Genomic DNA, 57,671 nt, shown 5'->3' with positions numbered 1-57,671 from the left:
GTGGTTGAATATAAGAAGATAGCGACAGCTAATGCAATGACAGTTTGCCAAAAGTATTTCCAACGAGCGATCAGACCCTTTGAATCTTTTCTCACGACTTTACGGTAATCGTCTACGAATCCGACAACCCCATAACCGATTAAAATCGTCAGTGTCACCCAGACATATTTATTAGATAGATCCGCCCATAAAATCACACTCGTGATAATTGCTGCTAAAATCAGTACTCCACCCATCGTTGGTGTACCCATTTTTTGTAAATGCGTTTGCGGTCCATCATCTCTAACCGTTTGTCCAATTTGTAATTGCTGCAACCATTTGATCATGGTAGGTCCAATCACAATCGCCATTAACAACGAAGTTAACGTCGCCAAAATGGCCCGCAATGTTAAATAGTTCAGCACACTAAACCCGATATCTAGTTGCATTAACCAGTTGGTTAATAAAATTAGCATTCAGTGAATCCCCCATAATGTTGAACATTGCTTAGTGGGGCTCCCTCTATTGCTGTGACAACACGATCCATTCTAGATGAGCGCGATCCTTTAACTAAAATCGTGAACTCGTTATCGTTTGCATATAATTCTTTGTATAGTGCATCTAGTAAGGGTTCAATATGAGAAAAGTGCTGCCCACCCTCGCCAAACATGTCACTAGCACTTTTACTCAGCTCACCCAATGTATAGAACATCTCAATGCTTTCGCTTTTCGCTAATTCACCGACTTGTTCATGATAATGGCGAGCTTGATCGCCCAGTTCAGCCATATCTCCAAGGACCAATACACGACGCCCTTCATAGCTACTGAGTAATTTAATTGCCGCGGTCACCGAAGCGACATTGGCATTATAAGAATCATCAAGTAAACGCACTTTTTCAGATAACTGTTTGACCTCTAAACGACCTTTGACGTGTTGTATTTTTGCTAATCCATCTCGGACATTTTCAAGGCTAGCACCGACATTAATGGATAAGGCAGCAGCTAATAACGCGTTACCTACGTTATGAATGCCTGGAAGAGTCAATTCAATATTCATCTCACCTATTGGTGTATGCATTATAAAATGCGCACAACCATTGAATGCTAAACCAACTTGAGAAGCACTATAATCAGCGCCTTTACCAGGCGCACTATTTAATGAGAACGAATAAATCAATTCATTATCTAATTTACCTAGCCAAAAATCATAGAACTGAGAATCATAATTCAGAATAGCAGTACCACTTTTACTCAATCCTTTAAAAATTTCACTTTTCGCCCTGGCTACACCAAATAAACTACCAAACCCTTCTAAATGAGATGCAGCAGCGTTAACAATCGTGGCGACATCCGGTTTTACCAGCCCTGTGGTATAAGCGATTTCACCTATGTGATTTGCGCCCATCTCAATGACCGCATATTCATGTTCAGCTTCTAATCTGAGTAACGTCAGTGGTACACCAATATCATTATTGAAGTTACCTTGAGTCGATAACACACTTCCACATTCTTTGAGGATAGCTGTCGTCATCTCTTTTACTGTCGTCTTTCCTGAGCTACCAGTGATCCCAACCGTCTTAGGAGCAACTTTTTGCTTAACATATGCGCCTAATGCACCTAAGGCAGCTTTAGTATCTTCGACCATGATGACGGGCATATGTGCTTCAACCGGTTCAGATGCAATCATCGCAACCGCCCCATTTTGACGGGCTTCATTAGCAAATACGTGACCATTAAAATTAGGACCAACTAATGCAATAAATAAACTATCAGCACTAATCTCACGCGTATCCGTCGACACGTTAGTAATGATGAGATCATTACCTTGGAGTGTCCCGTTGACTTGTTGGGCAATGTCGATAAGTGATAAGTTAATCATTTCAATATAGCCTCATTCATTCAAACTTAGATTCGCAATATGAGTTGCTTCTTGCGCATCCGGTGCAATGTTTAGCATTTGTAACGCACCACCCATAATTTTTGAGAACACGGGTGCTGCAGTATCACCGGCATGATACAGATCTCCGCCGGGTTCATTTATGAGTACCACCACTACAATTTGTGGGTCGGATACCGGAGCTATACCAGCAAAGATATTGACATAGTTATCACCGTAACCACCGGCAATAGCTTTCCTACTGGTTCCTGTCTTACCTGCAATACGATACCCTTTAACGGCAGCTTTTCTGCCAGATCCATCTTTTTGCGTGACGGTTTCCATCATTTCCAACACAGCTTGCGTGTTTTCTGGCGAAAATACTTGTTCTGCTTCTTTGACTTGTTGATTTTTGATAATGGATAATTCACGGTGAAGCCCGCCATTACCAAGTGTGGTATACATTCTGGCTAATTGAGCAGTTGTCACCGAAATGCCATATCCAAAAGATAACGTAGCTAATTCAAAATCCGACCAGCGACTACGTTCATGAAATAAACCGGAGCTTTCTCCAAGTAAATTCATCCCAGTATCACTCATTAATCCCATGTTATAGTAAGTGTCGAGTAAAAATTCTTTTGGCACTGACAGCGCTAATTTAGAGGTGCCCATATTACTCGATTTTTGAATAATGGTACGTAAGTCAAGTTCACCAAGATTGCGTGGATCAGACACTCGGCTTCCGCCTAAACGCATCCAGCCTGGATGCGTATCAATAATGCTATCTTTATTGACCGAACCGAACTCTAACGCACTTAACACCGCGAGTGGTTTGACTGAAGAGCCAGGCTCAAAGGCATCAGTGACAACACGATTACGAATGCGATGAGCGCCAGTATTTTTACGATTATTTGGGTTGTATGATGGTCCATTTACCATCGCTAATACTTCAGCAGTTTCGATATCAACCACTAAGGCTGACGCAGAGCGTGCCTGATATACGGTTAAGGCTTTTTTAATTTCTTTATAAGCAAGAGACTGAATACGCTGGTCGATAGTTAACACTAGATCACTGGCTTTTTCACCTTCCTTTTCATCAATCACTTCCACTTGTCTGCCACGGCCATCACGGCGAATAAGTCTTTTATCTGGCGTACCTGTTAAATAGTCATTGAACAAATATTCAATCCCTTCGATACCTTTATCATCTACATTAGTAAAGCCAATAACATGCGCAGAGACCTCTCCTGAGGGGTAATAACGACGTGATTCATCTTTTAAATTTACGCCTGGAATATCTAAGTCATCCACATATTGAGCCATCGCAGGCGTTACTTGACGTTGCAAATATACAAATCGACGCTTTGGATTACTAACACGGGCCATTAATGCTTCAGTATCACGATCCAATACTTTTGCTAGTGCTTCCCAGCGACGTTTGTCTTGTAGAGAATTCTTTTGAGCGATAACTTTTGGATCAGCCCAAATTGCCTGCACTGGAATACTCACAGCTAATTCTTGTCCATTTCGATCAACAATTAGACCACGGTGGACCGCAGCCTGACGCACACGTTTAGAACGATTATCACCTTGTTTAATCAGTTGATCTGGTTCAATTACCTGAATATACGCTGCGCGTGCACCAATACCTGCAAATACAAATACAATCGCAACTATCACTAGCGTAAAACGCCACGTAATCGTAGTAGGTAGCACATTAGATGTTGCGCCTTTAAGTGATGTTTGTTTTTTTGTCATTCTATTTTCACCACAATTTCACTATCAACATCTGGACGCTTCATATTTAATTTTTTATTGACTAACGTCTCGATGCGATTATGTTCGGTAAGTGCGCTTTGTTCTAATACCAGATGACGCCATTCAACATCAAGGCGATCCTGTTCCTGCATTAAAGCTTCTACTTGAATCGATAATTGACGATTATACTGTGCGCTAAGCACGACACCGAAGGCAGAGGCCATAACGGCTAAAAACAACAAAACCCGCACAAAATTGCGGGTTAAATCTGTTAACAAAATATCTACTAAATTATGGCGTTGAGAAGTCATAGTTTCTCCGCAACCCGTAACACAGAACTACGGGATCGTGGATTATTAGACACCTCTTCATCACTAGGTTTGATTGCCTTGCCGATTAACTTGAGCACTTTATCAGCATCAATCTCAGCTTGAAGAATAGGCATATTATGGGGGACATTTTTCCCTTTACTTTGTTCACGCATAAACCGCTTAACCATACGATCCTCCAAAGAATGGAAGCTTATCGCCGCCAATCTTCCGGTCGGTTTAAGTAATTTAACCGCGGCTTTTAACCCATCGCGCAATTGATCGAGTTCACTATTAATATAAATTCGGATCCCCTGAAAGGCTCGGGTTGCAGGATGTTTGTGTTTATCTTTGACCGGCATTGCTTCAGCAATGATGGCGGCTAGTTGTAAAGTCGAATTAATCGGGGTGTGAACACGCGTATTGACAATGGCATGTGCGATACGCTTACCAAACTTTTCTTCACCAAACTCTTTGATGACCTGTGCAATATCTTGTTCGTCAGCATGCGCAAGCCATTGTTCAGCGCTGACACCAGTACTTGTGTCCATACGCATATCTAAGGGGCCATCGCGTAAAAAACTGAACCCTCGGCTAGAATCATCTAATTGTGGCGATGAAACACCTAAATCCATTAGTACACCATCTACTTGATCTATTAAACCAGCTGTTAATGGCACTTCATCCATCTGTGCAAAGGCGCTATGTACTATCGTAAAACGTGGGTCATTAACAAATTTTTGGGCGGCTTCAATCGCGGCAGGATCGCGATCAAATGCAATTAAACGACCATGCTCACCCAGCGCATTAAGGATATAGCTAGAATGCCCTCCTCGACCAAATGTCGCATCAATGTATATACCATCAGGTTTAATGGCTAAACCCTCAATACATTCGTGTAGTAAAACAGAGGTGTGTGCAGGATCCATCATAAGGAGAAGTCCTGTAGACGTTCAGTGAGCTCAAAATCACCCAACTGTTCTGTTTGTACATCTAATTCAATTTGTTGTTGCCATAAATCGGCGTCCCAAATTTCAAATTTGTTTAATTGTCCAACTAGCATAATTTGCTTATCTAGTTTGGCATGCTGGCGCAAGGGAGTGGATAAATGAAAACGTCCGTTTTTGTCCATATCACCTTCCATTGCATAACCTAGCAATAGACGGCGTAAACGTCGTTCATGGGGATTGGTAGTGGATAATTTTTGTAACTTGAGCTCAATTTCTTCCCATTCGTGGAGTGGGTAAAGCAATAAGCACTTTTGCATTGTATCTATAGTACAAACCATTCGTCCCGCACAATCATCCAGGAGCGATTGACGATACCTTGTTGGTATAGCCACTCGACCTTTCACATCAAGATTGATTGCATTAGCACCGCGGAACATTTGCAGACCCTATAATAATAATAAATTGAGACTTTTTCTTATAATTACAGTGGCATAAAATGCTAATCAAGTTGTCACAGACGACAAATCATTCGTATATCCTTATATGAATTGATCCACATTACACCACTTTTCCCCACATTTTTCAGTTTATGGTGTTCTTTGATCCACGTCAAGACAAAAAACAAAGAAAAAATAGGTTTGTGAATAAGACTTAATTTCAATCAAAGTCATCAATGGATTTGGCTAATCCGCAGGTAAAAAAAAACCATTACATTATTTAATGTAATGGTTTTACACATCATCTTTGATGGGAAGAAGTATTAAGCTTCTCTGTGTTCGTATTACTCTGCTTGCTCAGCTTCTGCTTTTGCTTTAGCCGCTGCTTCTGCTGCTAAATTTACAATCTGTAATGAACGAATCGGCTTATCCGTTTTGTTAGATAATTCAACTAAACGATTCAATTGGCTTAATGACATCATTAATGCGTATATTGCACCTGAGAAACCTTTTTTATGTAACTCAACAATATCTTCATCTTTAAGATTGAATAATTTATTTTCGTCAATACTTAACATGCCGGTAATAGCTCGACGCTCACCAGCTTGGTTAACCATACGAATTTCAATTTCAGTTAATAGATCTAATTCAACGACTTTCTTGATAAATTCTTGTGTTAAACGCTCTGAGTTTGCAAGATAATCTAAAAACTCTAAGCGATTTTTCAATAGATCAGCAGCCTCACCGTCTTCAGTGAATAACGCAGCACCATCGTCAGTGATCAAATCAGAAGCATCATCAATAAATACGCCTAAATTGCCGTTGTCTGGACGAATGTCAAATGGGTAACGCTGAATATTCATTGGGACTTGAGGCGCTTGCCAACGATCTTCAGCAAAGAATAAGTTTGATTCTTTCTCAATACCTAACATACATACTGTGTGATGATTACCGGTTTGCTCATCTTTGATGAATACCATTGGGATAGCACCCGCTAACTGAGCAAATTCGCGGATAGACGCTGCTGCTAAGTGAGTATTCTGGGTAAATGCAAAGTTATTTTGAGTCGAAAGTTTAAGATCTTTGTGGACTGCTTTATCTAGTGGTACGTAATTCATTGCCATGGATATATTCTCATTGTTTATTTAGATTATATAGTTATGGTGTGATTATCTGAAAAAACAACCTTGATGTCATGTAGAAACATCATTTTGTGACAAATTTGTAACAAAGCGGGTCTATATTGATAGATTTTATCCTCCCAAGGATAAAACTGGAGATAAAATACACAGTTTTATCCTTCATAGGGACTATAACAAAATCAAGATCCCAATATAAGTAAAAAACGCGATTCCTAAGTAAGGGAAAGGTGATTTCCAAAACGATAACGGTTTCATTTCAACTTTTACCGGTGCTTGTTCTTGTTCAGCTAACACCTCTTTACGTTTTTTCATAAAGTAAACTTGTAACCCGATGGCGATTACAATCGCTAGCGCCATCCATATACTGAACTCTTCATACAACCACACCGCATAAAAATATAAAAATACATATATGGCGATAATGATCCAAAAGAAACCTCTCATTGGCGTATCCTTATTTAATTATTTTGATAAAAAATTCACTGCCATCGCCATCATATGATGATGTACTGGGTTAGCTTTTAGCGCATCACAATTAGATAGAGGGTTCGCATCATTGCCCCCTATTTGGGATACTTGTGCTTGATTCAAGGGAAGATTGGCATGGCATACATTCATACTAGCATCGATTTCAAACAAAGTATGCGGTGCGACAGCATAACTAATTAATTCCTGGATCCCTGCTATTGGAGTCACTTGATCTGATTGTGAATGCGCAGCGAAGATTGGAATAGTAATCCCAGTCGAATCGGCTAATTTTTGACGAATATCACGGATAATATCCATTAACACCAAAGCGGCATGATTGGAAACTTCAGGATATTTATAAGGATTAAGAGAAGCAGTCGCATAATCGCCATCTATCATTCGACTCAGCCACTTAGCAAATGGAATTTTGGATAAGGTTTCAGCATTATCTGCCAGACGTAACGCCCCCGAAAACAACATTAACCCATCAACCTGTGATAAATTGTCAAGCATGTAATCGGTTGCGAGTGCTCCTCCAGTCGAAAATCCACCAATGACTAGGTTATCTCCAAGCGGCTGAGCTAACTGAATAAGCTGAGCGGTATAATCACGCCAAAGCGTTGCTAATTCCGCTGAGTGTAAGACCTTAATAGGCTCATCAACGCCATGGCCAGGTAATAAACCCACAACGACATTATAACCTGCTTCATGTAGTGTTGTTGCGATTGAGCGCATGTAATAAGGCGAGTCACTCAAACCATGTAATAATACCACGACTTGTGTTGTGACACCTTGATGCAACAGCATAAATGGCGCATTACCGTCATTACGAAGCTGGTTGGCACAATATTGAATAACACGACTATTTTTATCATTCAACACAATGGGTTGAACACATGTCTTATTTGCACCTAAACGGGGTGAATGTAATTGAGAAAAAGACATAGATATCGTATCTAGGCTGCTGTCTGCAGTTGAAGACGAGCTAAAGCTAACACCACAAATGACAATAACACTCAACCGAACTAACAGTCTCAACATGTTTGTGTTTCCTAATATTAAAATGACACAGAATCCATACCTGAAATATGATGCAACACACTCATAATTGTTTGTATTATGACACTGTCATCAGAACATTAGCAACATGCGTTATTAATATGAAATTATTACGCATTATTTTTCAAATCATCAAGATGATATTTATCCAAAAGTGTATACAAGGTGGGCCGGGTCACGCCTAATAATGCAGCTGTTTTTGACATATTTTTGTCGGCTTGAGTAAACGCTCGTCGAATAGCGCGACTTTCTGCTTCGGCTCTTACCGAGCGTAAATTGAATACTTCCAAGACTTCATCTTCATTGCCAGGCATTATCGATAAGTCATCGGCATGAATAATTGTTCCCTCAGCTAAAATCACGGCAGACTTTAACTTGTTTTGTAATTCCCTAATATTACCTGGCCATTGATAATGTAACATGGCTGCCATCGCAGAATCGCTAAATCCTTTTACTTTGCTTCCATAATCATGGGTATACTGCTTTAAGAAAGTTTTTGCTAATAACAACACGTCACTTTCACGATCTCGTAATGGTGGAATGTTAATGATTATTTCGCCGATTCTATAAAACAAATCTTCACGAAAGCTTTCGTGGCTAACCATCGTTTGGATATCACGGTGAGTCGCACATATTACGCGGATATCAACACTAATTTCACTCCGCCCACCAACCCGCTCAATGACGCGTTCTTGAAGGAAGCGCAACATTTTTGCCTGAAGACTGATAGGCATATCACCAATTTCATCTAAAAATAACGTACCACCTTGCGCCGTCTCAATCTTTCCTAGTGTGGTTTTATTAGCGCCAGTAAATGCACCTTTTTCATACCCAAACAACTCACTTTCCAATAAATTTTCTGGAATCGAGGCGCAATTAATCGCTACAAACGGTTTGTCTACCCGTGAACTTCCCTCATGTATAAGCCTAGCAAAAACCTCTTTACCCGTTCCACTTTCACCCAATAATAAAGTCGAAATATCAGTTTTAGCTATTTTCTCAACACGCCTACTGACGTTTTGGATAGACTCAGACACGCCTATAATAGGACCTAAATGCTGTCGAGAGAGAGCTAAACGGCGGTTTTCTCGTTCTAAGCTAGATACGTATAACGCCCGTGAAATTAAAATTTTAATGGTATCTGAGTCAATCGGTTTTTGATAAAAATCATAAGCCCCCAATTCTATAGCCTGCAGCGCATGTGTTTTATCATTATTGCCCGTCACGACGATTACTTTAGTGTAGGGCGCAAGCATAAGTACTTCTTCGAGAACTTTTAAGCCTTCAGAAGCATTGGCAGGATCTGGTGGCAGGCCTAAATCTAATGTTATGACGGCCGGTTCGTGACGACGTAATTGCGTAATAGCCGATTCTCGATTATCTGCAAATACCACGTCAAAATCAGATAAACTCCACTTTAACTGTTTTTGGATCCCTAAATCATCATCGACGATTAATACCTTACTCATATTCTATCCTTGATGAACTTTGATTAGGTATATATCGGCAGTAACACCGTAAAAGTAGAGCCTAAATTTTCTCGGCTATTCACTTTAATACTTCCGCCAATTCCTTCAATGTATTGTTTCGCGTCATATGCACCAATACCCATACCCGCATTACCTTTAGTCGTATAGAAAGGCGTGAATAGACATTCATCAATAAACGTCTTACTCATGCCATGTCCAGTATCCTTAATCACTATTTTAACCATATTGATATTGTCACTTTGGGTGACATGGATTGTGACACAACCATCCTTGGGTGAAGCTTCTTGAGCATTATTGATCAAGTGATAAAACACATTACTCAATTTTTCACTATCACCTCTTACCGCTTCCACAAGCTCATGCTCTAATCTAGGTATCGGTTTGTAGGCGGCGCACTTTTGCGTAATAACCGCTTGAATAATCTTACATACATCTATTGGCTGCATTTTATGTGCGGAAGTCAGCTGTTTTTCGGTCAGTTGTTTAAGCATATTTTGCATTCGAGATTGCGTGAATTTCAATGTTTCAAACGTATCATCTATAAAATCAGGATTAGATTTATGTTGCTGAGCGTTACATAAAATCAATTCAACTTGCGCCATCACGTTTTTCAAGTCGTGGACGACAAATGCCGACATACGATTGAATGCTGAAAATTGCATATTTTCAGCAACTTCTCTCGACGCCTCATAATGCAATACATAATTACTCACCTGCGCTAATACCGCATTTAAATAATCTCGTAATTCCCAGTTTAGCTTTCGGATAATACCACTTTGTGTAAACAACACAGCGATTCCCCATAATTCACTATTGCGATAAATGGGTAAAATAAACTGATATTGAGTGGCACTGATTTCATGTAATTCAATATCTAAACCGATGTAATTTTCAGGTTTAACTTGTAATTCATGCAAATCAATCAGCCAAGACTTTTGCTTTAAAAAAGCAATCGCTTGCATCAATAAATGATCATCCGGAACACTCGGGGGGGGCGCCTTAGAATTCGCCACTATTTGATAATGAGAACCCGCCAACTTACACAATATGCCATTATCGTAATTTACCGAGTTCATCAGTCCTTGCAAGGCAGTTTGATAAACTTCGGAGATACCACCATCCCCTTTAGCCAGTATATTAGTTAACTCAACCCATTGTGCTCGATAATCGAATTGATTTGCAAAAAAGTGTTTAATAATAAACACCTTAAATGTATTGCGGATATGACTCGATAAAAACAATATCATGATAGGAATGAGCGATAGAATGATCATGCCGACGAAAATTGAAGTGTTCCAGAATTCCCTGGAGTTTGAAAAAATATACCCAAGCACGATCATAATGAATACATATATGACTGCTACACTCAATAGCGTGCTGTGTAATATAATATCTCGCGATATAAATATCTTGATCCCCCAGTGCTCCATGCGCCGAACAGCCAAGAATAGAAACGGGATCATCAAGGCATAAACATAACCTCTGACAACGATATAATTCGCATCTAGCACAGCCTCTTCAGTACTGTATGCATACCAGGCGACATCAAAGATATTGATGATCACTAGGTATAACATCAATGGTATGAAAGCCCATTTTTTCTCGGCAGCTTGTTGCTGCAAAATGACTAACAAGAGGATTAACGTTAGCGCTGTTATCGTATAAATCAAATAAACCTTAGACACAGGGACCGTGATTAGCCATACGATTGCGATGGTAAGAAATAGAATGCTCCATCCGAGCCATCTAAATTTTTTATAACGCGAATGAAATGTATCCGACAATTGATTATGCAGGACCATACATAGGAACACACACCAACTGACTTGTTTCAATAAATCAAATGTTAGGTGTTGATCAAGTCCAGACTCAGGGAAAATCCAACTATTGTATCCTAACGTCCACACCAAATTAGACACAACAGCAAGTATGAGCAGAAGTTTAACTTTCCCACCTTGACGCACTGTCAATAATAAAAACAGCAAGAATACAAATCCTGCTGAGGCAACACAATATCCTAAATTAGAGATCATCCTTGAACCTAAGTAGCTACAACTAAGTGAATTTAGAGAGCATTATCATATTTAATCGACTATCGTTTTTGTAAAACCAGACTTCCAATAGAATAACCAGCACCAAATGAACATATTAATGCATAATCATTTGTTTGAAGATTTTTTTGATGTTGATGAAAAGCAATAATGGAACCCGCTGAGGCCGTATTAGCAAATTCATCTAATATAATGGGTGCCTCAGTTGGTGTCGCCATTCGCCCTAATAGTTTTTTACAAATTAAGGTATTCATATTGATATTAGCTTGGTGTAAAAACCACTTACTCACATCATCAGGCGTTAAGTCATGACGAGATAAATGTGTCTCAATATGCTCTGCCGCCATAGGACACACTTCTTTAAAGACCTTGCGACCCGCTTGATGAAATAACTTATCAGCACCGTAAGGCTCTGCATCCGTAGCATGACTCATATACCCAAAATTAGAACGTATATTGTTAGAGTAAGACGTTACCGCATGAGTAGAGAGGACATCATAAACATGCTCACTATCGGCTTGAGCTCCATCTTCTAAAATCATAGCCGTAGCGACATCACCAAAAATAAAATGACTGTCTCTATCTTTGTAGTTAATTTGTGGTGATACTAACTCAGGGTTAATGACTAACACCGTTTTGGCAGTATGTGACTTAATCATTTCATAAGCACGATGCATACCGAAAGTCGCAGCGGAACATGCCACAAGCATGTCAAAGCCAAATCCCTCTATACCTAACGCAGCTTGCACCTCGATCGCAATAGCCGGATAGGAACGCTGAGTATAAGCACATGATACAATAACAACATCTATATCTGCCGCAGTTTTGTTAGCTGCTTGCATCGCATCTTTAGCTGCCGCAACCGCCATTTCAGCTTGATGAGATAACTCATCATCGTTACGCTCAGGGATATCAGGGCGCATTCGATGAATATCAAGTGTTCCTTCTTTCACAAATACATAGCGAGATTTTATACCCGACGCTTTTTCGATAAAATCAGCACTAGAGTGAGGTATTGGTTGAAACGTGCCTGCGTCAATCTGAGCCTGGTGTTGTGCATTAGTTAAATCGGCATAATCATTGTAACTTGCGACTAATTCATCATTGGTGATGCTGTGAGGAGGGACAAACATGCCACTACCGCTAATAACGACTGATGTTTTCATATAGGCTCTTTATTATATTTTTTTTCAGCTTATCATGAATTCAAATAATATCAATTCAGTCAAATATTTGGTACCGGCATTAAAGGAATGAGAATAGAAGCAATACTGTTGAACAAGTCTGCACGCTGAGACGTATTGCGCCAAACTAATGCGATTTCACGGTATGCATTCCCATCACTAGGTAATGTAGTTAACCCCGTGTTATTCAATATACCTTGACGCTTAGCTAGTTCAGGAATAAAGGTAAAACCTTGATGGTGTTGTGACATCTGCAGTAATGTATGGATACTACTTGCAGATAAGGCATTCACTTGTTCTTGATAAGCGATTTCACACGCTGAAACAGCATGGTCTGTCATACAATGTTCAGCTTGCAACAGATATACACTGTCTTTAGGTAATCTCGAGTATTCAAAAGGCTGTGGTAAATTCGCTATTTGCTCAGGATGACCGACTAAATGAAATGGATCATGCCCTAAAATTCGTTGACGACAATTCGGCGTCGCAAACGGCAGCGCTAATAGCACAACATCAAGTTTGCCACTCATTAAATCAGCCATGACATTAGCTGAAGTGTCTTCACTCAACAATAATTGAAGTTCAGGATATTGTTCTTTTGCACTCGTTAGAAGGTCATTAAAAATAAAAGGAGCAATAGTCGGAATGACCCCCATTCTCAACACTGACTTTCGCCAATCTCCCCCGGTCTCAGCAAACTGAGTAAAATCTTGCGCATCTTCGACGAGCTTCTGTGCGCGCTCGACTAACGCTAGGCCAAAGGAGGTGAAAACAAAATGTTTATTATCACGTTCTAAAATCTGATTACCACACTGCTCTTCTAAATTTTGAATAGCCGCGCTCAAGGTCGATTGGCTTATAAAACAACGTTTAGCTGCCCGATTAAAGTGCTGTTCTTCGTGCAGCATCAATAAATAAGAAAGGTGATTTAAATTTGGTAACTTCATAGTGCTAGCCTAACACAAATAGAAAAGGAATTAGGGTGAAATGAGTGCCTTGATTTTTTTTTGCATCTTCTTGGTACTCGTATGTCTAATATCTTGTCCCCCCGCTAAATAAATGATGTATTCGCATAAATTTTTGCAGTGATCACCAATACGTTCTAACGCTCGCAATCCAGACATAATCGCTAACCAATTATCAAGTTGCTCCACTTCATGCCGCAATCTATCTTTTAACATTAACATAATATGCTCGTATTTAGCGTCGATAATATCATCTCGTTCGAACACTAATGCTGCAGACTGCACATCTTGACGCGCAAAAGCATCAAATGTTTTTTGCATCATTTTGATAATTTCCTCTCCCAACACAATAGTATTAAGTTTGATTTGCTCATCAATTTGAAAAATACCCTGGCTAATATATTTGGCTACCCGAGCAATTTCATCACCCATTCGCTCAATATCTGTGGTCGTTTTTGAAACGGTCATCACTAACCTTAAATCACTGGCCGTTGGATTTCGAGTGGCTAAAATTCGAAGACACTCTTTGTCAATCTCCACTTCTAACTGATTAATTCTCATGTCGTTTAATACCACTTTTTCCGCACGACTGGCCTCATTAAATTGAATGGCTTGAATTACATTGAGTAATTGCTGCTCTACTTCTCCCCCCATCACTAAAACAGCATTGCGTAAATCTTCAAGTTCTTTATTAAAGCTAACAGAAATATGTGTATTAAAATCAATATGTGCCATAAACGTTATCCATACCGCCCGGTAATATAATCTTCTGTTTGTTTATGCTTCGGTTGAGTAAACAAGCTGTCAGAATCAGTATACTCAATCAACTCACCTTTATGAATAAATGCAGTGTAATCAGAAATTCGGGCGGCTTGTTGCATATTATGTGTCACCATTACAATCGTAGTATGCTGTTTTAAACTTTGCATTAATTCTTCTATAAATAACGTCGCTAAGGGGTCTAATGCCGATGTTGGTTCGTCTAATAGTAGAATTTGAGGTTTTAACGCAAGGGCACGCGCAATCATCAATCGTTGTTGTTGCCCGCCTGATAAGATCATGGCAGGCTCATGTAAACGGTCTTTCACTTCATCCCAAAGACCTGCATTAATAAGCGCTTTTTCAATCGCATCATCAATTTGTCGACGTGAATACTGCTGTTGTAATTTAAGACCAAATCCCACATTCTCGTATATCGTCATCGGAAAAGGATTGGGTTGCTGGAATACCATGCCAACATTCGTTCTGAGTCGGGCGACATTTTCGCGTTTATGGTTGATGTCACGCTTATCCATCCAGATATGACCTGTGATCTTATGATCGGTGATGAGTTCATTCATACGGTTCATCGAGTTTAATAATGTGGTTTTTCCACAGCCGCTCTGCCCTATTATAGACGTGATGGAATAAGCAGGAATTCGCATCGAAATATTATCGAGTACCACTTTATTATTTAACTCGACACTTAACGATTCAATATTGACGGCAATATTTTCTGGTGTCAGTTTTTTTAATGGTGTTGTTTTACGACTAAATAAATTCATAACCCTTCATCACTGCCAATCATATTGTTTTTTCAAACGATAACGTAGCCAACTTGCCATCGAGTTTAACACTATGACGATTAAAATTAGTAACAAACACGTAGCAAACATCATTGATGATTCATCGATAGTAGTTTGACTGTGAAATACCCCATCAAAAACCAATACGCCTAAATGCATAAATTGACGCTCTAAATGGATAAATGGAAATTCATTATCTACGGGCAGTACAGGTGCTGACATGACCGCTCCAACTAATAATAACGGAGTCACTTCACCCGCGGCTCGAGCAATGGCTAATATCCCACCGGTGACAATACTAGGACTCGCAATGGGCAGAACAATCTTAATGATCATTTCAAATTTGGTCGCACCTAATGCCATTGCTCCTTTTTTAAGTCCTTCAGGGACTTGCCTCAGACCTTCTTCCGTTGACACTATCACCACAGGTAATGTTAATAATGCCATCGTTAACGCTGCCCATAATAAACCTGGCGCGCCAAAGGTTGGACTTGGAAGCGTGTCTGAGTACAGCCACTGATCTAGCGTCGTGCCAATCACAAACACAAATAATCCCAATCCAAACACCCCATAAACAATGGCAGGGATCCCGGCTAAATTAGTGATGATAGTACGCAGAATTATCGTAAAATAATTATATGGGGCGAATTCATTTAAGTATAATGCGGTTAAAACGCCAAATGGCATAACCAAAATAGTCATTAAAAAAACTAACAATAACGTACCGAACAATGCAGGAAATACGCCTCCTGAAGCATTAGATTGCTTAGGATCATCACTCATAAAATTCCATATTTTTAACGCACTTACGCTCATTCTCTCAAGCCAAGATAAGCCATTGGAATCAATAAGATAATCCACTTGATAAAGCGGTATTGAAAGCGGGGTACCATCCGCTTGTTGATAGTGAATTTGAATACCATTTAACTGTGTTTCAAGCTGCTGTTTTTGTGCCATCAGTGACATGATTTGCATATGTGTTTTTTCATATCGAATCTTATCTTTCATTGAGCCACTTTCAGTAAATGTCGCCAATTCAATATTCAACGGTATGAGTGTCTTTGTTAATGTGCGAAGTTGAGTTTGTAGCTGATAAATTTCATCCCGTAAATCAGAATAAGCAGCGCGTGAATATCGTTCAATCTTATTTGGCTCAGATGATGACTGCAATGTTAAGTGGCTAGCGAATATTTTACTGCCGTCATTTAGATGTAATGTCCAAATAGGATGAATGATAGGTCGGTAGATAATATTGTCATCATGAACAAATAACTGCTGGTTTTTTTGTGTATTTGGATGATAAACCAATAGGACATGTTCCTCTTGGACCTCTTTGTCATCGTATAATTGAGCATAATATTCAAGCGCGTTTCCATGCTTATCTGTGATTTGCACATTGACCGTTGGATAAACTATGAAATAACTCAACCCTTTGATTAAAACAAACATAATCAATCCGATTAATGCCAATGACAACATCGCAGCAGCACTCGCTGCTAAATTAATTGTAATAAAGCTATTATCGGGTTTATATAGCTTAGTCATATAAACCTCTGAGGGACTTTGTATATCGATACTTAATCAACTCAGCCACAGAATTGAGGACAAATGTAAATAAAAATAATAATAAGGCAGTGACAAATAAGACCGTCATGTGGCTATTCATATGATTGGCTTCAGGTAATTCAATCACTAAATTTGCAGAAAGTGCTCGCAACCCTGCAAAAATGTCCCATTGCGCAATAGGTGTATTACCCGTGACCATCAATACAATCATGGTTTCTCCAAACGCACGTCCTAAACCTATCATAACTGCTGCAATAATCCCTGGCGCGGCAGCAGGCAGTAATACATACTGAAGCGTTTGTAAGCGCGTGGCTCCTAACGCTGCTGCAGCTTTGATCATTGAATTAGAGACGCCACTGAGGGCATCCTCCGCCAATGAGAAAATCGTAGGAGAAATCGCAATTCCCAATGCCACTGCCACTACTAACGTTGATTTATCAAGACTGATTGTGTCGATGGCAAATACCAGCAACATATCGTTTAGTGGCCCAGAAATTCCTTCAAAACAAAACCATACTAGCGCTAAAATAAGGAATACCTGAAGACCTAATTCCATACTCACAAAAATGTGCTTTAAGCCGAACCATTTTGCTAGCAAAAATACACCATGCGCACTTAAAAGCATCACTGGCAATAACACAATAAATAGGAGAAAAGAAAGTAACGCCGCTTCGGTAAGTGGTACTAACCAAATTGCAGCAATTAAACCAATCGCAACTGAGGGGATTGCTTCCAATACTTCAATCATCGGTTTTAATGTGCGTTGAATCACTCTTGGGGCAAAATACCCAACATAAATAGCACTTCCGAGCGCTAGAGGGATTGCCACAAGTAATGCCAGTAAACTTGCTTTTGCACTACCAATTAATAAAGGCATGATATTATACTTACGGTCTTGGAAGTCGAGAGAAGGGTTAGTTTGCCACAGGTATTCAGCATCATAGTACCCAACATATTGTTGTGGTGAGAATAGCTCAGCGATAGTAATAGCGGAGTGTAATGCTGAAAATTCGCCAAGGACCACAAATTGGTCATGATGCAGTACTAGCTTATTTCGATAAAATGTGACAGTGACCTCGGACAAGTTCACCTCTTTAGGAAGGCCTTCAATACGTTGATGATTAAGCGGTTCAAGTGTCACACTGTTTAGCATTAAATAATGCTTTTGACCATCCAAAGAATAAACAACATGGATGATGTTATGAATATCATTCTCACCCACTACGGCAAGTGGAGGAATGCTTTGGTACGCTTGTTTAAATAATAAATCTTCTTGGAATGCTAGCCCCGTCTTAGGTTGACTCAATAGTTGGATACGTTTAATTTGGAGAATATGACTCTCATTTTCCTGTTGTCGTATTTGGACATAAAATACATTAGGCTGCTGACTGATTTGCCACTCCATTAACTCACCATCAACAGGAAAAGATATCTTAAAATCAGTCTTCAGCTGACGCACCACAATTTGATTATCATGATGAGATAATTCAAATCGGTTTGACATTAAACGTACATTTTCTAGATGCTCATTGTGCGGCTGCATCGTTGAGAGCGCTGGCGGATTATCCGTTAACATAGTCACAGCTTGTTGTGGGGCTAATTTAGTAAATGTTACTTCTGGTGTATAGAGTATTGGCGCAGCACGATAAATCAATGTCGAAATCAAAGCCAAAAATGTCATAATGACAAGCAAGGCAGACGCCCTTACTCCACCACGAAATACCCGGTCAGTAAAAAAACGCGATGGTTTGTTATGTTGGTGACTTAATTTCATGTGAGTACAAGTCAGTTGATATTTGTTCATACTACAAAGCACCAATGTAAAGTGCAAACCCATCATGAAAATGTATGCTTTTAAATCTAATTTTAGTGTATTTATAGATAAAGCGGCGATTATTGATTGTAAGTATTCGTTCTTATTGTAATATCGTAATATTGGTTATACCTATCTCTATCAATATCATGGAGTCAAATGAATAGCACATCGATTTATTACCCCAAAGAACTAAGCTGGTTAGCCTTTAATGAGCGTGTTTTGCAAGAGGCCGCTGATGAAAATAATCCGGTGATTGAACGCTTACGTTTTTTAGGTATTTACTCCAATAACCTCGATGAGTTTTTTAAAGTCCGCGTGGCTGGCGTGCAACGCATGATTTCTATCGCAGAAAATACAGGCGATGAAGCAGAAATAGATGCAGGTAGAATTTTATTAGATAAAATCCAAGATAAAGTGATTCGTGCTTCTAAGCAATTTGACCTCATACATAGACGTATTATTAAGGAACTAGGGCGTTACAATATCTTTATATTAAAAGCAGAGCAGTTATCCGATACCCATACTAAATGGGTTACTGATCTGTTCTTTAATAAAATATTACGTCATATTGCGCCAATATTAGTGCATAATAAAATCGATTTATCACAGCGCTTAAATGGTTCTTCCGTGTACTTTTATGTCGCTTTGAAACGTGCTGGACGTAATCCTAAATACGCAGTCGTACAAATCCCCACAGAAGAGGTATCACGTTTTATTCAATTGCCTTCTGAGAAGTCTCGTAAAAAGAAAAACATTATTCTCCTTGATGACATTATTCAACTTTGTTTAGAGCAAATCTTTCGTGGTTTTGTCAAATATGATGACATCGAGGCATATTCATTTAAATTAACCCGTGATGCTGAATACCGCCTAAACGAGGAAATCGACGAATCTTACGTAGATAAAATGTCAGAAAGTATGAAGCAGCGGCTGATCGCTGAACCGGTTCGAGTTATCCACGACGATAAGATGCCCGATTACATGATCCAAGATTTAGCCAAACGCTTAAAGTTAAAGTCGTCAGAAACGCTACAAGAGGCTGGTCATTATCGTAACTTTAAAGACTTTATCGGTTTTCCTAATGTTGGTCGTGCCTATTTAGAAAATCCTAAATTACCCGCTATTAGTACTGAACAATTTAATCATTACAACACTGTATTCGAGGCGATTACCGCGGATGATATTTTACTGTACTACCCATATCATCGTTTCTTACACTTCACAGAGTTTGTTCGCCAAGCGGCTTTTGATCGTAATGTGAGTCATATCCGCTTAAATATTTATCGTGTCGCCTCACAATCTCGGATAATTAACTCACTAATTGACGCTGTAGACAACGGAAAAAATGTCACTGTGGTTGTTGAATTGCGTGCAAGATTTGATGAAGAAGCGAATATACAGTGGTCAAAACGCATGACCGATGCGGGGATTAAAGTGGTCTTTGGTAATCCTAATATCAAAATCCACTCTAAACTGTGTGTCATTTCTCGAGAAGAGCGCAATCAAACCGTCCATTATGCACACTTTGGGACCGGTAATTTTAATGAAAAAACAGCCAAAATATATACTGATTATTCCCTTTTTACCCGCAACCAAGAACTGGCTCAAGAAGCATTAGACGTATTTGACTTTATTATTAACCCCTATCGCAATGTAAAGTTCAAGCACTTACAAGTTTCACCCGTGAATTCACGCTTGAAAATCCAATCCTTTATACGTACTGAAATACAAAACTACAACCAAGATTTACCTTCGGGCATCACGTTAAAAGTCAATAATTTAGTCGATAAAGAGTTAATTGATGATTTATATCGAGCGAGTCAGGCAGGTGTTAATATCCGTATTATTGTTAGAGGAATGTGTTCTTTAATTCCGGGAGTAGCAGGACTTAGCGACAATATTACCATTATCAGTATTGTCGATCGATTTTTAGAGCACCCTCGAGTCATGTTATTTGAAAATGCTGGTGATAAGCGTGTTTTTATTTCTTCAGCCGATTGGATGACACGTAATATGGATGGCCGAATTGAAGTCGGAGCGCCTATCTATTCACAACGACTGATTGAACAAATAGATACGACGTTAAATTTACAATTTCAAGATACATTAAAAGCAAGGATTATCGACCAAGAACAAAGCAACCAATATGTCAAACGTGGTAATCGTCGCCATCTACGGTCGCAAATGGCGATTTATGAGTACTTAAAGCAGGTCGAAAAACAGGCGATACTAGATAACCAAACTCAGGATGCAGAAAGTGAGTAAGCCAGAACGCGTCGTTAATGACCTCCCTGCGACTGAATATGAACATTTAGCTGCGCTGGATTTAGGCTCAAACAGTTTTCATTTAGTCGTCACTCGAATCGTTAATGGCTCGGTTCAAATTGTACATCGAGTTAAACAACGGGTAGCGTTGGCGCAAGGTTTAGACGAAGATTTTCAGCTTTCACCAGAAGCGATTCAACGAGGTCTCGATGCGCTTGATATTATGCGTGAGAGCTTACAAGGATTTTCACCTGAAAAAGTCCGTATTGTCGCCACTTATACCTTACGCAAGGCGCGCAACTCGCATGAATTTATCCATCGTGCTCGCAACATATTGCCTTACCCGGTAGAAATAATATCTGGAATGGAAGAAGCGCGCTTAATTTATTCCGGCGTATCGCATACTTCCTTTGATGAAGGACGACGTTTAATTGTCGATATTGGTGGCGGTTCCACTGAACTAGTCATTGGGGATGGCTTTGAACCACTCGTTTGTCGTTCCCTAGAGATGGGTTGTGTGAGCTTTACAAAACGGTTTTTTACCAAAAAAAAGATCTCAAAAAAACAATTCAAACGTGCTATTACTGCCACTCAACAAACCCTAACACTGATTACCAATCGGTACACGAAATTAGGTTGGCAAACAGCGATTGGCACTTCAGGAACCATCAAAACGATTATTCAACTCATCCGTGATAAAGAATCAAGCGACTATACGCCTATCACACTATGCGCCTTAGAGGCATTGATGGAAGATGCAATTAACGCTGAAACAATAGAAGCACTTCCAGTAGCCACTATTGCAGCTGATCGTTCGTCGGTCTTTTGTGCAGGCTTAGCCATTTTAATCGGCGTGTTTAAAAGTTTTGATATTAAGCAAATGGATTTTTCATCGAGCGCATTACGCGAGGGTGTAATTTTTGAAATGCAAGAGAGTATCGGGAAAGTCGATACTCGAGAACGGACATCACAATCCTTAGCTAAGCTATATCATGTTGATTCAGAGCAAGCTCGACGTGTATTACAGACTTGTCATGATCTGGTTGCACAAAGCCCTTATAAATGGTTGAAAAAAAAACAATTACTCAAAAATATATTAGGCTGGGCCTGCTTATTACATGAAGTAGGGATCCATATTAATTCTCGAGGATTTCAGCGCCATTCAGCGTATATTATTGAACACACTGAACTTGCCGGATTTAACCTTGAAGAACAACGGTTATTAGCATTATTAGTTCGCTTTTCTCGTAAAAAAATTCGACCTGAGCTTATTAATGACTTTGATCAGTTTAGCAAAGCACAGATTCAAGCAATGTTAGTGATCTTACGTTTAAGTGTGTTACTCAATGTTAAACGCCAAGATGATATTCATCCTCAAATCTTCTTCACCCCTAACAAAAAACAGATTGATGTGACATTTGGGGATAATTGGTTAGCAGGAAAACCAATATTTTCTGCTGATTTAGCCGCTGAACAGAAATACCTTAAAGCAATAGGGATAGAGCTAACGCTCGGTTAACTCTATTCCTACATCATTTTAATCGCTTTTTTAGGTATTAGACGCGGCGTAAATACCAGCAATCGCTTCATCTAACATCGCTGTAAATTCAACTTCGCTTTGTTGAGCACTTACCCCTTGAGTCAGTGCGCGTGAAAAGCTTGCAATCATCCCAGCATTTGCAGTTAATCGCTCATTAGCTTCATCACGGCTATAACCGCCTGATAAGGCGACGACTTTCAGCACTTTAGGATGCGCTATACAAGGTGCGTAAAAACCATTTTCTTCTGGCAAAGTCAGTTTTAACATCACTTGTTGTCCCTCAGGAATGGTGTCTAGTTGACGTAAAATAGCGGCTTGTAACTGAGCTTCTGCTAATGCTTTTTCCGGACTGTGAATATCGATTTCAGGTTCAATGATCGGAACTAAACCTGCATCTAAAATTTGCTGACCGACGGCAAATTGCTGCGCTACGATAGCATCAATACCCGTCTGATTTGCGAGCTTAATCACTGAGCGCATTTTGGTTCCAAACACATCTTGAGTATTAGCTTTCGCTAATAACACATCCAGATTAGTGATTGGCTTCATTAGCTGAACACCATTGGCTTCATCTTCTAAGCCTTTGTCGACTTTCAAGAACGGGACAATCTGTTTTTCTTGCCACAAATAATGTGCAGTAGAGCGTCCTTCTATTTCACGATCGAGGGTGTTTTCGAATAAAATCGCACCCAGTACTCGTTCACCTGTAAACGCATTATTGGTAATAATGCGTGTGCGCATTTCGTGAACTTGATCAAACATTTCCTCATCAGTGCTGTATTTATCAGCATCAACACCGTAAAGGGCAAGCGCTTTGGGTGTCGAGCCACCCGATTGATCTAACGCGGCAATAAAGCCAGTTTGTGAGTTTACTTTAGCCAGCATCTCACGTTGGGTAGTTGACGGCATGTCATCTCTCCATGATTGCTAAGTCTGTTATTCAGCACTTAGTGTAGGGTTACAAAGATCCATTTCGTACTTATTATTATTGTGTGTTGCACGATAATGAGGTTTATATTAACTATTAATCTATATAAAAATGTTCAGCGTCTTAACGACTATCTATCTAAAATCGCAACAGCTGGTAACGTTTTACCTTCTAAAAATTCCAAGAAAGCACCGCCCCCAGTTGAAATATACGATACCTTATCAGCAATGCCAAATTGGTCGACCGCAGCAAGGGTATCACCACCACCGGCAATCGAGAACGCATCACTATCAGCAATGGCTTGTGCAATCGCTTTCGTGCCCCCTGCAAATGGGGCTAGTTCAAACACACCTACCGGACCATTCCAAACAATGGTCCCTGCATTTTTCAAAATTTCACATAACTGAGCCGCTGACTCAGGTCCTACATCAAAGACCATATCGGTATCGATTATTTGGTCAACTGCTTTGGTATCGACTTGGGTCTCGGCGCTAAATGCCTGCCCTGTCACGACATCGATAGGCACAGGAATACTACCGCCATTGGCTTGAGCATCAGCTTGGAGCTTTTGCGCTGCAGGGATCAGATCGGCTTCATATAATGACTGACCTACATTATGTCCTTGTGCTGCGATAAACGTGTTTGCAATTCCACCACCGACAATGAGTTGGTCAACTAACGGCGCTAGACTCTCTAATACGGTTAATTTAGTCGAGACTTTTGAGCCCCCAACTATCGCCACTAATGGACGTTTAGGGTTATCCATCGCTTTACCTAGTGCATCTAATTCCGCACTCAATAAGGGACCAGCTACCGCTTGAGGGGCAAATTTAGCAACGCCGTGTGTAGAAGCTTGGGCTCTATGAGCCGTACCAAAGGCATCCATCACAAATACATCACATAATGCGGCGTAGCGTTTTGCTAAATCATCGGCGTCTTTTTTCTCACCCACGTTAAAACGTACATTTTCCAGTAACACGACTTGTCCAGGCACGCAGCTAACTTCATCTAAATCGTTTGCCAATGCAACGTTTTGTCCTAACGCCTCTGTTAGATAATCGGCAACAGGTTGCATTGAAAACTCACTAGCAAACTCGCCTTCTGTCGGACGACCTAAATGGGACATCAAGATGACGGCGGCCCCCATCTCTAATGCTTGTTTTATTGTCGGTAACGAAGCACGTAAACGAGCATCAGACGTAATACTGCCGTCTTTAATCGGGACATTAAGATCTTGGCGTATTAAAACACGTTTAGCCTGTAAATCGATATCTTGCATGTTTGTAATAGTCATACTATTCCTTAAATTATTTCCAGTGATTAACCAATCTGGTTAGTCTTTATTTACATAGTGGATAAAGTGCCATTGCCGTATCTAGCATACGGTTAGCAAAGCCCCATTCGTTATCACACCAGACAAGTGTTTTAACTAATTGTCCATGGCTTACACGGGTTTGTGTCCCATCAACAATACAAGAATGTGAGTCGTGATTAAAATCCACTGATACGAGCGGTTGCTCGGTGTAATCCAAAATCCCGGCGAGCTGGCCGAGCTTGGCTTGTTGTAATACTTGATTCACTTGACCAATAGTGACGTTATCGCGCAGCGTGACACTTAAGTCCATGGCAGTGACATTAATCGTCGGCACACGAACGGCAATCGCTTCAAACTTTCCTGCAAATTTGGGTAATATCCGTTCAATCCCTTGAGCAAGGCGAGTATCTACCGGAATGATAGATTGACTGGCGGCCCGTGTTCGACGTAAATCAGGATGAAATGCATCGATGACTTGTTGGTCATGCATAGATGAATGAATGGTAGTAATGGTGCCACTTTGCACACCAAAAGCGTCATCTAACGCTTGGATTACAGGTACAATGCAGTTAGTCGTACATGAACCATTAGAGATAACCTTATCCGAGACGGTTAAGGTATCTTCATTAATTCCGTAAATGATTGTGGCGTCGACATCCGGTGAACCCGGCTCAGAAAGCAGCACTTTTTTAGCGCCTTGAGTAAGGTGTCTTGCAGCATCCGACGCATTACCATAATTACCGGTACATTCAAACACCACGTCAACACCTAACTCACCCCAAGGACAACCGTCAATTTGAGCTGAGTGATATAACGCGATAGCATCATTATCGACAAGTAAAGTATCTGGTTGTGGTAACGAATCGTCACTTTTAGCCAAACGAACTTCATGACCAAAACGACCATGCGCAGTATCATATTTGAGTAAATGTGCGATCCCTTCGGCATCTGCTATTTCATTAATCGCCACAACCTTGATTGCTTGTTGGCGTCCAGATTCGTAGAGCGCACGTAACACGTTACGCCCTATTCGTCCAAAACCATTGATCGCGACTTTCAACAATGCGTTATCCCTTTATAGCGCCTTGGCAGCATTAACTACCGCGCTGACTGTGATCCCAAAGTGTTCAAATAAATCTTTTGCAGGTGCTGACTCACCAAAGCTATCCATACCAATAATCGCCCCATTAAGACCGACATATTTGTACCAAGTGTCTTTGGCTAGTGCTTCTACCGCCACACGCTTAGTCACATTTGCAGGTAAGACGCTTTCTTTGTATTCAGCAGATTGCGCGTCAAAGACATCCGTTGAAGGCATGGATACAACACGCACGTTTTGACCTGCAGCACTTAACTCTTTACCCGCCGCAACGGCTAATTCAACTTCAGAACCGGTTGCAATTAAAATCACATCAGGTGTTGCCGTACAATCCACTAAGACATATCCACCTTTAGCGATATTCGCTAGTTGTTGAGCGTCACGCGGTTGTTGTTCACAGCCTTGGCGAGTGAAGATCAAGGTTGAAGGACCATCTGTACGCTCAATCGCAGATTTCCATGCCACCGCTGACTCGACTTGGTCACACGGACGCCAGTTATCTAAGTTTGGCGTAGCTCGCAACGCGACTAGCTGCTCTACTGGTTGATGTGTTGGGCCATCTTCACCCAGGCCGATTGAATCATGAGTGTAAACAAAAATGGCAGGTTGCTTCATTAACGCCGCCATACGCACTGCATTTCGCGCATATTCCATAAACATTAAGAAAGTAGCACCGTACGCCTTAAAACCACCGTGTAAGGCTAAGCCGTTCATCATTGCCGACATACCGAATTCACGGACACCATAATAGATGTAGTTACCGCTCGCATCATCGGCACTGATTCCCTTACAACCCGACCAAATCGTGAGGTTTGAACCCGCTAAATCGGCTGAACCGCCTAATAACTCAGGTAGCAAAGGACCATAAGCATTTAATGCATTTTGTGATGCTTTACGGGTCGCGATATTCGCTGGATTAGCTTGTAATTCTTCAATATAAGATTGAGCTGCTTGGTCCCACGATGCTGGTAATTGACCCGATACACGACGATTAAACTCAGCGGCTAACTCAGGATATGCATCGGCGTAAGCGGCGAAACGCTCTTGCCATGCTTGTTGAGCTTTTGCCCCTTTCGCTTTACCATCCCATTGGGCATAAATGTCATCAGGGATCTCAAAGGCACCGTGCTCCCAGCCTAATGCAGCGCGAGTAGCCGTAATTTCATCAGCACCCAGTGGCGCACCGTGACATGATTCTGTGCCTTGTTTGTTTGGCGAACCAAAACCAATGACGGTTTTACAACAAATCAATGTCGGTTTTTGCGTCTCAGCTTGAGCGGTACGGATCGCAGAAGCGATTTCTTCCGGGTTATGCCCATCAACGCCATCAATCACTTGCCAGCCATATGCTTTGAAGCGCGCAGGGGTGTCATCAGAGAACCAACCTTCGACTTCACCATCAATAGAGATACCGTTATCATCCCAAAACGCGACTAATTTGCCTAACCCTAAGGTACCTGCCAATGAACATACTTCATGTGAAATACCTTCCATTAAACAACCATCACCTAAGAACGTGTAAGTATAATGGTCAACAATAGCATGCTCTTCACGGTTAAATTGTGCTGCTAAAGTTTTCTCTGCTAACGCCATACCTACTGCATTACTGATCCCTTGACCCAATGGTCCGGTGGTTGTTTCAACACCAGGAGCATAACCATACTCTGGGTGGCCTGGCGTTTTTGAATGCAATTGACGGAAGTTTTTTAACTCTTCAATCGGCAACGCATAACCCGATAAATGCAGTAGTGAATATAAGAGCATTGATCCGTGACCATTGGATAGGACGAAACGGTCACGGTTTGCCCATGCAGGATCAGATGGATTATGGGACAAAAAATCGGTCCACAATACTTGAGCAATGTCAGCCATCCCCATTGGTGCACCTGGGTGACCAGAATTAGCTTGTTGAACAGCGTCCATACTTAATGCACGGACTGCATTCGCGAGTTGTTGGCGTGATGACATGAATGACTCCTGAGATATCACAGCAGAGGCGTAATGCTAAGAAATATTCCTAACAAAACAATTGCTTAAAGATTGTAGAAAATAGTTTCATCCATTGTCGCCTACCCGTGTCATTTGTTCAATATCAAATGTCCAAAAACGTGGATTAAAAGCATGTAATAAGACCAGTGTCTCATGACGACATAAATGGATAAAAGTTTTTGCCTTAATGAACTTAATTTTCATTTCTTATGTAAAAGACGTATAGACGTCTAGATGGTTAGACTATAGAATAACATCTAGTATAAAAATTACACCAACACGCTAACTTGTAGTCGGTTACAACGACAGTCTACTCGTTAACTCTTTTATGAGGTCACTATGTCACAACATTTATTCACTTCTGAATCAGTCTCTGAAGGACATCCGGATAAAATCGCCGATCAGATTTCTGATGCCGTGCTCGATGCTATTTTAACCGAAGATCCAATGGCACGCGTTGCCTGTGAAACGTTCGTCAAAACGGGCATGGTGCTGGTTGGTGGTGAAATTAATACCCATGCATGGGTTGATATTGAGAAAATCACCCGTGATACGGTAAGAGACATCGGTTATGTTAGTTCAGATATGGGTTTCGACGCCGATTCATGTGCAGTATTAAATGCCATTGGTAAGCAATCTGATGATATTAATCAAGGGGTTGATCGTGGTTCACGCGAAGAGCAAGGCGCTGGCGATCAAGGTCTCATGTTTGGTTATGCGTGTAATGAAACTCAAGAGCTAATGCCTGCACCGATCATGTTCTCGCATAAACTTGTGCAAAAGCAAGCCGAAGTCAGAAAGTCAGGCAAACTGGATTGGTTACGCCCTGATGCTAAATCACAAGTCACCTTTGTTTACGAAAACGGCCAGCCGATTGGCATTGATGCCGTCGTATTATCTACCCAGCATAGTGACAATATTGATACACCTAGCTTGCGTGAAGCGGTTATGGAAGAAATTATCAAACCGGTCTTACCAGAACAATGGATCACGCCAGCGACTCAATTCCATATTAATCCAACGGGCCGTTTTGTGATTGGGGGTCCTGTGGGCGATTGTGGTCTAACGGGTCGTAAAATTATTGTTGATACCTACGGTGGTATGGCTCGCCACGGCGGTGGTGCATTCTCTGGTAAGGATCCTTCAAAAGTAGATCGTTCAGCCGCTTATGCTGGTCGTTATGTAGCTAAGAATATCGTCGCGGCAGGCCTGGCTGATAAATGTGAGATTCAAGTGTCGTATGCTATTGGCGTAGTCGAACCGACATCCATTAGTATTAATACTTTTGGAACAGGCAAAGTATCTGATGACGTCATTACGCGTTTAGTGCGTGAACATTTTGACTTACGTCCATATGGGTTGATTCAAATGCTTGATTTAGAACGCCCGATTTATTTACCTACAGCTGCTTACGGTCACTTTGGCCATGAAGCTTATCCTTGGGAAAAAACGGATAGAGCGGAGTTACTTGCTAAAGCATTGTAAGTGACGGAAACGTAAGTAATCTAACCCTAAAAAGGAGCAACTTAATGCTCCTTTTTTTGTTGTATACATTTGGGCAAATACTGGCAATCAATGATTTTTAAATCATTAATTGCTATTTAAGCCACTGATACTAAAATAAAGACTCATTAGAATTTCAAGGAATGACGCTATGCGAATCTTTATTTATGTGGTTTTACTGTCAGGTATTATTGCCTGCTCGACTTCTCCTACGGGTAGAAATCAAGTTAAATTATTTTCCAGCGACACCCTTAACTCAATGGGCAATGACACCTTTGCCGCATTCAAGTCTGAACAAAAAGTATCAACTCAGCGCATTGAAAATCAGTATGTACAATGTATTGCAGATGCATTAATACCGCATATCCCCACTGGCACTTTTGATGGCGACTGGGAAGTCGTGGTCTTTGATGACGAGCAAATCAATGCGTTTGCCTTACCTGGTGGAAAAATAGGTGTATACACTGGCATCCTAAAAGTAGCAGAAACACCTGACCAATTAGCATCGGTGATGGGGCATGAAATTGGCCATGTGATTGCTGAGCATGGTAATGAAAGAATGTCGATTGCGACCTTATCTAATTTAGGACTGCAAATTACCAATGTCGGCTTAAAAAGTGCCGGTGTCACCAACAAAAATCAAGCATTGATGATGGCTGGTGCAGGGTTACTGGCACAATATGGTGTTAATTTACCATTTAGTCGCGCCCACGAATCAGAATCCGATCTCATTGGCTTACAACTTATGGCCAAAGCGGGGTTTAATCCGCATGCTGCACCCAAATTATGGGAAAATATGGCGGCAGCAGCCAAAGGCAGTGCGCCACCTGAATGGCAATCGACTCACCCTGCAAACGATACGAGGATTGCAGCATTAAATGCCGCTATACCATCAGTGATGGCAGATTATCGCGCCGCTGCCAACAAACCGAATTGTATTCAATAGTATTGACCAAAGTTCAGAGTTATCACGGCTTTGTTTACTATTGCGCGTGATGTCCTAATGTTCAAGCATAAAAAAGGTCACTGATGAATGAAGTGACCTTGTTTGCTTAGCACGACTCTTGAGCAATGAGCATGACATTATTTATCTAAATGCACGTCCATTTGCGGGAACGGGATTGATATCCCTTCTTGATCAAAACGTAACTTAACCGCTTCGGTAAAATCAAATTTCAAGCCCCAGTAATCTGACGATTTCACCCAAGGTCGCACGACTAAATTAACCGAACTATCACCAAGCTCTCCCACAGCAACAGTATATGCCGGTTCCTTAAGCACACGCTCATCAGCGTCTAACATGGATGTTAACACGCGTTTCGCTTTGAGTAGATCATCGCCATAGCCAATCCCGAAAACCATATCCACGCGACGGGTCGATTTTGCCGAGTAATTGGTAATATTATCACCATAGATGTTGCCATTAGGCACGATGATTTCTTTATTATCAGGGGTACTCATAATGGTTGAGAAAATACCTATATTGATGACAGAACCTGATACACCTCCGGCTTCGACAAAGTCACCGGCTTTAAAAGGACGAAACACCAGCAACATAACACCTGCGGCAAAATTCTGAAGTGAGCCTTGTAATGACAAACCAATTGCTAAACCGGCTGCCCCTAAAATAGCCACTAGAGAAGTTGTATCCACGCCGAGTTGATCAAGCGAAGCCACAATAACAAACAGCATTAGAAACGCATTGACGATGGATTTTAAGAAGTCGACCAACATATCATCATACTTCGATTTGGCCATAATTTTGCCAAATATACCCACCAGCGTTTTTACTACCATTTTACCAATAATATAAATGACGATTGCCAGGATAATATTAATCCCCCAAGGCATGACATAGACATCAATAAAATGTTGTACATCGAAATTTTCAATCTGCTCCCCCATATTAAGCACCTGCTGTACTGGGGTTTCAGAAGATTGAGGCGATACTGGGGTTGAATCTTGTGAGAACGCCACCCACAAATCTAAAATTGACATTACTTGTTTCCCTATAATTATAATCTACCTGACAAAAGTGATGTGTTAATAACTCATTCATAACTTACTTCTAACTTAGTTCAAGTAAACTACAAAGTAAAATAAATAACTTCAGGTTTATGCTAGCGACCAAACATAGGTATTGTTACAATTAATAAAAATAAACTACCTTTATAATTATGCGTATTACCCGAGTTTTTGTTCCTGAACCATTAATTGTCGATGCCGCACTGACGATTGATAATGAAAGTGCCCATCATTTAATCAATGTACTGCGTGTTAAACAAGACCAACCCTTAGTATTATTTAATGGGGATGGTAATGAGTACTCAGCCCAAATTAACGAAGTACATAAACGTAAAGTCATTGTGAATGTCGATGCGAAACTCGCCATTGGTGCAGAATCTAAGTTCCCGATTCATTTAGGTCAAGGGATCGCGAAAGGCGATCGTATGGAAACGGTATTACAAAAAGCGACAGAGTTAGGAGTCACCGAAATTACTCCCATTATCACGCAGCGGTGTAACGTAAAACTATCACCTGAACGTTGGGCCAAAAAACTCGTGCAATGGGAAAAAGTGATTATCGGTGCTTGTGAACAATCAGGACGCAATGTACTGCCAATATTACACCCGCCTATCACATTGAGTGAATGGTGTAAGCAATCAACCGAGCAATATCGCATTACATTTGATCCACATGCTCAGCAGCATCTACAGGCATTGCCTGTTACACAGCATGGCATACGTATTCTAATCGGTCCTGAGGGAGGCTTCAGCGAGGCTGAAACTTATGGTGCAGAGCAAACCGGATTTAATACCGTTAAGATAGGACCGCGTGTGCTTCGCACGGAAACCGCCGCAATTGCATCAATTGCGATTATTCAAGCAACATATGGAGATCTCACGTTATGAGTTTACGCATTGCTATTGTTATGGATCCGATTGCTAATATTACGCCCTACAAAGATACATCTTTTGCATTATGTTTAGAAGCTCAACGTCGCGGCTATCATATTGATTACATCGAAATGCAGGACTTGTATATTGATAACGGTGTACCTTATGCCAAGACACAATCACTCCAAGTGACAGATCAAAACGAAGATTTCTATACCCTAGGAGATAGTAAGGTACAGCCTCTCGCAAATTTTGATGCCTTACTCATGCGTAAAGACCCTCCTGTTGATGACCAATTTATTTATGCGACCCATATTTTTTCACTGGCTGAAAAGCTGGGTGTTCTAGTGGTGAATAAATCTCAAGCCTTACGGGATTTTAATGAAAAATTATTTACCGCTTACTTTCCTGAATTAATCCCTGATACATTAGTCACACGCGATAAAGCATTAGCAAAAGCATTTCATGCAAAGCATCATGACATTATTTGCAAACCTTTAGATGGTATGGGGGGAGCTTCCATTTTTAGAATCAAAGAAGATGCTAATAATTTAGGGGTCGTGATTGAAACCTTGACCCATAATGGTGAGAAACTGGCGATGTTTCAGCGTTATTTACCCGCGATTAAAGACGGTGATAAACGGATTTTAATCGTCAATGGTGAAGTCATGGAATATTGCTTAGCACGTTTACCTCAAGGTACCGAAACGCGAGGTAATCTAGCGGCAGGAGGAGTGGGACGGCCACAACCTATTTCTGATAGTGACCGAGCATTAGCTGAAAACATTGCACCGACATTATTGGCACACGGTATTTTATTTGTTGGATTGGATGTCATTGGCGATCGTGTGACAGAAATTAATATCACCTCACCAACGTGTGTACGGGAAATTGAAAAAGCTTCAGGCGTCAACATCTGTGGTAAATTGTTTGATGCCATTGAACAACGTGTGCTTAGCCAGGCGAGTTAAGGAATTATTGTGAACAACAGTTTTGCCAATCATCTACTCATTGCCATGCCGTCACTACTTGACCCTTCTTTCAAACGTTCAGTCATTTATATCTGTGAACACAGTGATGCAGGCGCAATGGGAATTGTATTAAATATCCCGATTGAAATGAATCTTGCTGAAATGGTCGAGCAAGCTGCCCCTGAAGCTGAAGTCAACCCAGATAAAGCTAGCCAAATCATTATCAAAGGTGGCCCTGTAAGTCCCGACCGCGGGTTTGTGTTGCATTATCCGCATGGTGAATGGGAAGGCAGTTTACGGCTTAATGATGACTTTACTGTTACCACTTCTAAAGATATTGTTGCATGCATTGGCAATGACAAAGGGCCTGAAAAGCAAATTATTGCATTAGGTTATGCCGGTTGGTCACCAGGTCAATTAGAAACAGAATTAGCGGATAACGCATGGCTCACTATCCCAGCCTCTCATGAATTGGTGTTTGGCACTCCGTTACATTTGCGTTGGAACGGCGCAATTAAAGCATTAGGTATCGAACCGTGGCAGCTGACTGAACAAGCAGGTCACGCATAGTGAGTACTTACCTTGCTTTTGATTTTGGGACAAAAAGTATTGGCGTAGCTGTAGGACAAACGATCACAGGCACAGCTCAGCCACTTGCAGCGATTAAAGCCAACGATGGGATCCCAAATTGGGATACCATTACTGAATTACATGCTCAATGGCAACCCACCGCGATGCTCGTCGGATTACCTTTAAATATGGATGGTACTGAACAAGAAATGACATTACGGGCGCGTAAATTCGGACGGCGTATTAGCGCTCGATGTAAAAGCCAGGTGTTTGAAGTCGATGAACGACTCACCACTACAGATGCTAAAGCAAGATTATTCGAACTGGGCGGATATAAAAAACTGAGTAAAGATAAAGTCGATAGTGTCTCTGCATGTGTCATCTTTGAAGCTTGGTGTGAATCTCAATATTGATTGTGAGCCATTATTCACGACCACTTTGACACGACCAGCAAATGCCAAAACTAGCTTCATTATCCGTTTGGCATTCACCACATACCCAATCCCCAGCATCGCTTGCCGACTGTAGTTCAGCGAGGAAGTTATCGACCAGTTGTTGCGCTTTCGGACGCCACTGCTCATCTACCAGCCAGATTTCCGGAGCACTATCTAAAGGGGCTATTTCTCCCACCGCACCCTGTGCAAAGTCATTTTTTACCAGACAAGGAATATGCGCATCATCGAGCAGTTGTTTAACCTGATAGACTTTAAATACTTGTGCATCATAATAAAAAACGGGCATCATTTTCCTTTATCATTGGATGGAGTAGACACTCAATTCAACAAGTGTATTACGTCATAGTAGACGATGTTAGGCAATCTCATCAAGTACCCATCATCTTTCCATGGTTGATTCGTATTTAGCAACCCGCGCTTAATAATTTACCTGCATCTTGTTGTGTAATTTCCCCATGATTGATTAAGCGTTGCAGGCATTGTTCCATCGTTTGCATCCCATGATGCTGCCCGGTTTGTATAACGCTAAACATCTGCGATACTTTATCTTCTCGAATTAAATTCCGTATAGCGGGTACGCCAACCATAATTTCATGAGCTGCTATACGGCCACCGTTTACTCTTTTAATGAGACGTTGAGCAATCACTGCTCGTAGGCTTTCAGAGAGCATTGAACGTACCATAGACTTTTCACCTGCAGGAAAGGCATCGATAATTCTATCAATGGTTTTGGGAGCTGAATTGGTATGCATGGTAGCAAACACTAAATGACCCGTTTCTGCCGCGGTAATAGCCAGACGTATTGTTTCTAAATCTCGTAGCTCTCCGACTAAAATCACATCAGGATCTTCACGCAAGGCTGATCTCAAAGCCTTAGAGAAACTGTTGGTATCACGCTGCACTTCACGCTGATGAATCAAACACTGCTTATTTTTATGAACAAATTCAATCGGATCTTCCACAGTCAAGATATGCATCCGTTCATGAGTATTTAGATAATCTATCATAGCTGCCAGTGTAGTCGATTTGCCCGAACCCGTAGCCCCTGTGACTAAAATAATACCGGTAGGCTGCCTAATGATGTCTTTACATATTTGCGGCGCGTTAATCTCATCCAAAGAAAGTACGTTACTAGGAATGGTTCTGAATACCGCTGACGCCCCTCGGTTTTGTACAAAGGCGTTTACGCGAAAACGAGCTAAGCCCTCCTTTTCAAAAGAAAAGTCTACTTCCATATGTGTATCATACTCTACACGCTGCCTATCATTCATGCTCTCGTAGATTAATGCTAAGACTTGTTGGTGATTCAGTGATGGCATATTTAATCGCCTGATATCACCGTCGACTCTTATCAGCGGCGGTAAACCTGAAGATAAATGTAAATCTGATGCGTTATTTTTGACACTAATGGCTAAAAGTTCGGTAATATTCATATCGTTAATTTATTGGGAACACATTAAAATAAGACTATGTCGAATACTATTGCACAGAACATTGAAAACATACTGTCTCAAATAACAGTTTTAGCCCAAGACGCAGACCGTGAACCTGCTTCGGTTCAATTATTGGCCGTTAGCAAAACTAAACCTATATCTGATGTCATCCAAGCATATGATGCTGGACAACGCCACTTTGGCGAAAACTACGTACAAGAGGGCGTAGAAAAAGTGCACGCGTTAGCCCATTTATCCGACTTGGTATGGCACTTTATCGGCCCTATACAATCCAATAAAAGTAAATTTATCGCAGAATGTTTTGATTGGTGTCATAGCATTGATCGCTTAAAGATAGCCCAACGTTTGAATAACCAACGTGCTGTGGACCAGAAGCCTTTACAAGTATGCATTCAGGTCAATATCGATAATGAGGTAACAAAAGCAGGTATTACTCCAGAAGAATTACCCGCCATTGCGTCACAAATCGCCCAGATGCCACAACTAACACTACGCGGGATCATGGCCATACCAAAAGCAACGTCAATCATCACAGAGCAACGAGATAGCTTTGAACGTTTGGCACACTTATATCAGGCATTACAAACTAATTTCCCCGATGTAGATATCTTATCCATGGGGATGAGCGGCGATATTGGCCCAGCGATTGAAGCAGGTTCGACAATGGTAAGAGTGGGTACTGGCATTTTTGGGCAACGCACGCCATCACCGAAAAAGGATTAAACATATGACAATTTCACACGATTTTACGCCTCAACCTATCGCTTTTATCGGTGCCGGCAACATGACCCAAGCCATTATCAAGGGCATGGTTGCTGGTGGTTATCCAAGTAACTTAATCATGGCGACAAACCCGAGTCGCACTAAACTTGATGAATTAACAGCGGCTACTGGTATCCATATTAGTCAAGATAACCAAGCGGCTCTGACTTTTGCCAAGACCATTGTATTAGCAGTAAAACCGCAAATGCTTGCAAGCGTATGTACGGCACTCCCGGAAGAAGCAATAGCAGCATGTTCATTCATCTCGATCGCGGCAGGAGTCACGGTTGAACGACTTCAAAAAATGCTCCAAGCAGATCGCCCAATCGTACGTACGATGCCTAATACACCATCGGCCATTGGTATGGGGATGACAGGGTTATATGCCGATATAGACACGCCTATCGCATTAAAAGAGGCAGCTGAATTTGCCTTAGCTCAGGTAGGTGACGTTTTATGGGTGGAACAAGAAAGTGATATTAATACGGTGATTGCAGCAGCAGGCTCATCACCGGCTTACGTGTTCTTATTCGCCGAGGCAATGCAAGCAAAAGCACAAGCACTTGGGTTACCTGCACAAGATGCTAAACGCTTAGTTGGCCAAGCATTAGCTGGCGCAGGTGCGATGTTGATTGCTCAGCCAGAAATAGAATTTAGTACCTTAAGAGAAAACGTGACGTCAAAAGGCGGCACCACGGCTAAAGCAATTGAGCACTTCAATCAAGCTCAACTTGCCGATATAATAGCCGGAGCGATGCAAGCGGCAGTAGATCGTGCCATTGAAATGCAATCTAGCATGTAATTTTTTATAACAGGATACCTATGAGCGCTACTTATTTTTTAGTTGATACTTTATTTAACCTCTACCTCATGGTGGTTATACTTCGCTTGTGGTTACAATTTGTACGAGCAGATTTCTACAATCCATTTTCTCAGTTTGTGGTGAAAGCGACTCAGCCTATTATTGGGCCTTTACGCCGAATCATTCCATCACTGGGTAAATTCGATACTGCCACTTTTGTGCTGGCATTGATTATCGCCTGCGCTAAAGTCGCCGTGATTAGTCTGTTCTTTTCAAACTCAGCGTTTAATCCAGTGGCAGTGCTGATTTTAGGCGCGATGACATTATTAAAAGAATTCTTATCACTGGTGTTTTGGATGCTTATACTGCGCGCCATCTTAAGCTGGGTATCGCAAGGCAGTAATCCGTTTGAATACGTCTTATCGCAATTAACTGAACCGATGCTAGCACCGATCCGTAAAATCATCCCTCCAATGGGCGGATTAGATTTATCGGTGTTGATTGCAATCTTAGCCCTACAATTCATACAATTATTGTTGACTGATTTTCTCGGACCGTTTTAAGGAAAACATATGAATAAGATGTATATTTGGGGTGTAATGAGTGCGTTTTTATTGTTTTGCAGCTCATCTGTCAATGCTGAACAAAAGGTGACATTAGGCCCTTGGGATGTCCATTATATTGCTTTCCCTACGACCTTTTTAACCCCTGAAATTGCCAAAGCAAATGGATTTATTCGGAGTAAATACAACGCTATTATCAACATTTCAGTATTAGATAAAAATTCCCAAGCAGCACAACGCATTGATATCAATGGTACCGCTCGTAATTTAATTGGTACCACGAAAGAATTAAAATTTAAACGTGTGATTGATGGAGACGCTATCTATTATCTTGCTCCTCTATCATTTAGACATAAAGAAAATTACACGTTTGATATTGAAATTAAGCAACGCGACATTTCTGAAAAGCTGACCTTTAAACAAGAAATGTTTGTTGATTAACTTCATCATTTCGCAACATTGTCGCGTTCTTTTTTCATGTGATAATTAGAGACGGTCTTTTTCCAAGCGGACAAAGACCAGTTCAGTGTCACTACTTTGCTCAGGCGCAAAACGATAACCAGCCTCATCAAATTCACTGAGTTTGTCTACTGTATCAATGCGCTTGTCAATAATATAACGCGCCATCATTCCTCGTGCTTTTTTGGCATAGAAACTGATGATTTTCACTTTGCCATTCTTCTCGTCTTTAAAAACAGGGGTGATAATGTGTGCATTCAAGCCCTTAGGTTTAACTGCTGAGAAATACTCGGTCGATGCTAAATTCACCACTACTTGTGTGTCATGGGTCGCTAATGTTTCATTCAGGTGATCTGTGATCGTGTGACCCCAATATTCATACAGATTTTTACCACTCTCGGTAGCTAATTTTGTCCCCATCTCTAAGCGGTAAGGTTGCATCAAATCCAGCGGTTTCAACACGCCATAAAGTCCAGATAAAATCCGCAGGTGCGCCTGAGCAAATTCAATATCAGCTTCACTCATCGAGCCAGCATCGAGTCCGGCATACACATCACCATTAAAAGCAAATGCTGCCGGTCGCGCATTATCTGCGGTAAAAGGCAACTCAAATGAGGCAAAACGCTCCGCATTTAAGAGCGCAAGCTTATCGCTAATCCCCATTAATGATGATAAATCGGCTGGCGTTAATTGTTGGCAGCGAGCCAATAATGGTTCAGTCTGCGCCATTAAAGCAGGCTGTGAATGAGCACTCACCTTCAAAGGCGTTTTATAATCTAAATTTTTTGCTGGTGAGACGACCATTAACATACTGATATTTCCTTAAGCGATTTTGGTGAAAGTACTGATGAGTATTGATATAAGCAAACTAAATAGGATGCTTATTGTGGTTTTTTACTCGATACCAGGCACATCTGATCACCATAATAATTATTTGCATAATTACATTCAATTTTTACTGCATTAGATGCGTTTTTTGTTTGAGGCAATACTAACTCAATTACACTTAAACGCACATTTGTTGTCACTGATTTTTTCATGATAGTCACCTATTTACTTATTTATTTTCAAATGCATTATGACATTTGACGGAATAATTATGCGACCTATCTTGAGCTTGTGCTAATTAAATAAAACAATCAACATAATCGGTTATCTTATGGCCAAAAAACCTTAATAGATCCTAGCCATTTTAGCATCAGCAAGGTAACCTATAGTCATTGTTACTATTCAAGGAAAATTATGTCTGATTTACTAAGTGCATTACGCGCAGTGACTACTGTAGTCGCCGATACTGGCGATGTCGATGCTATCAAAAAATATGCACCTGTCGATGCTACTACTAACCCATCATTATTACTCAAAGCCGCAGATATTCCCCAATATACAGCTATCCTTGATGATGCGATTGTTTGGGCTAAAAGCCAAAGTGCGGATACGGCACAACAAGTGGCCGATGCATCAGATAAATTAGCAGTATTAATTGGTAAAGAAATCGTGGGTGTTATTCCAGGACGTATATCCACCGAAGTCGATGCGCGTTTATCTTTTGATACTGAAGCGACTGTGGCAAAAGCACAAAAACTTATCGCTATGTACGCAGATGAAGGGATCAGTAAAGACCGTATTTTAATTAAAATCGCGTCCACTTGGGAAGGCATCAAAGCCGCTGAGCAACTTGAACAACAAGGTATTCAATGTAACCTGACATTATTGTTTTCTTTTGCCCAAGCACGTGCATGTGCTGAAGCCGGTGTCTTCTTAATCTCACCATTTGTAGGCCGCATTTTAGATTGGTATAAAAATGCTACCGGTAAAGATAGCTTCCCGGGTGCTGAAGATCCAGGTGTGCAATCGGTATCAAAAATTTACGAATATTATAAAGCGAATGGCTATAAAACGGTTGTTATGGGAGCAAGTTTCCGTAACACCGATGAAATCATCGAGTTAGCAGGTTGTGATCGTTTAACTATCGCGCCAGCATTATTAGAAGAATTAGCCAATACCACAGGCGAGCTAACTGTTAAATTAACGGATAACGGAGCAACTCAAACTCCACCTGCAGCACTCACTGAAAGTGAATATCGTTGGGATATGAATGAAGATGCAATGGCGACTGAGAAGCTCGCTGAAGGTATTCGTAACTTCACCAAAGACCAAATCAAATTAGAAGCGTTATTAGAGGCAAAGTTATAATTTTATGAGTATCACTAGCAGCGCGCCATGGCAGGCATTGGCAACATTAGCTACAGCACACAAAAATGAGCATATGCGCGATTGGTTTAATAACGAACCGAATCGAGCCGCACAATTTACGCAAAGTGCATGTGGCATCAATATCGATTTTTCAAAAAATACGATTACCCAAGGTATCTTTGACCAATTACTTGCATTAGCAGACACAGCGAATGTCGTTCAAGCTCGCGCGAACATGTTTGCTGGTCAGCCGATTAATTACACCGAAAATCGTGCCGTGCTGCATACTGCACTACGTAATTTTGGTGATGCACCTATTTATGTTGATGGCGAAAATGTGCTGCCTGCGGTTCAAGCGACGCGAGCCAAAATCAAAGCATTTACTGAGTCATTACACAATGGTACACACACAGGTTACACCGGCAAAGCGATTACGGATGTCGTCAGTATTGGCATTGGTGGGTCATTTTTAGGGCCTAAAATCATGACAGAGGCATTGTTGCCTTATCATGCTAATAAGTTAAAGGTGCACTTTGTCGCCAATGTGGATGGCTGTCATATCCAAGATGTCCTAGCGCAACGTGATCCTGAAACGACATTAGTCTTGATGTCTTCGAAGTCATTTGGTACTCAAGAAACAAAACAAAACACCTTAACAGCGAAAGCTTGGTTCTTAGGCACAGGTGCTCCCGCAGAGGCGATTGCAACGCATTTCGCAGCCATTTCATCGAATGTGCCTGCTGCCGTTGAGTTTGGGATGAACCCTGAACTGGTATTCCCAATGGATGATTGGGTCGGTGGTCGTTATTCTTTATGGTCTGCCATCGGAATGCCGATTGCGCTAGCGATTGGTTATGAGCATTTTGAAGCCTTATTAAAAGGGGCTTTCGCGATGGACCAACATTTCCAAAGTGCACCAGCTGAGCAAAACCTACCCATGATCTTAGGCATGCTAGGCGTGTGGTATCGTAATTTCCAAGATGCGCAAAGTCATGTGTTATTACCGTATTATCATTATTTGCGTGGCTTCCCAGCTTATGTACAACAATTAGATATGGAATCTAACGGAAAACGTAACGTAGCTGACGGTAGTGCAGTTGACTACGCGACCGGCCCAATAATTTTTGGTTCAGAAGGGACCAATGGGCAGCATTCATTCCATCAGTTGATCCATCAAGGCGATACTATAATCCCTGCGGACTTTATCATGCCACTGCGAGTGCCAAACCAAGATGATACCCATCATGCGATGCTCGCATCGAATTGTTTTGGTCAAACCCAAGCACTGATGCAAGGTAAAACCTTTGATGAATGTCGTGCAGAGCTGCCTGATGCGCTCAGTGACGCCGAGAAAGATACACTTGCAGCACACAAAGTTATGCCGGGTAATAAACCGTCTAACACGATTACATTTGAACAGTTAGACCCGTTTACATTAGGTGCTTTGGTCGCTTTATATGAACATAAAGTATTTGTGCAAGGTGTTGTATGGGGCGTTAATAGCTTTGATCAGTGGGGCGTTGAATTAGGTAAGGTGTTAGGTAATCAAGTCCTTGATGCGATTCATTCAGGTGACATGCACGCTTCCATGGACAGCTCAACTCAAGCACTCATTAATCAATTTAGAGACAGCTTAAAATAATTGTCATCTGAATGATGATATAAGAAGGGTAATGTCGGTTGGCATTACCCTTTTTTTTGCGATTCCACCATGCAAACTAATTCACACAAGGCATCACAGAGCGGCTATTCACTATCTGAACAACAAACATATTTGATTCTTCTAATTACTACCTGTGTGTGATTTAACATAGAAGAAATTAAAACTTATTATTAGGTTTATATAACCATTTTTTCTATAGATAATCTGGTAATTTTATGATGATTAATAAATACTCCAAAAATCACCAAAGTGTGATTTTAACGTGGATGCAATATCATGCAACCTAGTTAAATTTTTTTAAAAGTAGTCTATTTTTTTAGGTAACCTGCTTATGTCATTTGCACACAGTAAATACAAAGATAGTAATGATCTACAAGATGACGATGGAAGCGACTCTTATACGGAATTTTTTATGGAAGAATTAACCATGTTGGAAAGCGAGTATCAGTCTAATAAATTGCAACGTAAAAATAGAAGGCATAAATGGCGTGAAATAGAAGCCATCAATGAAGAAAAACGTTTAAAAAGAGAGCTCAATACGCTCGATTATGATTACGACTTCTTCGACGAGGAATGATAATTTCGAAGGGTAGTTACTTAGGTATCTACCCTTTTTTCTATGTATTTTCTGCTCCATTTGGTTTCGTCTATCTTTTGTGGTTTAAGTTAGGCATTGGCTGTCAGAACTTCTTAGCCCATAACTCCTCGCCTTACTAAGTTTGCCCCAGCTAAAATCAACACGATCAAAGTAATACGTTTAAACAAAGCAGGATCGAGCCGATCTGAAAAACGAAATCCCATGTGCATCCCCAAGAATGCAGGAATAAGTAACAATGCAGAAAAAGGAGCAGTCTCTAAAGTCAATACTCCGGATTTGAGATGACCTGCCAATAAACTCACTGAACCAAGTCCATACACAACACCTTGTACCAATATTTGCTTCGCTTTTGGTGTTTGTAATGCAATTAAATACAAAACCGTTGGTGGTCCCCATGTCCCCGTTAATCCACCTAATGCGCCTGCAAAGGTGCCAATAACCCACTCAGATAATCGCCTGTGGTGAGTCGGTATATGGAAGGTTACACCCAGTAACTGGATCACCGATAACACCACAACCGGTATACCTAAGATAAGGTAAAATGTTTGGGTGGGAATGGCCATCACAAATTGGGCCACGATCAGGATCATCAAACAGACGATCAAAATATAGCGCCAATATTCTTTAACGGCAATCATGGCCTCATCTTTGCCAAAGCGCGCCACTTGCAAAAAATTAGATAACACAATTGGAAGAATAATGCCTGATATGGCAATCACAGGATCTAAAAACAGCGACAATCCCGAAATCATAATCAACGGCATCGCAAAGCCTATTGCCCCCTTCACAAACCCGGCAACAAGCGTCACCGCGATTGCTGCTAATAATGCCCATAGTGGCATCAATGAAAACGCATCAAAAAACACAAGCATCGCTCACACAACTCATTTGGAATTCGATTATAGCTTGTCATAAGATGAAGCTCTATCTCATATTACCTTTCACCCAGGCGATTAATTCAATGCTCAATTCACACAAGGTTACATTATCTAAATTGACCCATGAGGCACATGTGTCATGATAGACGTGAATAAATTGATAATGTATATGACACATGAGCAAATGGCACAAAGCAATCCTTAAAATACTCCTTGCGTTAACCTTAACAACCTCGAGTATCTATATATTCGCCCCTTGGGAGTATGGTGTGTATTACTTAAAGCCGTTATCCTCGAGTGTCGAGTCAGAAGCGCAATTAGCGTCTGAAAATGGTATAGACGGCATTATCATCTATACACAAACCGGAAATGAGCCAGGGCAAACAGTCGCGCGAGGTTGGCATAACCGTGCTGCGGCGATACCCGCTTATGGGCAGGCGTTATTTAAAATTGCGAGCATTGCTAAGTTATATGAAGCCGCTGCGATCACCAAACTCATTGCGACAAATCAACTCGATGCTAATCAAAGCGTTGCTCACTACCTCCCTCAGTTAGCCTCTCGTATTGAATATGCAGACCAAATTACGATAAAAATGTTAGTCATGCACCGCAGCGGTGTGCCTAACTTTACTGATCAACCTGGGTTTGATTGGGCGTCAAATGACATCGATGTTTTCTCATTAATGTTAGATAAACCTGCCGATTTCAAGCCCGATACCGACTATGCTTATTCCAACTCTAACTATTTGTTACTCACCCAGATCATGAACAATGTGTTGGGCTATGACTATACACAATTTATTCAAGCTAATATCCTTAAGCCATTAGCATTAAAGCACACCTTCTTTTCTATTCATGACGTGGATATGGATGAGTTAATGAGTGGCTACTATGTAGGTTACGATGATGACCTAAAGTATTTAGATCAAGGGTATGTTGCGTCAGCACGCGATGTTGGTGTGTTTATTCGCGCACTTAATGAGGGAACATTGTTTACCGCTGAGGAAGCTGATATTTATGCATCACTCTATGACTATGGTCACACAGGTTGGGTCCTTGGGTACTCCAGTATCGCTCGTTATCATAAAGATACGGATACTGTCGTTATTCAATTCACGAATACCACTGGCGATGACCGCGTTCTACTGACACAAATTATTTATGCCCGAATACTCGATATATTAAATAAGGCCGGCGATTAAACCTGCCAATCAATTACCGCTAGCCCTTTTTTCGCTAACCACTCATTGGCCATTACAAAATGCTGACAGCCCAAGAATCCGCGGTGCGCTGATAGGGGCGAGGGATGGGGAGCTTTTAATATCAAGTGGTGCTGACAATCGGTGTTCAATATATCATGCGTGAACTTTTGCGCATGCGATCCCCATAACATAAAGATGACATGCGGTTGAGTACGAGCGACCTCTGCGATGACGGCGTGGGTGAAGGTTTGCCAACCCAACTTCGCATGCGAATGCGCCTTGGATTCTGTTACTGTCAGCACGGTATTAAGTAACAACACGCCCTGCTGTGCCCATTCTAACAAACACCCATGCTCAGGTATGTTAAAGTCAGGCAGACTGTTATCGAGTTCTTTATAAATATTACGGAGTGAAGGTGGGATAGCGATGCCAGGTGGCACTGAGAAGCTCAAACCATGGGCTTGCCCTGGGCCATGATAAGGATCTTGGCCGAGAATAACCACTTTCACCGTATCTAACGGGCACTGACTAAGTGCATTTAATTCTAACTCTGGAGGTGGATACACCACCTCACCTGCTAGACGCTTCGCGGCTACTTGGGTTTGGATATCCTGATAGTAAGGCGAAGCTTGCTGTGTTGTTAAAAACGCTGACCAAGTCTGCATAGTCACTCAATAAGTAAGACAGTTCTACAATTAAGTCTACTTCAATAAATCAAACATATGTTGTTTTATTACTGCGTAATCTGCAGGCTTTTCAACCGCATAGGAGTGTTTACCTGCCACATCAGCTAATGCTTGAGGTAATGACAACGGCTGACCTAAGATGTTTTCCACAGACTCACGGAATTTAGCCGGATGCGCGGTACCTAAAAACAGCCCCGTTTCACCGTCTTTTAATGACTTACATAAGCTACGATATGCAACAGCAGCATGTGGTTCACTAGTGTAACCTAACGCTTGTAATTGTTTCATCGCCATTTGGGTGCAGTCTTCATCGATCGCCATACCCGTTAAGATATCTTTGTCGATAATGCCCTTTTCAATCATTGCCTCAATACGTGGCCAGTTGTTTGGACGACTCACATCCATCGCGTTCGATAAGGTCGCAATGGTATCTTTAGGTGACCACTCACCTTCTTCTAAATAACGTGGTACCGTATCATTTAAATTAGTGGCAGCAATGAAACGTTTGATCGGTAAGCCCAGTGCTTTAGCAATTAGCCCTGCTGTTAAGTTACCAAAATTACCACTTGGGACTGAAATCACTAATTCTTTGCGTGCGTCATCATCTAATTGAGCAAACGCTTCAAAGTAGTAGCATACTTGCGCTAACAAACGTGAGATATTGATTGAATTAGCAGAGTTTAAATGCAGTTCATTACGCATTTGCTCATCATCAAAGGCATGTTTCACCATTGCCTGACACGCATCAAAATCACCATCAACTGCTACAGTATGAATATTCCCACCTAATGTAGTGAATAACTTTTCTTGGAGAGGTGAGATTTTACCTTGTGGAAACAATATCACGACATTGATGTTATCAATGCCATGGAAAGCATGTGCAACGGCAGCACCGGTATCACCAGAGGTCGCAGTTAAAATAGTGACGGGTGCACCTTGTGAGATGTCAGTCAGACACTGAGCCATAAAGCGACCGCCAAAGTCTTTAAACGCCAGCGTCGGACCATGAAATAACTCTAGGCTATACAAGTTGTCATCCACTTTTGCTACTGGCGCAGGAAACGTAAAGGCATTATCAATTAACTGACCTAATTCTTCTGGGCTAAATTCATCACCGATTAAGTGCTGCAAAATCACTTTACTGCGATCAGGTAATGACATTGCCAATAGCGCATCAATATTATCTAACGGTGTTATCTCTTCAACAAAGAACAATCCTTGTTGTCGTCCTAAACCCGTCTTAACTGCTTCTTTAAAACCAACTTGCTGCGTATTATCTTTCAAATTCACCAAATGCATGGGATCTAATTTCCTTTGTACTTAAACTAATCGAGTGCCTTGCGTGTCTATTTGACAAACATGCGCAAAACCATCTTCATTCTGTATATATTCTGCTGCTAAATAATCAGCAATCACTTGTGCTTGAGCTTGCGTCTTACATGCTGCAAACACCGTTGGGCCTGAGCCTGAAATCCCAAAACCGATGGCACCATTGGCCATTGCAAATTCACGGCTTTGTGCAAAATGCGGGAGTAATACTTGACGGTGTTCTTCGGCTAACACATCAAAAAACACTTGCGCTGCCAATGCTTCATTTTGCGTATGACTAGCATGGATAAAGTTGGCTAATTGGCGTCCAAAAGTGAGTGTCGTAGCCATATCAAACTGCTTAGGTAAAATCTCACGCGCCGCTGCGGTCGACACACTAATACCCGAATAACACATCGCCCAATACCAATCTTTAAACACCGGAACTTGCTCACAAATTGGCTCTTTTAGCCCCGTCATCAGGGTAATACCACCAAATAGTGCTGGCGCCACGTTATCATAGTGAACAGAGCCACTGATATCACCTTCGCACTCACCCATCATGTATAACAATTCATTATTGTCAAAAGGATAGTCGTAAAATGCGTTCAATGCATAGAATGCTGCCACAATCGAGCTAGCACTTGACCCTAGGCCACTACCAATAGGTAGGGCTTTATTTAATGCCATTTTGCATGGCTTCACCGCGATACCTTTAAGCATTAACGCAGAATTAAAAAATTCATGACAAGCAAATACGATATTGTTTTCCATGCCAGCAGGTAGTCTATCGGCAAAACGACCTGATGCGGTCAGTGCAAAATTCTCTGCAGGTTCAATCGAGACCGTATCACCTAACAAGGTCCCATCCACCGGCGCTAAGCCCGCGCCAAGGACATCAAAGCCGACACTCACATTACCAATCGAGGCTGGCGCAAATGCAGTTAATTTCATAGTTCTTGCGTCCATGCCATGGTTCTTAAAATATCAGCAAATACACCTGCGGCAGTTACTGTCGCACCCGCACCATAACCGCGAATAACATAAGGGATCGGGCTATAATAATCAGAATGGATTGCTAAGGCATTTTCACCGTCTTTCACTGCTGCTAGCGGATGACTTGCTGGGCAAGACTGGATCGCCACTTTGCATTGACCATCTTTAATTTGGCCGACATAACGCAGTACTTCACCTTTCGCTTTGGCATCCGCCGATAACTGTGCGTAATGTGCATCGGCACTGGGTAGGTTAGCTAAAAACGTTTCTATATCACCACTATCATCAAAACCTGGTGGTAATACTGACTCAATTTCAATGTCTGATAATTCGCATTCAATGCCTGATTCACGCGCCATAATCAATAACTTACGCGCTACGTCCATACCACTTAAATCATCACGTGGGTCAGGTTCGGTAAACCCATTTTTCTTAGCGACAAGCGTGGCTTCTGAAAGACTTAACCCCTCTTCTAATTTGCCAAACACGTATGACAATGAACCAGATAAGATCCCTTCAAAGGTGTGCAGTTGATCACCTGCCGTCACCAGTTTTTGTAAATTATCAATCACCGGTAAACCTGCGCCCACAGTCGTTTCATATAAGTACTGACGTTTATGGTTTTGTGCAGCTGCTTTAATTTGAGCGTAGTATTCAGCCGTATCGGTATTGGCTTTCTTATTTGGTGTTACGATATGGAAACCAGCGTTAATGATATCGACATACTGACTGGCCACACTCTGAGAACTCGTACAATCGACAAACACTGGGTTAGTTAAACTATTTTTGACCACAAATGCTTGTAACTCAGCTAGACCATAATCAACCCCATGAGCCACTAAATCATCACGCCATTGGGTATCATTTGATAAATCAACACCGTTATCGTTGAACAAGATTTGACGCGAGTTGGCGATACCAAATACTCTTAAGCGGATCGATTTTTCAGCTAACACCGGTTGCTGTTTATGGATTTGACGTAATAACTCGCCGCCTACTGTACCACATCCAATCAAAAACACATCGATGCACTGTAGCTCTGAGAAAAAGTTCTGGTGTACCACTTTAATGGCTTTTTTCGCTTTACCCGCTTCAATGACTGTTGAGATAGAACGCTCTGAAGAACCTTGGGCAATTGCAATGTTATTAATACGCGCTTGAGCAAGCGCTTGGAAAAATTTCGCTGCAGTACCGTGCGATTGTTTCATCCCATCCCCTACTAGTGTCACAATCGATAGACCTTCACGCACATCGATCGGCTCAAGTAGGTTGTTATGTAATTCTAAGGTAAACTCATCATGAAGCACATCAAGGGCTTTTTGCTGGTCCTTGGCCTGAATACAAAATGAAATACTGTACTCAGACGATGATTGGGTAATCAGCGTAATTGAAATGGCGGCATTGGCTAACGAATCAAAAATACGCGTCGCCATACCGACCATACCTTTCATTCCTGGGCCCGCAATGTTGAACATCGCCACATCGTCTAAGTTGGAGATCCCTTTCACACTGGTCCATTTTTCGCTCTTTTCAGAACTGATAAGAGTGCCGGGTGCTGAAGGGTTTAAGGTATTTTTAATTAAACAAGGAATATGATGCTGAGCGATTGGCCCAATCGTTTTAGGGTGTAACACTTTGGCACCAAAGTACGATAATTCCATTGCTTCTTCATAAGTCAACTTGTCCATCAAGACGGCGCCTTCGACTTGGTTCGGATCGGCGTTATACACGCCATCCACATCCGTCCAAATTTCACATACTGACGCATCGATACAAGCAGCTAAAATAGCAGCTGAGTAATCTGAACCATTACGCCCTAAGGTCACTTTTTCTCCGTCAGAATTTACCGCGACAAATCCAGGCATAATTAATAACGTAGCACCGGAGTTATCAACATCCACAAAGCGTGCTTTAGATTCGGCAACATCAGCTAATGCATCCAAGAAAGGGCCGTTGGCAACGACATAATCAACCGGATCAATAATGGTATTTTTCACGCCTTGGGCTTTAAAAATATGACTAAGTAAATTCACCGAGACATATTCGCCTAGACTCATGAGCTCGGCAGCCGTATTTTCTGGCGCACAGCCTAATAATTGAATACCGCGTAAACGCTGATCTAAATAGTTTAACGTGCTTTCAATCATCGCTTTTACCGCAGTGACATCATAACCTGCAATGGCCTCAGCAAGTTCATCAGCAATACTATTAAGGGTCATCGAAAGCTTGGCTTGTAATTCACCAAAATCTTGACCTTGTTCGGCTTGTTCTGTGAGTAATGAAAGTGCATTAGTGACTCCTTTAGGCGCAGATAATACAACTGCAGCACCATCGGTTTGGTGAATGCTTGCGACAATCGTTGCGACGTTTTGATAACGCACTGCATCGGCAAGCGATGAACCACCAAACTTTAATACTTTCATGTGAACTCCTAGTTCGAAAAATTGATACTGGTAAAACAAAAAAGCCCGCTACTTTAGCGGGCTTCAGATGATTTGTGAACATGCACTAACCAACGTCCGCCCTGACAAGGGTGGTAATAATAATCATGTCGTTGGTTTTTATATTTATATTCATGGTTGTAATTTGCCGTATAGACGTCTAAATGTCAACCGCTAAATCGCTATCACACTCATTTTGTTAAATTTATATAGACTAATGTCTAGCTGATGTTTATCGCTCAAAACACGCATTATTCATATACACATGAGGCATTGAGGTAGGATATGGTTCGCGCTAAAAAAATTGCTTATTTAATTATGGGGGGTTTTGATAAAAATTACCGCAGATATACAAGGATCACTAAAGGCGCTCAAGAGCGATTTGAAAAACGCCTGTGGAATGAATGCCAGCAGTCTATCCGTGAACGTATTAATGACTATGATCAAAGTGTTTCAGATGTGGTAGCGGAACTATTTGATGTGATGACGCCCTCACAAGAACCCCTTGAGCTATGGGTTGAAATGAAACAGGCCTACACTAAGCTGTTGGCGACCCATCCACAGTTTGAACTCGCTGAAACGTTTTATAATTCGATCATTTGCCGTATTTTTAAACATGGACAAATCGATGACTCCATGATGTATGTCACCTCAACGCGCTGTTTTTTACCTGGCCAAGATCGCTTGAAAGTCGTGAACGCCTTTGATACCAGCGGCACTGTACTTAATATGTTTGAAGAGATCTTTAGGGTGTACCGATTTAATACGCCATTTGCTGACCTAATTCGTGATTTAGGTCATTTAGATGACGGTTTACGTCACATATTATCCCCAGCACAACTTGGCAGTGTCCATACAGTAGAGATGCTCAAAGCTGTGTTTTATCGAGGTAAGGCTGCTTACTTTATCGGACGCATTTGTATGCCTGATGAAACCATCCCCTTTGTCATTGCTTTACGTATCAACCGTTTTCATGAAATCTTTGTCGATGCACTACTCACTGATCGAAAAGACTTAAGTATCATTTTTGGCTTTGCACGGTCATATTTCATGGCAGATACCCAATATCCGGCAGAAGTTGTGGCTTTTCTCCAAGAGCTCTTACCTAACAAAAAACAATTTGAACTATATATGGCATTAGGTTTTTATAAACATGGTAAAACTGAGTTTTATCGTAATTATAAAGACCATGTTGAGGCAACAAACGACTTATTTGCACTTGCTCCTGGTATCAAAGGTCTCGTCATGACCGTTTTTCATCTACCTAGTTATGGTGTGGTGTTTAAAGTGATTAAAGATGAATTCGCTGAAAGTAAAAAAATCACGCGTGAACATGTCAAAGATCGCTATCGATTAGTGAAAACCTCTGATCGTGTCGGGCGGATGGCGGATACCCATGAATATGTCAATTTTACATTTCCACTTGACCGATTTGATGATGAATTACTTACCTACTTAAAAGAGACCTGTGCGGGAAGCATTGAGATCCGTGAAAATAAATTAATTATCAAGCATCTATATATTGAACGGCGGATGACCCCGTTAAATCTTTACCTGCGCGATGAAACTGACGAAGAAAAAATACGTCATGCCATTGATGAGTTGGGACTATGCATCAAGCAAATAGCCTTGACCAATATCTTTCCCGGTGACATGTTGCATAAGAACTTTGGGATCACAAAGCATGGCAGAGTCATTTTCTATGACTATGATGAAATTTGTTTCATGGATGAGCGTAACTTCAGAGAAATTCCTAAATCGGATGACCCATATGCATTAGACACATTATCAGTCGCTCCCAATGATGTCTTTCCTGAGCAGTTCGAACATTTTATTGTTGGCAAAAAGCATCTTAAAGACTGCTTAAAAGAATTACATGGGGATCTAATGACGCCAGAGTATTGGCGGCAACTACAAGCAGTTTGCAAAGAGGGTAAAACAATTAATTTTACCCCTTATAACCCGACTAAGAGTTTTTTCTATGAGCCGGGCAAAAAGAAAATCGCATATTTATGATTGAGGCAATTATTGCCTTTAATCAGTGAGACAAAATAGATTAGCATGTAAAGTCCAGTAATAAATACTAACCCCATTATGGTTGGCGTTGCATAAAAATGGTGACATCGGCCATCACTATACCGAACTTCTTAATGTAAGAACGGTTCATTAAGGTCGATTCATCCATTGCAAAAAACCAATCATCAAATGCCACACGGTAACTCGTTCCATCGACCTCAAGATCCATTTCATAGACAAAATTAAATGCATTACCGTGGGGCTTTCCTGTGGCTTCACCAGCAATATCCCCTGCCGAGCCAGTAAACGAGCCATCTGGATTTTGAGTTAAGCGCCATACTCTTTTGGTCACCCCCTCACCCACAATGTATTCAAAGGTTTCATCTAAGACAAGCACATCGTCTTGGACACTCCCCTCAATATCGACAATAAATCGTTGGACCACTTCACCCGAACGATTTTGGACAATCCCCCAGGCCGTTACGTTACCATCAAAAAATTCGACTAAGTCAAATTGAGGCGCTTGTTGCTCATAATCACTACCATCAATTGTCAGTGAGCACCCACTAATGGTAAATAATATTATGATGCTGATTATTTTTGTGAACTGCTTTGTCATCAATTACTCTCCTAATAAAGCTTTACGCATACGTGGTTGTGAGGTGCCTTCGGCTAGCCAAATCGCGAAAAACGCTTTAGTAAATAACGGATCTGAAATGGTATGTCGCTGTTGACCGTTAAAATAAAAGGTGGTGTGTTGTTGCTTATCGACTACACCGGTTAAGACATCCCCCTCTTTAATATCAGGAAAGGCGGTTTCCATTTCCACCAGCCATTGTGCCAGCATCGTCGTATCGCGATAACCGAGATCCCGCATTTCATCAATGGAACGCTCGGCAATATCTTTTCCATCTAAATCACGTAAATAAGCAAGACTTAACGCGAAAGGCTGCTCTTCCTGATATTGTCCCATTGGACTAAACAAGGTGGCATCGTAGACTTTGAAAAAATACATGGTCAACCGGCTTTGGCCTTGCACCGTCGCATTTGGCACTTTATCTTTGACATAATTCGGCACCATTATTGTACTGGCTTGAACCGAGTGACTAAATAGACTTAAAGATAAATACATCATTAAGATAAAACCGTATAATCTCGGGGAATGACTTGTCGTACTAAAAGACACATTGACCTCGTTTCAATATTTGCACATTATAATTATTATTACCGTTTATATAGACGCATTGATCACATTGACATTAACAAATATCAAAGAACGCCTAGCATTACAGCTCCTTCTCCTCTAGTCAAGTGGATCCTAGGGAGCTTGATATCCATGTACCTAATGACATTTCATTGTGGCTGAAACAGGATGATGCTATCCATCCGATTATCTCAGGAAATAAATGGCGAAAACTCGCGCCAACCTTAGATCAGTATTTGACCTCACAGCAAAAATTACCACAACAAATTATCAGCTTTGGTGGCGGGTACTCTAATCACCTTCATGCGCTGGGTTATATTTGTAAAATATTCAACATCGAGTTTCATGCGTTCATCCGTGGGAATTATGCACAGCGCTTAACACCCTGTTTAGCCGATCTTCATGAATGGGGGACGACTTTCCACTGGCTAACTAAAATCCAATATAAACAGCGCCATCAGTTACCCTATCTTAGCGCATTACAGTCTGAGTATCCTCAAGCATTAATCATACCTGAAGGGGGTTCTAATGAGCATGCCCCCATTGGCGTTGCTCAATGTATCCAGGAAATAGTCACTCAACTCAAACAGGTTAGTCATAACATCAAAGGCACTATCAAGCCTATCTTACTTCAGCGTCATGTGATTGTGACACCCGTGGCCACAGCAGCGACATTAGCAGGTCTTATCTATGGCATTGCTGAACAAAAAGAAAGCTGCCCACACCTCAATATCGACATACTAGGCATCGCTGTTTTAAAAGGTCATCCTAAAGAAGCCCTTGATTATCTGGAAAGTCTTACAAACACGCATCTATCTCAATTAATAGCAACTCAACATCTAGACAAGAGCTGCATTCCAAATTGGACGATTAATCATGCATACCATGCGGGCGGCTACGCCAAAACAACACCCGAATTGTTGGAATTTTGTACAAAAATAAACGCGTCTAAAAATAAATTAGAACCGACATATTCGGGTAAAGTTGCATTTGCCATCAAACAACTCATTGAAAACCAAGTATTATTAAATTATGACAACATTATTATGTTGCATACTGGCGGTCTCCAAGGACTTCGCAAATCGTAAACATGAACTATATTTATCATTCTAACGTTTAAATGACTTAATTGCTCATAAGGTAGCTGTGAATGTCTGTATCCTATTGTGACTTACCTGAAAGCGCATTAACCATGATTGATACCAGCTTAGTGCTGTGTCAATCGTTGTTAAATCATACCGATACTTTTTATCCATTTGCTGCGGTTGATTTAGATGGTGATTTACAACCCATATTCAGTTATGAACCATGTGAACGTGATCACCATGATAACTTTATTAATGCGGCTTCCTTCGAACATATTCTCGGGGAAGGTGAAAATATGGGTATGATTGAACAGCTTGAAACCAATATCCTTAATTGTACTCTCAATGTGTCCAAAGCCAACTCTGTGCTTTTGTATGCTGGCTTCATTGAAACGAAGCGCAATGAGTTTACTGATGTCATTGTGGCCGATGTGAATTTATTTGATGGCTCCAGCCACCAATTTTATTTCCCAGTGATTGAGCAATTGGACCATGTGACTATTGGGACGCCGTTTACGCACCTGCAATTATAAGTATTAACAAATTTGCTAGTTGGAGAATATTATATCTTCTGCTACGATGCGCGAAAATCAGATAAGGTCACTTTCTATGTCAAAAGTATTAATTATTGGTGCTGGCGGTGTTGCTGCCGTTACTGTTAAAAAATGTGCCCGTTTAACGGCATTATTTTCAGAAATTTATCTTGCCTCTCGGACTGTTTCAAAATGTGAAGCATTGCAAGCCGAAGTCGGTATTGAGCGAGTAAAGAAAGTCTACGCTGTAGACGCAGATTTTGCCCATGAAGTCGAGGCTGTCATCAATGACTGCCAACCTGATTTAGTGGTGAACTTAGCACTACCTTATCAAGATCTTGCTATTATGGATGCATGTTTAGCTTGTAACGTTAATTATCTTGATACTGCTAACTATGAGCCTAAAGATGTCGCTAAATTTGAATATTCATGGCAGTGGGCTTACCAAGAACGTTTTGCTGAGAAAGGCTTAATGGCTTTATTAGGAAGCGGGTTTGATCCTGGTGTAACTAATGTTTATACCGCATATGCTGCTAAACATTATTTTGATGAAATTCATTATTTAGACATTGTCGATTGCAATGGTGGTGATCATGGTCAAGCATTTGCAACGAACTTTAATCCTGAAATTAATATTCGTGAAATTACACAGCGCGGTCGTTATTGGCAAGATGGTGAATGGTTAGAAACTGAACCTCTTAGCGTTCGAGAAGATCTGCATTATCAAAATATCGGCACCCGTGCATCATATTTGATGTATCACGAAGAACTTGAGTCCATCGTAAAACACTTCCCAACCATCAAGCGTGCACGTTTCTGGATGACCTTTGGTGATGCTTATTTGAATCATCTAAAAGTGCTTGAAGGCATTGGTATGACAAGTATCGAGCCCATCGATTTTAATGGTCAGCAAATTGCCCCACTAGAGTTTTTAAAAGCGGTTTTACCTAATCCAGGTTCACTAGCTGAAGGCTATACAGGCATGACATGTATTGGTACCTACATCACCGGTGTCAAAGATGGTAAAACGAAAACTATCTTTATTTACAACAACTGTGATCATGCTGTGTGTAATGAAGAAGTGGGTGCACAAGCAGTGTCATACACCACAGGTGTACCGGCGATGATTGGTGCAGCGTTAATGCTCAATGGTACATGGCATCAAGAGGGTGTCATTAACATGGAACAAATGGATCCAGATCCATTTATGGCAATGTTAAATGAGCATGGTTTACCTTGGCATGTAATGGAATGCGATAGCAGCCCATTTACTCAATAATTTGATTTAAAGACGGAACATTACCATGCCACATTGGAGCAATAATCCTAATATTCCTAGCCCATGCTATGTATTAGAAGAAGCAAAATTAATTGATAACTTAAAGCTGATGGCACATGTGCAAGCGGCTACTGGTGTCGATATTATTTTGGCCTTAAAAGGCTTTTCAATGTGGTCATGTTTTGATTTAGTCAGCAAGTACTTACAAGGTGGTACCGCTAGCGCATTATGGGAAGCCAAACTGGCCAAACGATTAGGCAAACAAGTTCATGCCTTTTCTCCTGCATTCAAAACTGCTGAAATGGACGCTATCGTCAACGAAGTGGACCATATATCCTTTAACAGTCTGGCCCAATATTTAATGCATAAGGATACCTGTGAACGTGGCAATGTGAGCATGGGTTTGCGGGTTAACCCTGAGCATCAAGAGGCTGAGACGCCACTGTATGATCCCTGTGCGCCAGGTTCGCGCTTAGGTATTACTGCTGTTCAACTCCAACACCAAGACTTATCGGGAATTGAAGGCTTTCATATACATGGACTGTGTGAATGTGACTCTTATGCTACCGAGCGAATGCTCAATGCCATTGAACAACAATTTTCTGCCTATTTTCCCAAACTTAAATGGCTGAATTTAGGTGGCGGCCATTTAATGACCCAAGCGGATTATGATATTGATCATTTAATTAATGTGTTAAATCGCTTCAAAGCCAAATATCCACATTTACATGTGATTCTAGAGCCGGGTTCAGCTGTCGCTTGGCAAACCGGCCCCTTAATCGCCGAAGTGGTAGATATTGTTGAAAATAATGGCCCGATCGCGATTTTAGATATTTCGGTCACCGCACATATGCCAGATGTCCTCGAAATGCCTTACCGTCCAATGATCAAAGATGCCCAAGAAGCCAATGTACTAGCGTATACCTATCGTTTAGGAGGTAATTCTTGTCTGGCGGGTGATATGTTACCTGAATATAGTTTTGCTGAACCATTAGCAGTAGGCCAACGCATTGTGTTTGAAGATATGATGCATTATACGATGGTCAAAACAACGTTCTTTAATGGTGTACAGCATCCAGGTATTGGTATTTTGAGACAAAATGGCGAGTTTGAGTTGGTACGAGAATTCACCTATGATGACTTTTTAGCGAGACTGTCTTAAGTCATAGTGGCTATTCGCTTAATTTAAAGATCCATAATGATTTCAATACTTTATTCGAGACTTAAGCTCCACTGATAAATAGCATTCTTTTTCAGTCCATAATGCTCTGCGACAATCCCAGCCGCTTTTTTAGGTGGTAAATGTGCTTGAAGCTGAATAAATAAGGATTGTGCCTCTAACGAAATTTCACTTGTCGATTTACTGGCAGGGCCTACCATCAACACAAACTCGCCTTTTT

At 41.2% G+C, this 57,671-nt stretch carries 54 protein-coding genes and 1 pseudogene (1 of these 55 cut by a window edge); 21 read left to right on the top strand and 34 right to left on the bottom strand.

What is annotated here, in order from left to right; genetic code table 11:
- From mraY to G2999_RS12700, 17 genes are all read right to left on the bottom strand, one after another.
- Positions 1-455, bottom strand: the start of a protein-coding gene (gene mraY, locus G2999_RS09905; protein ID WP_010181169.1) for a phospho-N-acetylmuramoyl-pentapeptide-transferase. 628 nt of this gene lie to the left of the window's left edge; the window shows 455 of its 1,083 coding nt (coding positions 1-455); its start codon is at positions 453-455; its stop codon lies beyond the left edge, outside the window.
- Entirely contained in the window at positions 449-1,858 is a 1,410-nt protein-coding gene (gene murF / locus G2999_RS09900; RefSeq protein WP_010181168.1) for a UDP-N-acetylmuramoyl-tripeptide--D-alanyl-D-alanine ligase, read from the bottom strand. The genes mraY and murF overlap by 7 nt, the downstream gene beginning before the upstream one ends.
- 12 nt (positions 1,859-1,870) lie before the next feature.
- Positions 1,871-3,613, bottom strand: a complete 1,743-nt coding sequence (locus G2999_RS09895; RefSeq protein ID WP_010181167.1) for a peptidoglycan glycosyltransferase FtsI — start codon at positions 3,611-3,613, stop codon at positions 1,871-1,873.
- Positions 3,610-3,924, bottom strand: a complete 315-nt coding sequence (gene ftsL / locus G2999_RS09890; protein ID WP_010181166.1) for a cell division protein FtsL — start codon at positions 3,922-3,924, stop codon at positions 3,610-3,612. The genes G2999_RS09895 and ftsL overlap by 4 nt, the downstream gene beginning before the upstream one ends.
- Positions 3,921-4,853 carry a 16S rRNA (cytosine(1402)-N(4))-methyltransferase RsmH gene (rsmH, locus tag G2999_RS09885; protein WP_010181165.1) on the bottom strand — a complete coding sequence of 311 codons (933 nt, stop codon included), beginning with the start codon at positions 4,851-4,853 and terminating at the stop codon, positions 3,921-3,923. Before rsmH ends, ftsL begins: the two co-directional genes overlap by 4 nt.
- Positions 4,850-5,308 carry a division/cell wall cluster transcriptional repressor MraZ gene (gene mraZ, locus G2999_RS09880; protein ID WP_010181164.1) on the bottom strand — a complete coding sequence of 153 codons (459 nt, stop codon included), beginning with the start codon at positions 5,306-5,308 and terminating at the stop codon, positions 4,850-4,852. The genes rsmH and mraZ overlap by 4 nt, the downstream gene beginning before the upstream one ends.
- A 344-nt stretch (positions 5,309-5,652) precedes the next feature.
- The gene (locus tag G2999_RS09875; protein ID WP_010181162.1) at positions 5,653-6,432 is read right to left on the bottom strand and encodes a SapC family protein; all 780 of its coding nucleotides are present in this window, start codon (positions 6,430-6,432) and stop codon (positions 5,653-5,655) included.
- A gap of 186 nt (positions 6,433-6,618) precedes the next feature.
- The gene (locus G2999_RS09870; RefSeq protein WP_010181159.1) at positions 6,619-6,894 is read right to left on the bottom strand and encodes a hypothetical protein; all 276 of its coding nucleotides are present in this window, start codon (positions 6,892-6,894) and stop codon (positions 6,619-6,621) included.
- An 18-nt stretch (positions 6,895-6,912) separates the two neighbouring features.
- The gene (locus tag G2999_RS09865) at positions 6,913-7,959 is read right to left on the bottom strand and encodes a carboxylesterase (protein ID WP_010181157.1); all 1,047 of its coding nucleotides are present in this window, start codon (positions 7,957-7,959) and stop codon (positions 6,913-6,915) included.
- A gap of 128 nt (positions 7,960-8,087) precedes the next feature.
- A complete protein-coding gene (gene prsR / locus G2999_RS09860; RefSeq protein ID WP_010181155.1) occupies positions 8,088-9,446 on the bottom strand; it encodes a PEP-CTERM-box response regulator transcription factor in 1,359 nt (452 codons plus the stop codon).
- Between the two features lie 23 nt (positions 9,447-9,469).
- Positions 9,470-11,500 carry an XrtA/PEP-CTERM system histidine kinase PrsK gene (gene prsK, locus G2999_RS09855; protein ID WP_010181153.1) on the bottom strand — a complete coding sequence of 677 codons (2,031 nt, stop codon included), beginning with the start codon at positions 11,498-11,500 and terminating at the stop codon, positions 9,470-9,472.
- 59 nt (positions 11,501-11,559) lie between these two features.
- Complete coding sequence (locus G2999_RS09850; protein WP_010181151.1) at positions 11,560-12,684, bottom strand: beta-ketoacyl-ACP synthase III; 1,125 nt, start codon at positions 12,682-12,684, stop codon at positions 11,560-11,562.
- A gap of 59 nt (positions 12,685-12,743) precedes the next feature.
- On the bottom strand, positions 12,744-13,649 hold the full coding sequence (locus G2999_RS09845) for a hydrogen peroxide-inducible genes activator (protein WP_010181148.1): 906 nt from the start codon (positions 13,647-13,649) through the stop codon (positions 12,744-12,746).
- A gap of 30 nt (positions 13,650-13,679) precedes the next feature.
- Positions 13,680-14,402 carry a phosphate signaling complex protein PhoU gene (phoU, locus tag G2999_RS09840; protein WP_010181146.1) on the bottom strand — a complete coding sequence of 241 codons (723 nt, stop codon included), beginning with the start codon at positions 14,400-14,402 and terminating at the stop codon, positions 13,680-13,682.
- 5 nt (positions 14,403-14,407) lie between these two features.
- Complete coding sequence (gene pstB, locus G2999_RS09835) at positions 14,408-15,211, bottom strand: phosphate ABC transporter ATP-binding protein PstB (RefSeq protein ID WP_010181144.1); 804 nt, start codon at positions 15,209-15,211, stop codon at positions 14,408-14,410.
- Between the two features lie 9 nt (positions 15,212-15,220).
- Complete coding sequence (pstA, locus tag G2999_RS09830) at positions 15,221-16,777, bottom strand: phosphate ABC transporter permease PstA (protein WP_010181142.1); 1,557 nt, start codon at positions 16,775-16,777, stop codon at positions 15,221-15,223.
- Entirely contained in the window at positions 16,770-18,602 is a 1,833-nt protein-coding gene (locus G2999_RS12700) for an ABC transporter permease subunit (RefSeq protein ID WP_010181140.1), read from the bottom strand. The genes pstA and G2999_RS12700 overlap by 8 nt, the downstream gene beginning before the upstream one ends.
- 168 nt (positions 18,603-18,770) lie before the next feature.
- On the opposite strand from G2999_RS12700, the gene ppk1 reads away from it, so the two are divergent.
- Both ppk1 and ppx read left to right on the top strand, forming a co-directional pair.
- Positions 18,771-20,879 (top strand): polyphosphate kinase 1, encoded by a 2,109-nt coding sequence (ppk1, locus tag G2999_RS09820; protein WP_010181138.1) that lies wholly within the window; start codon positions 18,771-18,773, stop codon positions 20,877-20,879.
- Positions 20,872-22,398, top strand: a complete 1,527-nt coding sequence (ppx, locus tag G2999_RS09815; protein WP_010181136.1) for an exopolyphosphatase — start codon at positions 20,872-20,874, stop codon at positions 22,396-22,398. The genes ppk1 and ppx overlap by 8 nt, the downstream gene beginning before the upstream one ends.
- A gap of 30 nt (positions 22,399-22,428) precedes the next feature.
- Here ppx and G2999_RS09810 read toward each other — a convergent pair whose 3' ends face one another.
- The 4 genes from G2999_RS09810 to tkt form a co-directional block, all read right to left on the bottom strand.
- On the bottom strand, positions 22,429-23,328 hold the full coding sequence (locus G2999_RS09810) for a fructose bisphosphate aldolase (protein WP_010181135.1): 900 nt from the start codon (positions 23,326-23,328) through the stop codon (positions 22,429-22,431).
- A 149-nt stretch (positions 23,329-23,477) separates the two neighbouring features.
- The gene (locus tag G2999_RS09805) at positions 23,478-24,641 is read right to left on the bottom strand and encodes a phosphoglycerate kinase (RefSeq protein WP_010181132.1); all 1,164 of its coding nucleotides are present in this window, start codon (positions 24,639-24,641) and stop codon (positions 23,478-23,480) included.
- A gap of 46 nt (positions 24,642-24,687) precedes the next feature.
- Positions 24,688-25,725, bottom strand: a complete 1,038-nt coding sequence (epd, locus tag G2999_RS09800) for an erythrose-4-phosphate dehydrogenase (RefSeq protein ID WP_029257507.1) — start codon at positions 25,723-25,725, stop codon at positions 24,688-24,690.
- 12 nt (positions 25,726-25,737) lie between these two features.
- On the bottom strand, positions 25,738-27,729 hold the full coding sequence (gene tkt / locus G2999_RS09795; RefSeq protein WP_010181128.1) for a transketolase: 1,992 nt from the start codon (positions 27,727-27,729) through the stop codon (positions 25,738-25,740).
- 360 nt (positions 27,730-28,089) lie between these two features.
- Here tkt and metK point away from each other — a divergent pair, with 360 nt between their 5' ends.
- Positions 28,090-29,235 carry a methionine adenosyltransferase gene (metK, locus tag G2999_RS09785; protein WP_010181126.1) on the top strand — a complete coding sequence of 382 codons (1,146 nt, stop codon included), beginning with the start codon at positions 28,090-28,092 and terminating at the stop codon, positions 29,233-29,235.
- Positions 29,236-29,404: 169 nt separating this feature from the next.
- Positions 29,405-30,199 (top strand): M48 family metallopeptidase, encoded by a 795-nt coding sequence (locus G2999_RS09780; protein ID WP_010181124.1) that lies wholly within the window; start codon positions 29,405-29,407, stop codon positions 30,197-30,199.
- A 137-nt stretch (positions 30,200-30,336) separates the two neighbouring features.
- On the opposite strand, the gene G2999_RS09775 is transcribed toward G2999_RS09780, so the two are convergent.
- Positions 30,337-31,158: a mechanosensitive ion channel family protein gene (locus G2999_RS09775; protein ID WP_050751051.1), complete on the bottom strand. Its 822-nt coding sequence runs from the start codon at positions 31,156-31,158 to the stop codon at positions 30,337-30,339.
- Between the two features lie 272 nt (positions 31,159-31,430).
- Here G2999_RS09775 and G2999_RS09770 point away from each other — a divergent pair, with 272 nt between their 5' ends.
- Genes G2999_RS09770 through ruvX form a run of 4 tightly spaced genes read left to right on the top strand, consistent with a single transcriptional unit; the run spans position 31,431 to position 34,104 of the window.
- Positions 31,431-32,165, top strand: a complete 735-nt coding sequence (locus tag G2999_RS09770) for a 16S rRNA (uracil(1498)-N(3))-methyltransferase (RefSeq protein ID WP_010181120.1) — start codon at positions 31,431-31,433, stop codon at positions 32,163-32,165.
- On the top strand, positions 32,162-33,121 hold the full coding sequence (gshB, locus tag G2999_RS09765) for a glutathione synthase (RefSeq protein WP_010181118.1): 960 nt from the start codon (positions 32,162-32,164) through the stop codon (positions 33,119-33,121). Before G2999_RS09770 ends, gshB begins: the two co-directional genes overlap by 4 nt.
- Positions 33,122-33,130: 9 nt before the next feature.
- Positions 33,131-33,691 (top strand): YqgE/AlgH family protein, encoded by a 561-nt coding sequence (locus tag G2999_RS09760; RefSeq protein ID WP_010181116.1) that lies wholly within the window; start codon positions 33,131-33,133, stop codon positions 33,689-33,691.
- Positions 33,691-34,104 (top strand): Holliday junction resolvase RuvX, encoded by a 414-nt coding sequence (gene ruvX, locus G2999_RS09755; RefSeq protein ID WP_010181114.1) that lies wholly within the window; start codon positions 33,691-33,693, stop codon positions 34,102-34,104. Before G2999_RS09760 ends, ruvX begins: the two co-directional genes overlap by 1 nt.
- A 10-nt stretch (positions 34,105-34,114) precedes the next feature.
- Here ruvX and G2999_RS09750 read toward each other — a convergent pair whose 3' ends face one another.
- Positions 34,115-34,432 carry a DUF2007 domain-containing protein gene (locus G2999_RS09750; RefSeq protein WP_010181112.1) on the bottom strand — a complete coding sequence of 106 codons (318 nt, stop codon included), beginning with the start codon at positions 34,430-34,432 and terminating at the stop codon, positions 34,115-34,117.
- Between the two features lie 118 nt (positions 34,433-34,550).
- Positions 34,551-35,579 (bottom strand): type IV pilus twitching motility protein PilT, encoded by a 1,029-nt coding sequence (locus tag G2999_RS09745; RefSeq protein ID WP_010181110.1) that lies wholly within the window; start codon positions 35,577-35,579, stop codon positions 34,551-34,553.
- A 36-nt stretch (positions 35,580-35,615) separates the two neighbouring features.
- Here G2999_RS09745 and G2999_RS09740 point away from each other — a divergent pair, with 36 nt between their 5' ends.
- Genes G2999_RS09740 through G2999_RS09725 form a run of 4 tightly spaced genes read left to right on the top strand, consistent with a single transcriptional unit; the run spans position 35,616 to position 38,168 of the window.
- On the top strand, positions 35,616-36,323 hold the full coding sequence (locus G2999_RS09740; protein WP_010181108.1) for a YggS family pyridoxal phosphate-dependent enzyme: 708 nt from the start codon (positions 35,616-35,618) through the stop codon (positions 36,321-36,323).
- 4 nt (positions 36,324-36,327) lie between these two features.
- On the top strand, positions 36,328-37,164 hold the full coding sequence (gene proC, locus G2999_RS09735) for a pyrroline-5-carboxylate reductase (RefSeq protein WP_010181107.1): 837 nt from the start codon (positions 36,328-36,330) through the stop codon (positions 37,162-37,164).
- Positions 37,165-37,184: 20 nt separating this feature from the next.
- Positions 37,185-37,727: a YggT family protein gene (locus G2999_RS09730; RefSeq protein ID WP_010181105.1), complete on the top strand. Its 543-nt coding sequence runs from the start codon at positions 37,185-37,187 to the stop codon at positions 37,725-37,727.
- Between the two features lie 9 nt (positions 37,728-37,736).
- Positions 37,737-38,168 carry a DUF4426 domain-containing protein gene (locus tag G2999_RS09725; RefSeq protein ID WP_010181103.1) on the top strand — a complete coding sequence of 144 codons (432 nt, stop codon included), beginning with the start codon at positions 37,737-37,739 and terminating at the stop codon, positions 38,166-38,168.
- A gap of 45 nt (positions 38,169-38,213) precedes the next feature.
- Here G2999_RS09725 and yaaA read toward each other — a convergent pair whose 3' ends face one another.
- Both yaaA and G2999_RS13420 read right to left on the bottom strand, forming a co-directional pair.
- Positions 38,214-38,996 carry a peroxide stress protein YaaA gene (gene yaaA / locus G2999_RS09720; protein ID WP_010181101.1) on the bottom strand — a complete coding sequence of 261 codons (783 nt, stop codon included), beginning with the start codon at positions 38,994-38,996 and terminating at the stop codon, positions 38,214-38,216.
- Positions 38,997-39,067: 71 nt separating this feature from the next.
- The gene (locus G2999_RS13420) at positions 39,068-39,226 is read right to left on the bottom strand and encodes a hypothetical protein (protein ID WP_010181099.1); all 159 of its coding nucleotides are present in this window, start codon (positions 39,224-39,226) and stop codon (positions 39,068-39,070) included.
- A 202-nt stretch (positions 39,227-39,428) separates the two neighbouring features.
- Here G2999_RS13420 and tal point away from each other — a divergent pair, with 202 nt between their 5' ends.
- From tal to G2999_RS12340, 3 genes are all read left to right on the top strand, one after another.
- Positions 39,429-40,382: a transaldolase gene (gene tal / locus G2999_RS09710; RefSeq protein ID WP_010181097.1), complete on the top strand. Its 954-nt coding sequence runs from the start codon at positions 39,429-39,431 to the stop codon at positions 40,380-40,382.
- Between the two features lie 4 nt (positions 40,383-40,386).
- On the top strand, positions 40,387-42,024 hold the full coding sequence (pgi, locus tag G2999_RS09705) for a glucose-6-phosphate isomerase (RefSeq protein WP_010181095.1): 1,638 nt from the start codon (positions 40,387-40,389) through the stop codon (positions 42,022-42,024).
- 352 nt (positions 42,025-42,376) lie between these two features.
- The gene (locus G2999_RS12340) at positions 42,377-42,622 is read left to right on the top strand and encodes a DUF3545 family protein (protein WP_010181093.1); all 246 of its coding nucleotides are present in this window, start codon (positions 42,377-42,379) and stop codon (positions 42,620-42,622) included.
- A gap of 113 nt (positions 42,623-42,735) precedes the next feature.
- Here G2999_RS12340 and G2999_RS09695 read toward each other — a convergent pair whose 3' ends face one another.
- A complete protein-coding gene (locus G2999_RS09695) occupies positions 42,736-43,515 on the bottom strand; it encodes a sulfite exporter TauE/SafE family protein (protein WP_010181090.1) in 780 nt (259 codons plus the stop codon).
- 182 nt (positions 43,516-43,697) lie between these two features.
- Here G2999_RS09695 and G2999_RS09685 point away from each other — a divergent pair, with 182 nt between their 5' ends.
- Positions 43,698-44,723 (top strand): serine hydrolase, encoded by a 1,026-nt coding sequence (locus G2999_RS09685; protein WP_029257505.1) that lies wholly within the window; start codon positions 43,698-43,700, stop codon positions 44,721-44,723.
- Here the strand turns inward: G2999_RS09685 and ung are convergent.
- Genes ung through thrA form a run of 4 tightly spaced genes read right to left on the bottom strand, consistent with a single transcriptional unit; the run spans position 44,720 to position 50,136 of the window.
- On the bottom strand, positions 44,720-45,388 hold the full coding sequence (ung, locus tag G2999_RS09680) for a uracil-DNA glycosylase (RefSeq protein WP_010181087.1): 669 nt from the start codon (positions 45,386-45,388) through the stop codon (positions 44,720-44,722). The two genes, G2999_RS09685 and ung, sit on opposite strands and share 4 nt — an antisense overlap.
- Positions 45,389-45,424: 36 nt before the next feature.
- Entirely contained in the window at positions 45,425-46,708 is a 1,284-nt protein-coding gene (thrC, locus tag G2999_RS09675; RefSeq protein WP_010181085.1) for a threonine synthase, read from the bottom strand.
- 21 nt (positions 46,709-46,729) lie between these two features.
- Entirely contained in the window at positions 46,730-47,686 is a 957-nt protein-coding gene (thrB, locus tag G2999_RS09670) for a homoserine kinase (RefSeq protein WP_369769861.1), read from the bottom strand.
- A complete protein-coding gene (gene thrA, locus G2999_RS09665) occupies positions 47,668-50,136 on the bottom strand; it encodes a bifunctional aspartate kinase/homoserine dehydrogenase I (RefSeq protein ID WP_010181081.1) in 2,469 nt (822 codons plus the stop codon). Before thrA ends, thrB begins: the two co-directional genes overlap by 19 nt.
- A gap of 303 nt (positions 50,137-50,439) precedes the next feature.
- Here thrA and aceK point away from each other — a divergent pair, with 303 nt between their 5' ends.
- Positions 50,440-52,170, top strand: coding sequence for a bifunctional isocitrate dehydrogenase kinase/phosphatase (gene aceK / locus G2999_RS09660; RefSeq protein ID WP_010181079.1), 1,731 nt, complete (start codon positions 50,440-50,442; stop codon positions 52,168-52,170).
- Positions 52,171-52,246: 76 nt separating this feature from the next.
- Here aceK and G2999_RS09655 read toward each other — a convergent pair whose 3' ends face one another.
- A complete protein-coding gene (locus G2999_RS09655) occupies positions 52,247-52,789 on the bottom strand; it encodes a DUF3833 domain-containing protein (protein WP_010181077.1) in 543 nt (180 codons plus the stop codon).
- A gap of 3 nt (positions 52,790-52,792) precedes the next feature.
- Positions 52,793-53,305 carry a chalcone isomerase family protein gene (locus G2999_RS09650; protein ID WP_156780265.1) on the bottom strand — a complete coding sequence of 171 codons (513 nt, stop codon included), beginning with the start codon at positions 53,303-53,305 and terminating at the stop codon, positions 52,793-52,795.
- A gap of 221 nt (positions 53,306-53,526) precedes the next feature.
- On the opposite strand from G2999_RS09650, the gene G2999_RS12335 reads away from it, so the two are divergent.
- The 4 genes from G2999_RS12335 to nspC all read left to right on the top strand — a co-directional run bounded on the left by G2999_RS12335 (position 53,527) and on the right by nspC (position 57,433).
- Positions 53,527-54,462, top strand: a complete 936-nt coding sequence (locus G2999_RS12335) for a 1-aminocyclopropane-1-carboxylate deaminase/D-cysteine desulfhydrase (RefSeq protein ID WP_010181073.1) — start codon at positions 53,527-53,529, stop codon at positions 54,460-54,462.
- A gap of 62 nt (positions 54,463-54,524) precedes the next feature.
- Positions 54,525-54,992: a hypothetical protein gene (locus G2999_RS09640; RefSeq protein ID WP_010181071.1), complete on the top strand. Its 468-nt coding sequence runs from the start codon at positions 54,525-54,527 to the stop codon at positions 54,990-54,992.
- Positions 54,993-55,068: 76 nt separating this feature from the next.
- Positions 55,069-56,271, top strand: a complete 1,203-nt coding sequence (locus G2999_RS09635) for a saccharopine dehydrogenase family protein (protein WP_010181069.1) — start codon at positions 55,069-55,071, stop codon at positions 56,269-56,271.
- 25 nt (positions 56,272-56,296) lie between these two features.
- Positions 56,297-57,433: a carboxynorspermidine decarboxylase gene (gene nspC, locus G2999_RS09630; protein WP_010181067.1), complete on the top strand. Its 1,137-nt coding sequence runs from the start codon at positions 56,297-56,299 to the stop codon at positions 57,431-57,433.
- Positions 57,434-57,483: 50 nt separating this feature from the next.
- Here the strand turns inward: nspC and G2999_RS13615 are convergent.
- Positions 57,484-57,671: pseudogene (locus tag G2999_RS13615) on the bottom strand (rRNA (cytidine-2'-O-)-methyltransferase); the annotation flags it as partial.

The organism is Glaciecola sp. HTCC2999, assembly GCF_000155775.1.
Lineage (GTDB): Bacteria > Pseudomonadota > Gammaproteobacteria > Enterobacterales > Alteromonadaceae > Opacimonas.
This window is presented reverse-complemented; position numbering and strand designations above follow the sequence as displayed.

Excerpts from the sequence above, each read along its gene's own strand:
- murF (WP_010181168.1), bottom strand. The coding sequence starts at position 1,858 with ATGATTAACTTATCACTTATCGACATTGCCCAACAAGTCAACGGGACA.
- G2999_RS09895 (WP_010181167.1), bottom strand. The coding sequence starts at position 3,613 with ATGACAAAAAAACAAACATCACTTAAAGGCGCAACATCTAATGTGCTA.
- ftsL (WP_010181166.1), bottom strand. The coding sequence starts at position 3,924 with ATGACTTCTCAACGCCATAATTTAGTAGATATTTTGTTAACAGATTTA.
- rsmH (WP_010181165.1), bottom strand. The coding sequence starts at position 4,853 with ATGATGGATCCTGCACACACCTCTGTTTTACTACACGAATGTATTGAG.
- mraZ (WP_010181164.1), bottom strand. The coding sequence starts at position 5,308 with ATGTTCCGCGGTGCTAATGCAATCAATCTTGATGTGAAAGGTCGAGTG.
- G2999_RS09875 (WP_010181162.1), bottom strand. The coding sequence starts at position 6,432 with ATGGCAATGAATTACGTACCACTAGATAAAGCAGTCCACAAAGATCTT.
- G2999_RS09870 (WP_010181159.1), bottom strand. The coding sequence starts at position 6,894 with ATGAGAGGTTTCTTTTGGATCATTATCGCCATATATGTATTTTTATAT.
- G2999_RS09865 (WP_010181157.1), bottom strand. The coding sequence starts at position 7,959 with ATGTTGAGACTGTTAGTTCGGTTGAGTGTTATTGTCATTTGTGGTGTT.
- prsR (WP_010181155.1), bottom strand. The coding sequence starts at position 9,446 with ATGAGTAAGGTATTAATCGTCGATGATGATTTAGGGATCCAAAAACAG.
- prsK (WP_010181153.1), bottom strand. The coding sequence starts at position 11,500 with ATGATCTCTAATTTAGGATATTGTGTTGCCTCAGCAGGATTTGTATTC.
- G2999_RS09850 (WP_010181151.1), bottom strand. The coding sequence starts at position 12,684 with ATGAAAACATCAGTCGTTATTAGCGGTAGTGGCATGTTTGTCCCTCCT.
- G2999_RS09845 (WP_010181148.1), bottom strand. The coding sequence starts at position 13,649 with ATGAAGTTACCAAATTTAAATCACCTTTCTTATTTATTGATGCTGCAC.
- phoU (WP_010181146.1), bottom strand. The coding sequence starts at position 14,402 with ATGGCACATATTGATTTTAATACACATATTTCTGTTAGCTTTAATAAA.
- pstB (WP_010181144.1), bottom strand. The coding sequence starts at position 15,211 with ATGAATTTATTTAGTCGTAAAACAACACCATTAAAAAAACTGACACCA.
- pstA (WP_010181142.1), bottom strand. The coding sequence starts at position 16,777 with ATGACTAAGCTATATAAACCCGATAATAGCTTTATTACAATTAATTTA.
- G2999_RS12700 (WP_010181140.1), bottom strand. The coding sequence starts at position 18,602 with ATGAACAAATATCAACTGACTTGTACTCACATGAAATTAAGTCACCAA.
- ppk1 (WP_010181138.1), top strand. The coding sequence starts at position 18,771 with ATGAATAGCACATCGATTTATTACCCCAAAGAACTAAGCTGGTTAGCC.
- G2999_RS09810 (WP_010181135.1), bottom strand. The coding sequence starts at position 23,328 with ATGCCGTCAACTACCCAACGTGAGATGCTGGCTAAAGTAAACTCACAA.
- G2999_RS09805 (WP_010181132.1), bottom strand. The coding sequence starts at position 24,641 with ATGACTATTACAAACATGCAAGATATCGATTTACAGGCTAAACGTGTT.
- tkt (WP_010181128.1), bottom strand. The coding sequence starts at position 27,729 with ATGTCATCACGCCAACAACTCGCGAATGCAGTCCGTGCATTAAGTATG.
- metK (WP_010181126.1), top strand. The coding sequence starts at position 28,090 with ATGTCACAACATTTATTCACTTCTGAATCAGTCTCTGAAGGACATCCG.
- G2999_RS09780 (WP_010181124.1), top strand. The coding sequence starts at position 29,405 with ATGCGAATCTTTATTTATGTGGTTTTACTGTCAGGTATTATTGCCTGC.
- G2999_RS09775 (WP_050751051.1), bottom strand. The coding sequence starts at position 31,158 with ATGGGGGAGCAGATTGAAAATTTCGATGTACAACATTTTATTGATGTC.
- G2999_RS09770 (WP_010181120.1), top strand. The coding sequence starts at position 31,431 with ATGCGTATTACCCGAGTTTTTGTTCCTGAACCATTAATTGTCGATGCC.
- gshB (WP_010181118.1), top strand. The coding sequence starts at position 32,162 with ATGAGTTTACGCATTGCTATTGTTATGGATCCGATTGCTAATATTACG.
- G2999_RS09750 (WP_010181112.1), bottom strand. The coding sequence starts at position 34,432 with ATGCCCGTTTTTTATTATGATGCACAAGTATTTAAAGTCTATCAGGTT.
- G2999_RS09745 (WP_010181110.1), bottom strand. The coding sequence starts at position 35,579 with ATGAATATTACCGAACTTTTAGCCATTAGTGTCAAAAATAACGCATCA.
- G2999_RS09740 (WP_010181108.1), top strand. The coding sequence starts at position 35,616 with ATGTCGAATACTATTGCACAGAACATTGAAAACATACTGTCTCAAATA.
- proC (WP_010181107.1), top strand. The coding sequence starts at position 36,328 with ATGACAATTTCACACGATTTTACGCCTCAACCTATCGCTTTTATCGGT.
- G2999_RS09730 (WP_010181105.1), top strand. The coding sequence starts at position 37,185 with ATGAGCGCTACTTATTTTTTAGTTGATACTTTATTTAACCTCTACCTC.
- G2999_RS09725 (WP_010181103.1), top strand. The coding sequence starts at position 37,737 with ATGAATAAGATGTATATTTGGGGTGTAATGAGTGCGTTTTTATTGTTT.
- yaaA (WP_010181101.1), bottom strand. The coding sequence starts at position 38,996 with ATGTTAATGGTCGTCTCACCAGCAAAAAATTTAGATTATAAAACGCCT.
- G2999_RS13420 (WP_010181099.1), bottom strand. The coding sequence starts at position 39,226 with ATGAAAAAATCAGTGACAACAAATGTGCGTTTAAGTGTAATTGAGTTA.
- tal (WP_010181097.1), top strand. The coding sequence starts at position 39,429 with ATGTCTGATTTACTAAGTGCATTACGCGCAGTGACTACTGTAGTCGCC.
- pgi (WP_010181095.1), top strand. The coding sequence starts at position 40,387 with ATGAGTATCACTAGCAGCGCGCCATGGCAGGCATTGGCAACATTAGCT.
- G2999_RS12340 (WP_010181093.1), top strand. The coding sequence starts at position 42,377 with ATGTCATTTGCACACAGTAAATACAAAGATAGTAATGATCTACAAGAT.
- G2999_RS09695 (WP_010181090.1), bottom strand. The coding sequence starts at position 43,515 with ATGCTTGTGTTTTTTGATGCGTTTTCATTGATGCCACTATGGGCATTA.
- G2999_RS09685 (WP_029257505.1), top strand. The coding sequence starts at position 43,698 with ATGAGCAAATGGCACAAAGCAATCCTTAAAATACTCCTTGCGTTAACC.
- ung (WP_010181087.1), bottom strand. The coding sequence starts at position 45,388 with ATGCAGACTTGGTCAGCGTTTTTAACAACACAGCAAGCTTCGCCTTAC.
- thrC (WP_010181085.1), bottom strand. The coding sequence starts at position 46,708 with ATGCATTTGGTGAATTTGAAAGATAATACGCAGCAAGTTGGTTTTAAA.
- thrB (WP_369769861.1), bottom strand. The coding sequence starts at position 47,686 with ATGGACGCAAGAACTATGAAATTAACTGCATTTGCGCCAGCCTCGATT.
- thrA (WP_010181081.1), bottom strand. The coding sequence starts at position 50,136 with ATGAAAGTATTAAAGTTTGGTGGTTCATCGCTTGCCGATGCAGTGCGT.
- aceK (WP_010181079.1), top strand. The coding sequence starts at position 50,440 with ATGGTTCGCGCTAAAAAAATTGCTTATTTAATTATGGGGGGTTTTGAT.
- G2999_RS09655 (WP_010181077.1), bottom strand. The coding sequence starts at position 52,789 with ATGACAAAGCAGTTCACAAAAATAATCAGCATCATAATATTATTTACC.
- G2999_RS09650 (WP_156780265.1), bottom strand. The coding sequence starts at position 53,305 with ATGATGTATTTATCTTTAAGTCTATTTAGTCACTCGGTTCAAGCCAGT.
- G2999_RS09640 (WP_010181071.1), top strand. The coding sequence starts at position 54,525 with ATGTCTGTATCCTATTGTGACTTACCTGAAAGCGCATTAACCATGATT.
- G2999_RS09635 (WP_010181069.1), top strand. The coding sequence starts at position 55,069 with ATGTCAAAAGTATTAATTATTGGTGCTGGCGGTGTTGCTGCCGTTACT.
- nspC (WP_010181067.1), top strand. The coding sequence starts at position 56,297 with ATGCCACATTGGAGCAATAATCCTAATATTCCTAGCCCATGCTATGTA.